The sequence below is a fragment of the Croceibacter atlanticus HTCC2559 genome, assembly GCF_000196315.1.
Classification (GTDB): Bacteria; Bacteroidota; Bacteroidia; order Flavobacteriales; family Flavobacteriaceae; genus Croceibacter; species Croceibacter atlanticus.
Genome location: NC_014230.1, coordinates 173,015 through 230,685, shown reverse-complemented (window position 1 = coordinate 230,685; position 57,671 = coordinate 173,015). Strand labels below are relative to the sequence as shown.

Sequence of the window (57,671 nt, the reverse complement as noted above, 5' to 3'; positions counted from 1 at the left end):
ACGTTATGGAGTGTAATTTCGTTATAACAAAAGAGTTGAAAACCGCTTGAGTTTATTATTTTTGCGGACATTGCTTAAATTAAACACGCATTTATGAAATTATATCGGTTCTTATTTGTGTTTTGCTTACTTATTGCGGGCAACACAATTGCGCAAGAATTAGATAAACAGATAATAATGACTTTAGATGGTGAGCCAGTTTACGCATCTGATTTTGTTAGGGTTTATCAAAAAAATTTAGATTTAGTTCAAGATGAGTCTCAAAAGGATGTCGATGAATATTTAAAGCTTTTTATAGATTATAGGTTAAAACTACGTGAAGCCTATGAGCAAGGATTAGATACTACACTTAAGTTTCAACGAGAGTTTAAAACATACAGAAACCAGTTTGCACGTAACTTCTTAACAGATAATAATGTTTCAGAAGCATTAGTTCAAGAAGCTTATGATCGTACTGTAAATGAAGTTAACGCCAGTCATATATTAATAAGAGTAAATCAAAATGCTACGCCAGAAGATACATTAAAAGCATATTCTAAGATTAAAGATATTAGAGAGAAAGCTGTAAATGGTAGGTCTTTTGAAACTTTAGCAAAAACTTATTCTGAAGATCCTTCTGCTAAGAAAAATGGAGGTGAACTAGGATGGTTTACTGCTCTTAAGATGGTTTACGCCTTTGAAGAGCAAGCGTATACAGTTCCAGTTGGAGATGTGTCTGAACCTTTTAGAACAAGATTTGGCTATCATATCTTAAAAGTTAATGATAGAAGAGCATCTGCTGGTGAAGTTGAAGTTGCCCATATAATGGTATCGCCAAAACCTAAAGACACCGTTTTTAATCCAAAAGACAGGATTGAAGAATTGTATTTAAAAGTAAAGCAAGGAGAAGACTTTGGTGTGCTTGCTAAACAATTTAGTGATGATAGGAATTCAGCTAGGCGAGAAGGAAAATTAGATAGATTTGGTAGTGGAAAGCTAAATTCTGAAGTTTTTGAGAAAAAAGCATTTTCATTAACAAAAGCAGGACAAGTTACAGAGCCGTTCGAAACTCAATACGGCTGGCATATTATAAAACTTATTGATAGGTTTCCTATTCCTAGTTTTAACGAGATGCGTGGAGAATTAGAGAAAAAAGTAACAAAAGACTCTAGAGCAAACTTAATTAGTGATGCTTTGGTTGCTGGCTTAAAGGATCATTATTCTATTGGTGATTTTTCTGAAGCTAAATCTTTCTTTAGCGCTTATGTCACTAAAGACGTAAAAGATGGAAATTGGGCTATTTCAGATAACAGCACATTAGATCAACCATTATTTAAATTAAGAGATTCTGTATTTAAGTATAGAGATTTCGCAAAATTCATTTATAATAAACAGGTAAATAAAGGCTTAAGTGGCGATAAAAATACTGCTATAAACAATTGGTTAAAAGAATATGTAGATGGTAAGGTGTTGGCCTATCACCGTGATCATTTGGAACAGGAAGATAAAGAGTTCTCTAATATTGTTTCAGAATATAGAGATGGTCTTTTGTTGTTCGATCTTATGGAAATGAACATTTGGAATAAAGCAAAAAAAGACACTTTAGGATTAAAAACTTATTACGAGACTAACAAACAAAATTACCTTTGGGATAAACGCGTAAACGTTACTATGGCTAAGGTTAATAATAAAACAGACGCCAAAAAAGTTAGAAATTTAATGAAGAAAGGTGTTTCTGAAGTTGATGTTAAATCACAAATTAATAGTGATGAATCTATGACCACCTTATTTTCTAATGGTACGTTTAATGTAGAAGATGAGGTATTGCCTAAAAAATTAAAAATTAAGCAAGGTATTTCTAAAGTGTATGAAGAAGACAATTATTACACTGTAGTAAACATTAAAGATGTGTTACCTGCTGGTCCTAAAACTTTTAAAGAAGCTAAAGGAACTATTGTAAGTGACTATCAAGATTATTTAGAGAAAAACTGGATTGCGGCATTAAGAACAAAATATTCTGTAAATATTAATGATGATACAGTAAACCTTATAAAAACAAAGCTTGAAGACTAAATTAAATTACATACTAGCTATTTTTTGCGGTGTATTTTTACTGCAAAGTTGTGATTATTTTAATTTTGACTTTGGCCCTGAAGATGAGCGTGAAGTCGTGGCGCGTGTAAACAAAAGCTTTTTGTATAGAGAAGACATTTCTAATCTAACAACCGCAACAACATCTAAAGAAGATAGCACTGTAATTGTAAATAATTATATAGACCGTTGGGCAACTCAGCAGCTTTTAATAGACAGAGCAAAACTTAATTTGAATTTAGAGCGCCAGAAAAAATTTGATAAGTTGGTAGATGATTATAAGAATCAACTTTACACCAAGGCTTATACAGATGCAATGGTGGTAAAGAAAATAGATTCTGTTATTACAGAAAATCAAGTTAAAGAATATTTTGAGGCTAATAGTACAGCTTTTAGTCTAAATGAAACATTATATAAACTAAGATATGTAAGGCTGCCAGATGGTTCATCATCTATAAATCAAGTAAAGCGAGAAATAGCAAGATTTAATAGTGAAGACAAACAATCTTTAATGAATAGTGTTGTGGAGTATCCTCAATACAACCTTAATGATTCAATTTGGAGAGAATCCAGACAACTTTTAGAGGATTTGCCAGTGTTAAAAGAAGCGCAACCATGGCAATTAAACACTGCAGATAGATATGTGCAACTTAAAGATTCTCTTGGCGTCTATTTAATATATATTAAGGATATTAAAGAACGTGGAGAACAAGCACCACTATCTTATATAAAACCAACGGTTGAGCAGATTATACTTAACAAGAGGAAACAAGAATTGATAAAAAACTTAAGAACAGATATAACGAAGGATGCAATTAAAAATAATGAATTTGAGATTTTCAACTAAATATTTAACTGTGGCAGCACTAATAGGCGCTACAGTATCACTAACTGCTCAGGAAACAACATCAGATAGTACAGCGGTACAGACTAAGCAAGTTATAGTTACAGAATCTAGCACAGCTGTTACAGAAACAGCCGCAGTTCAAGACACTGTAAAAAAGCCCTTCAAGAAATTTAAGGTAGATGGCGTAGCTGCAGTAGTTGGAGAGTACGTAGTTTTAGATAGTGATATAGATAAGGCATATATAGAGCTAAAAAGTCAAGGTATTTCTGTTCAGGATATAACACGCTGCAATTTAACAGGGAAACTTCTGGAAGATAAGCTTTATGCACACCACGCCGTAATAGATAGTATTATGGTAAATGATGCTGAGGTAAATGCTTACGTAGATCAGCAAATAGATTATATGAAACGTCAATTAGGAACAATGGAAAAGGTTCTTAATTTTTATCAAAAAGATAATGAAGGCGAATTTAGAGCAGAGCTTTTTGAGATTAATAAGCAAAATAAGTTAGCTGGAGAAATGCAACGCTCAATTGTAGATGGTATTGAGATTACACCTGAAGAAGTAAGAGAATACTTTAACGGTATCCCTAAAGAAGACAGGCCCTTGTTTGGAGACGAAATTGAAATCGCTCAAATTATAATTCAGCCAGAAATACCACAAGCAGAACGCCAACGCGTTATAGATCGTCTAAATGAAATGCGTAGAGATGTATTAGATAATGGAGCAAGTTTTGCTACCAAAGCGGTATTGTATTCACAAGATACAGGATCTAGAGCTAATGGTGGTCAATACTCTTTAACACGTAAAGACCCATTTGTAAAAGAATTTAAAGATGCTGCTTTTAGTTTACAAGAAGGTGAAATTAGTGAGCCTTTCGAAACAGAATTTGGATTTCATATCCTTATGGTCGATAAGATAAGAGGACAAACTGTAGATGTAAGACAAGTACTTTTAGTACCAGATACAACACCAGAAAGTGTAAACGCTGCCAGAAAACAAATAGACAGTTTAAAAACTGAAATTAATAAAGGAACTATTACTTTTGAAGATGCTGCAGTTCAATTCTCAACAGAAGAAGAGACAAAGCAAGATGGCGGACAGTTAATTAATCCTGCAACTGGAGATACAAGATTTGAACTTACAAAGATTGATCCTACAATTTACAACCAAGTGGTTAATCTTGATGAAAATGAAATTTCTCCTATTTTAACTGAAGAAGATAGAGTAGGCCGTAAGAAATTTAAGATAATGACAGTTACAGATAGGTATGAAGAGCACATTGCAGATTATGCGCAAGATTACTTGAAAATTAAAGAACTAGCACTTAAGGAAAAACAATTAAAGGCCATTGAAGCTTGGCAAGAAGAAAAAATTGACGATACTTACATTAAAATAAATGGCGATTACAGAAATTGTGATTTTGCTAGTGACTGGTTAAAACAAAATTAAAATATGTCAGACGTTTCAGCTGTTAAACACCTCGTTGAAAAACATACCCAACTAAAAAAAGAAATAGCAAAAGTTATTGTTGGTCAAGAACAAGTCATCGAGGAAATATTAATTTCTATATTTTCTGGAGGGCACGCGCTTCTTGTTGGTGTTCCAGGTTTAGCTAAAACGTTAATGGTAAATACCATTTCTCAAGCCCTTGGTTTAGATTTTAAGCGTATTCAGTTTACGCCAGACCTTATGCCAAGTGATATTTTAGGATCTGAAATTTTAGATAAAAACAGAGAATTTAAGTTTTTAAAAGGACCAGTATTCTCTAATATCATACTTGCAGATGAAATTAACAGAACGCCTCCTAAAACACAAGCAGCACTTTTGGAAGCAATGCAAGAGCGTTCTGTAACAGTTGCAGGAACCAATTACCCTTTAAGCTTGCCTTATTTTGTATTGGCAACTCAAAACCCGATTGAGCAAGAAGGTACTTACCCTTTACCAGAAGCACAGTTAGACCGTTTCATGTTCTCTATAAATTTAGATTACCCAAGTTTTCAGGAAGAGGTAGATGTTGTAAAGGCAACTACTGGAGACCATAAAGCAACAGTTAACCCTTTATTTACGGCACAAGAAATTATAGATTTTCAACAACTTATAAGGCGCATACCTGTAGCTGATAATGTTATAGAGTATGCAGTTAAAATTGTTGGAAAAACACGTCCTAAATCTTCAGAAGCCTCTAATCTTGTACAAGAGTTTGTAGATTGGGGTGCAGGACCAAGAGCTTCCCAAAACTTAATTTTAGCTGCAAAGACACACGCAGCCACTAGAGGGAAATATTCTCCAGATATTGAAGACGTACAAGCAGTTGCAACAGGTATTCTTAGGCATAGAATGATAAGAAACTACAAAGCAGAAGCAGAAGGCATATCTATAGAGCAGATTATAAAAGACTTATTTTAGGAAACTAACTGTTTGTTATTCTTTATCTATACTTTAATGATATATAAAGAATTAGGGTAAAATTCTGAAGACCTTAATAATATGTCAAATATTCAATACATCCTTAAGTTAGGTTATAATAAATCTGTAATTTCATAATAAGTCTTTATGAAAATTAGATAAATTGCAATACTGGCATTAAACTTTTAAATGTCTTTGTATTTCCGTATTTTCGCAAGACTTCAAAAAATAAACACACTCACACTATGGCATTCGATATTGACATGATAAAAAAGGTCTATGACCAAATGACGGAACGTGTAGATAAAGCACGTGAGGTTGTTGGTAAGCCCTTAACACTTTCAGAAAAAATACTTTACAGTCACCTTTGGGACGGTAATGCAACTCAAGCATTTACTAGATCTAAAGATTATGTAGACTTTGCACCAGACCGTATAGCTTGTCAAGATGCTACAGCGCAAATGGCGCTTTTGCAATTCATGCAAGCTGGAAAACCTAATGTGGCAGTGCCTACTACAGTACATTGTGATCACCTTATACAGGCAAAGCAAGGAGCTAAAGCAGATTTAAAACGAGCTAACGAAACAAGTAATGAGGTTTTTGATTTTCTTGAATCTGTATCTAAAAAATATGGTATTGGCTTCTGGAAACCAGGTGCAGGTATTATTCACCAAGTAGTATTAGAAAATTATGCATTTCCTGGAGGAATGATGATTGGTACAGACTCTCACACAGTTAACGCTGGTGGTTTAGGAATGGTAGCTATTGGTGTTGGTGGTGCAGATGCTGTCGATGTTATGGCTGGTATGCCTTGGGAACTTAAGTTTCCAAAACTTATAGGTGTAAAGCTAACCGGGAAACTTAATGGTTGGACAGCTGCTAAAGATGTTATCTTAAAGGTTGCTGGTATTCTTACCGTAAAAGGAGGAACAGGCGCAATTATTGAATACTTTGGGCCAGGCGCAAAATCTATGAGCTGTACTGGTAAAGGAACTATTTGTAATATGGGTGCAGAAGTTGGTGCAACAACATCAACATTTGGTTATGACGAATCTATGGAGCGTTTCCTTAGAGCGACAGACAGAAGTGATGTGGCAGATGCTGCTAACGCTGTTAAAGATTACCTTACTGCAGATCCTGAAGTTTATGAAACTCCAGAAGATTATTTTGATGAGGTAATCGAAATAAATCTTGACGAGTTACGTCCTCACCTAAACGGACCTTTTACTCCAGATTTAGCGACACCTGTTTCAGAAATGAAAGACAAGGCTAAAAAGAACGACTGGCCAATTAAAGTAGATTGGGGTCTTATAGGATCTTGTACAAACTCATCTTATGAAGATTTAACTAGAGCTGCATCTATAGCTAAACAAGCTGTAGATAAGAAGATAGTAGCAAAGTCTGACTTTGGTATTAATCCAGGTTCAGAGCAAATACGTTACACAGCAGAGCGTGATGGTATTCTTAAGATATTTGAAGACCTTAATGCAACAATCTTTACAAATGCCTGTGGACCTTGTATTGGGCAATGGGATCGTAGTGATTTAAAAGGCGATGAAAAGAATACTATAGTGCACTCTTTTAATAGAAACTTCTCTAAAAGAGCAGATGGTAACCCTAATACACATGCCTTTGTAGGATCTCCAGAAATGGTGGCTGCAATTGCAATCTCAGGACGTTTAGATTTTGATCCACTTAACGATACGCTTCTAAATGAAGATGGTGAAGAGGTAAAATTAGATGTACCTAGCGGTATAGAACTGCCTCCAAAAGGTTTTGATGTAGAAGATGCAGGTTATGTAGAGCCAGTTTCAGATGGTAGCGATGTAGATGTAAAAGTTGCTGAAGATAGTGAGCGTTTACAACTATTAACACCTTTTGAGCCTTGGGATGGTAAAAACTTAACAGACGCTAAATTGCTAATTAAAGCATTTGGAAAATGTACTACAGACCATATTAGTATGGCTGGTCCTTGGTTACGTTATAGAGGTCACTTAGATAATATTTCTAATAACTGCCTTATCGGAGCTGTAAATGCTTACAACAAGCAAACAAACTTTGTGAAAGACCAATTAACCGGAGAGTATGATGCCGTGCCTAAAGTACAGCGTCATTACAAGGAAAAGGGTATACCAACAGTTGTTGTAGGAGATCATAACTATGGTGAAGGTTCTTCTAGAGAGCACGCTGCAATGGAGCCAAGACACCTTGGTGTGAAAGTAGTATTGGTAAAATCTTTTGCAAGAATTCATGAAACAAACCTTAAGAAACAAGGTATGTTAGGAATCACTTTTGCAAATGAAGCTGACTATGATTTAATACAAGAAGATGATACGTTCAACTTTATAGATTTAGAAGATTTTGCACCAGATAAGCAATTAACTATCGAGATAGTTCACGAAGATGGTAGCAAGGATACAATTAAAGCAAATCACACTTACAACCTTCCACAAATTGAATGGTATAAAGAAGGATCTGCATTAAATCTTATAAAAAAACAGAACAGGTCTTAAGCCCTTTGGTTTAATATATTTTATAAAAGGCTGAACGTTAATCGTTCAGCCTTTTATGTTTTTGCCTCGAAATGTTAAAATTTAACAAAAAATATATCTTAAATTATTCTTAAACTATCATACGCTATAACTCCTTTTGTCATCAATGTGCTAAATATTAACGATTAAATGTTTATTAATAATTTATTGCACTAAAAATTGGTTTAAATAGTTTATATAGGTCATCTCATTATGTTAATGTGCAATCATAAACTACTGCTTATCCCTAAATTTGTTATTCACTAACTTAATGCTCTCATGATGATGACATCAATAGGTCAAAGAATAAAATCATTACGTAAGGAAAAAAAATACTCACAACAATTTATTGCAGAAAAACTTAACATTTCACAAAGTGCTTACTCTTTAATTGAAAGTGCACACAATAATGTTATGATAGGTCATGTGCTTACACTTTCAAAGTTATATGATGTTAGTACAGATTTTATACTCAAAGGAGAAACTAACCTTATTCATATGAATATTGAAAATGGTTTTATTCCTTTTATAAATGTTGAGGCTGTTGCAGGTAATTTAAATGAACTGCAAGGAGCACATTCACAAAGTGAATATGACAGATATAGAATCCCAGGATTTAAATCTTCATCTAATCACCTATTATTTGAAGTAGAAGGTGATAGTATGACACCAACATTTTACCCAAATGATATCTTAATTTGTGAAGCTCAACATTCTATTTCAGATGTTGCAGATAATTCATTAGTTGTAATAGGGACAGAAAAAGGTCTCCTTACTAAGCGCGTAAAGAAAGAATACGGCTATTGCTACTTAGAAAGTGATAATAAACACTATAGCCCGATAAAAATAGAGAACGAAGAAATTAAAGCAATTCTTTCAATAAAAGGTAAGGTTACAAGCAAAGTTAATACTAACACAAAAGTAGAAACAGATAAGTTTGAACATATGGAATCTAACCTTAAGCAGTTAGAATATCAAATTGAAAGACTTTCCCAGCAAATAAAGTAGATTGAAAACAATATTTAAATTCTTAAAAAAGCAATGGCAAAATGTGTTGTTGCTTTTTTTTATTGTGTTACTCTTAATACCGCAAACCAGATTTAAGATTCAGGTGTTTGCACAACAGTTATTAGCTTTTTCACCAAGTATTGAAGAGACTTCGAAAGAAGTTAATTTATCTAATTGGGAGATAGTTGATGCCAATGGTATGGTGTTAAGGGTAGAGCATATAAACAAACCTTTAGTGGTTAATTTCTGGGCTACTTGGTGTCCGCCTTGTGTGGCAGAAATGCCAAGTTTTCAAAATGTTTATAATGACTACAAGGACGATGTGGTATTTGTGTTTTTATCTAATGAGGATGTCAAAACTACCAAAGCCTTTGCAGAAAAACACAACTATACATTGCCATTTTATACAAGTACAAATAGCTTGCCTGAAGCTTTTAACAGTGATCAACTACCAACCACTTATGTGTTAGATGCTAAAGACAACCTAATTATAAACCATACAGGTAGTGCTAATTGGAATAGTAAAAAGTTTAGAAGTACTTTAGATGAGCTTCTATCTAAACCTGAATAGTGTTTTAAAAAATGCTTTAACAAACTTAAATGATCTTAAGCTCCACACTATTTTTAAATCTTCATTAAAGGAAGTTTCTTCATCTAAAAACTTTAATGCTATTGCCATTTCATTCTTGCTGTAAAAATCTTGAAAGAGTTTAGGGCCGTAACTGTTATCATCTTTTAAGACTTTAAGGAAAATAACATCAAACAACTCAAATTTGTTGTTGTATAACCCATTAGTGGGATGACTGCCAGTTTTAATGTTCTCAATAATTCTCTTCGATTTCTTTTCAGACATTTTAAATGAATAACCACTTGAGCCTTTAACCCAACCACCAGCAGTTCCAATTTTGGTAATGGCATCTGTATGGTGTTTTTTAAACTTGTAATCTGTCATAGGAATAATACCTTTTTCAGATTCAATTATAGTATATTCTGTAATAGATAAGGTATTAGAAATATAGGTTTTTAAGTGCGAATCATAAATATGGTCTTCAACTAAACTTGGTGAGAAGAACGTGTATTCAATAAGAGCTTTAGTAGGCGTAATAGGCAAAACATACATAAAACTAGTGGTGTTCTTGTAGGTTAACCTATAATCCATCATTGTTAAGACTTCAGGATTAAATGTCGGTTTTTTTGTACTTATAGTACATCCCTTAAAGTGTTGTAAAAGAGTAGTAGCAGTTTTGTCTTTTTCGAAATCTTCAGTAACCCTACTATCAAAGACGTGCTTGGCTTGAAACGAATTAGTATTGCAGGTTACAGTGACTATGTTGTCTTCATTAACATATTGTACGTCATCTTTAAAAAACTGAATAGTATTGGAAGCTTCAATCTCACTTAAAACAAAATTGTAAAAATCCAACGATTTTACCATCTTGTACGTATAAGGCAGTAAGGGCACATTTATTTTTTTAGATGTACCATAAACTAATGCGCTAGTCCAAGATTTTGTTAGAATAGAATCCCAATTTCCCTTACCTTTTTCCCAAAAGCAATACGTTTTGTCGTTTTTAGATTTAGAAGATTTATCAATTATAGCTATTGAAAAATCTTTAAAAAAAGGATCATTAAGAAACGAATGAGCTAAATGAAGACCAGATAAACCTGCACCAATAATGATGAAATCAAAAGACTTGGTGCTCATACAATTTACTTATGATCTATTAAAATACTTAAGTGGTGGAAATAACATACCAAAACATTCACCCTTTTCTTTCCCTAAGTGTTTGTGATGTATTTTGTGGGCGCGTCTTATACCTTTTGCATACCAGTTATTGGCATTTCTAAAAAGTTTAAATCTCTGATGTATAAAGATGTCATGAACCATAAAATAAGCCACACCATATGCAAATATACCAAGACCTATGGGAAGACCTATCCAAACGTTATAAAAGCTCCAAGATACAAAACAACCAATACTTACTAGTGCGTAAAAAATAAAGAAGAAATCGTTTCGCTCCCACCAACTGTTATGATCTTTATGATGGTGATCTTTATGTAGTTTCCATAAAAATCCGTGCATTACATATTTATGGGTAAACCAGGCCATAAATTCCATTATGCAGAAAGTGAGTAGAAATACTAAAATCCAAATAAGGATATCCATATCTATAATAAATTTAATCTGCAGGTTACGTAAGATTTTGCCATTAATCCTGCTTTTTCATAATTAGGTACTCGTATGCGTTTATTGCGGATCTCTAGAGATGGTGTTTTCTTTAATTTGTGCAGTAACCTCAAATAATACACATAAGCTGTATAAACGCCTAATTTTGCTTCTACAGGTAACCTTTGTATGCCATTCAGACCAGCTTTAAAATCTAATTCAATTTCTTCAATAATCCTTTTCTTACTATTCTCGTCTAATTTTTGAAGGTTTGTATTGGGAAAATAACTTCTATTTAAATCTTCTAGATCTGCTTTAAGATCTCTCAGGAAATTTACTTTTTGAAAAGCAGAGCCTAATTTCATGGCGTCTTCCTTAAGGTCATCAAATTTTTGTTGATCTCCTTTTACAAATACTTTTAAGCACATTAAGCCTACAACATCTGCACTGCCGTAAATATAATCTTCATATTCTTCTTTTGTAAGGTACTTAGATTTATAAAGGTCTAACCTCATGCTTCTTAAAAAAGACATGTAGAATTCTTCTTCTATATTAAATTTATGAACTGTTTCCTGAAACGAATTTAATATAGGGTTTAAGCTAATTTTATCTCTTACAGCTTTTTTTAAATCTTCCTCAAAATCGTTTAATAAAGTTTCTTTATCATAATTGTGAAAAGAGTCTACAATCTCATCAGCAAATCTTACAAAGCCGTATACATTATAAACATCTTGTCTTATAGACGGTGCTAATAATTTTGAAGCTAATGAAAATGAAGTGCTATAAGAGTTTGTAACTGCTTTGCTACAATCTCTAGAAACGGTGTCAAAAATAGATTTCATTTAATTCTTGTTGTGTTTTTGTATAAGGCCAGCAACTAATTTTCCAGAAATTAGGGATGGTGGCACACCTGGTCCAGGAACAGATAACTGTCCTGTAAAATACAGATTTTTTACAGTCTTACTTTTTAATTTAGGTCTTAAAAATGCGGTTTGAAATAATGTATTTGCCAAACCATATGCGTTGCCTTTATAAGAGTTATAATCTTCAATAAAATTATTGAGACAATAGGTCTCTTTAAATATAACGTTTTTTTGAACTGTTTGGTTGGTTAAATTTTCAAAACGAGTCATTATTTTTTTAAAATAAGTTTCTCTAATAGCTTCAGTGTCTTCAATTCCAGGCGCTAATGGAATTAAAAAAATTCCGGCTTCCTTACCTTTAGGAGCTACACTTGAGTCTGTTTTGGAAGGAAAACTTGCATAAAATAAAGGATTTTCCGGCCATTGAGGATCATCATAAATAGCTTTTGAGTGCTCCTCGAAATCTACATCAAAAAATAAAGTGTGATGCTCTACATTTATTATAGGGGTATCAAAACCGATATAAAATAGTAATGCTGAAGGCGCAAAGGTTTTTTTGCTCCAATATGTTTCAGAATATTGTCTTAGTTTTAAAGGTAGTAAAGTTTCTGTATGATGATAATCTGCACCACTTAAAACAATATCTGCAGTAATTGTGTCGCCATTTACAACAAGTCCTGTTGCCGAGTTATTTTGAACTAAGATTTCCTCTACGTTTGCATTAGTGTTAATATTAACTCCTAGAGACTCTGCTAAAGTTTTCATGCCTAAGACAACTTGATACATACCACCTTTGGGATGCCAAGTACCTAAACCAAAGTCTGCATAATTCATAAAGCTATAAAATGCAGGAGTATTGCTTGGTTTAGCTCCTAAAAAAAGCACAGGAAACTCAAGTATTTGGATTAATTTTTCATTATTGAATTGTTTTCTAACATCTTTAGAAATAGTGCTAAAAAAAGCGCCTATTTTTTTAATGGTTTCAGGTGTTATTAATTCTAGAGGAGAAACACCTGGCCTGTAAACTAAATCTTTTATGGCAATATCATAATTTGATTTAGCTTTGGTTATAAATTTTTCTAATTGTTTTGAGCTGCCTTTTTCTTCAGCCTCAAATGCAGCGTATATTTTAGTTAATGTGTCTTCTATTAAAATAGACTCAGTTTCAGAGAAAACGACTTTATATGCAGGTGAAAGCTTTTCTAAGGTATAATAGTCTGATGGTTTTTTATCGAAATCGTTAAAAAATCGCTCAAACACATCTGGCATCCAATACCAAGTTGGGCCTATATCAAAAGTAAAACCGTCTTTTTTATACTGTCGTGCTCGGCCTCCAACGGTGTCATTTTTTTCGTAAATGGTAACTTGGTGACCTTCTTTTGCTAAGTATGAAGCACTTGCTAATGCAGAAAAACCACTGCCTATAATTGCTATTCTTTTCTTCAAATTAATATTGTAATTGTAAAATGGCTTGTGAAACAGTATCGAAAAACTTTATGTTATTTTTAAATCCAGACTTATCTATACCTTGGTGCTTTCTGCCCATAACCCAAAGCTCTTTGATGCTCTCTTTACAAATAACTTCCTCAAATTCTTTAATGTATGAAGGAATGTCTTCAGGTTGTACTGTAAAATATGTTGCGAAAATTATAGTTTCATGTAGGTTTAGTATGTTTTCAAGATCACATACAGGCAAGCTGCTTCCTAGATTAATAACTCTATAGTTTTCTAACAAAACTTCGTAATGAAAATAATTTAAGCCTAAATCATGAATTTCATTAGGCGGTAAGTATAAAACAAATAATTTGCTGTCATCATAATTATTTGGATTCTGGGCTTTCTCTATCTCAATACTTAATTTTTGTTTTATAAGATTGGTTATAAAATGCTCATGACAAGGATTAATGGTTTTTGTTTGCCATAAAAGACCTATCTCTTCAAGCAAAGGAATAAAGACGTCTTTAAATATGTCACGAAATCCTTTTTCTGAAAGCAATTTTTGATAAGTGCTTTCAAATAGGATTTCGTCAAAATTTATCATTGAAATTTTAAACTTTGCTATTGCTCTATTTTCATCACTTTTACTTGCTGAAATTCTATTCACGAGTTTGATGACATCTTCGTCACTCATTTTAGAAATCCTAGAGATTTTATAACCGTTATCATTCAGGAAAGATATATTTAATAATTTCTGAAGATTGGTGATATCGTACAGTCTAATATTAGTATCTGTACGGTCTGGTTCTAATGCGCCGTATCTTTTTTCCCATATTCGAATAGTATGAGCTTTAATACCGCTTAGATTTTCAAGATCCTTTATGCTGAATTTTTGTTTAACCATTGTATTTAATCGATTAAACAAAACTAAATAAAAAGAATGCAATATCACTAAATAGGACGTTAAAATCTCATTTATTTGATAATAAAAATAATTTTGAAAATTGTGGAGTTGAAAAAAACCTTGTAGAAAACAAGGTTTAAGTGCCCAGAATGAGAGTCGAACTCACACGCCCTAACGGACACATGGCCCTCAACCATGCCTGTCTACCAATTCCAGCATCTGGGCAAAAGAAGTGATCTGGCTGGGGCTCGAACCCAGGACCCTCTCCTTAAAAGGGAGATGCTCTACCAACTGAGCTACCAGATCTAATAAAAAAAAGGCTTTCGCCTTTTTAAATAAAGAAGTGATCTGGCTGGGGCTCGAACCCAGGACCCTCTCCTTAAAAGGGAGATGCTCTACCAACTGAGCTACCAGATCATGCATATTTAGATTTCTCTAATGCGGGTGCAAATATACTATCATTAATTTATATGACAAAGGTAAAATGTTATATTTTTACTAACTTATAAATTTAAATTAGTTTTAATGGTTTTTTTAATGGGGTATATGGGAAGTGGAAAATCTACCTTAGCTAAGGCTATATCTAATGTTACGGATATTCCTTTTTATGATTTAGATGACCTTATAGTAAAAGATACAGATATTAGCATTTCAGATTTTTTTAAAAAACATGGTGAAATAGCCTTTCGAAAAAAAGAAACAGAAGTGTTAAAAGCTTTGATAGAAAGTAATGAAAGGTGTGTTGTTGCTTTAGGTGGTGGTACTCCTTGTTATGCAAATAATTTAAGTTTAATTAAAGACTCCAATTCGGTAACGTCAGTATATCTAAAACTTTCATTAGATGCTTTGGTTAATAGGTTATGGGGTAATAAAATTAATAGGCCTTTAATAAGCCACATAGAAAGTAAGCAAGAATTGAATGATTTTGTGAGAAAGCATCTCTTTGAGCGTAGTTTTTATTATAATCAAGCAGATGTGATCCTTGGCTGTGATGCTAAAACTGAGAGTGAGTTAACTAAAGAAATTTCTACAGAATTATTCTAAGGTTACTTTCATTTTAGGTGAAAATGTTACGACAACATTTTCATTTATTGATGTTGATAGTGAAATACCTTTATAGTCTGCCTTTACAGGATATTTTTTATGATTTCTATCTACAAGAACAGCGGTTTTAAATTGTTGTAATGGAACCTTTAAAAAATGACTTACTGCATAAATTAAAGTAGAGCCAGAGTTTAAAACATCGTCAACGAGAATCACAGATTTATTTTTATACACATCTTCACTTACGTCAACCTTTACTGTGCCAATTGGGTTTTTCTTGTCAATGTCTAGTTTGCAAAGTGTAACAGTAAGGTTAGATACTTTTTCAACAGCCTCTTTAAGCTTTATAGCAAGCTTGTGTCCATTTGGATAAATCCCAGAAATAATAACAGAAGACTCATTAATGTTGGCTTCGTAAATCTGAAATGCCATCCTTCTAATTTTATGTTCAATGTCTTCTGCAGATAAAATTTCAGCTGTTGTCATGAGTTACTTTTTTTCAAAGATAAAAAAGAGTTCACTTCCTTGTCTTGGTTTTATTGAATTATAGCAATTTTCTAGCTTCTTAATTTTAAATAAGTTTTTAAATAGATTTTTGTATTCTTTTTTATTACCGCCAAATGGAGGTCCCGTTTTATCAAATTCTTTATTGAAAAACAAGCCTACTAAACATCCATTGCTATTTAAAAGCTTAGATGTATGATGAGCATAATGTAGTCTTTGTTCTGGGTGTAAAGCGCAGAAGAATGTTTGCTCTAATATTAAATCAAATTTTTGAGTTAAGTTAAAGAAGTCTAGATGTAAAATATGAGATTTAGGAAAATCTGGTACGCGCTTAGAGAATTCTAATAAAGGATGTTCCGCTAAATCAACTATAAAGACATTTTCAAAACCTTGATTGTGTAGGTACTCAGCCTCGTAAGCATTTCCGCAACCAGGAATTAAAATAAAAAGTGTTTTATTAGAAAGTGTGTCTATGTAGTGTTTTAAAGGAGGTGACACTGTGTTAAGATCCCATCCAGTGTTGTTATTGGCATATCGTTGTTCCCAAAAGTTAGATGTCATCTGTATCGTCTATAAAACCCTCAATATCTCTACGGTCTTTTTTAGTAGGTCTTCCTGTACCTTTTTCGCGCTGTTGAGATTTTGTATAACTCAATAGGTCTAATTTCTCTAAGTTTTCTGCAGGTGTAATATCTACAAGATATAATCCAACTAATTTAGCACCAACTCTAGATTTAGGGGTGTCAAGTACTCTAATTTTATAATTAATCTGATTTTTTCTCACTTCAATTTCATCTAAGGGATGAACTTCTCTTGAGGGCTTGAGATTTTGGCCGTCTATCTTTACGCGACCAAGATTACACGCTTTAGTGGCAAGACTTCTAGTCTTAAAATATCTTACACACCATAAATATTTTTCTACTCGCATATTAATTAAGGGGATTAGCCGTTACAGTATAGCAAAAATACAAGAATATTGTATCTTGCGCATAAAATTAAGCAATGATGAAAATGAATAAAATTTTACTTCCAGCTATATTGGTTTTAGCTGTACTTGTATCTTGTAATGATGATGATACAGAGGATTTTGTACCTGTGCCGGATAGAGATAGGGCTGAGGTTGATGCAGAAGATCAATTAGAATTACAAACCTATCTTGAAACCCATTTTTACAATTATGAAGAGTTTGAAAACCCTTCGGAAGATTTTGATTATGTGGTAAGGTTTGATACAATTGCAGGAGAGAATATAGATAAAATCGCACTTATTGACAGGCCAGAACTTTATACTAAAACTGTTGAGGAGGCAGATATAGATTATAACTTATATGTTCTTAAAGTAAGAGAAGGTGTTGGTCGTGCGCCAACAGCAGCAGACTCAACATATGTTACTTATAGAGGTGAGTTGCTTACAAATGATCTTTTTGATAGTTCTGTGCAACCTATTTGGTTTGATCTTCCTGGAGGATTAACAGCGAGTGGTTTAATACCTGGATTTACTGCTGGTATAACAGAGTTTAAAGATGCAAGTGGATTTGTAGAAAACACAGATGGAACCATAACTTTTAATGATGATTATGGTATTGGAGCGGTATTCTTTCCTTCTGGGATAGGTTACTTTAGTGGTAGTGTGGGGATTATTCCTACATATTCTCCATTAATTTTCAGTTTTAAATTATTTGTATCTAATCAAGCAGATCATGATAATGATGGTATTCCGTCATTCTTAGAAGATGCAACTGGAGAAAATAGTGAATTTGAAAGTGGAGAAGATACAGATTCAGATGGCGGCCCTAATTATTTAGATGCAGATGATGATAATGATGGAGTTCTTACAAGAGATGAAATTATTTCTGAAGATTTAAATAATGATGGTGTTATTACTATAGATGAAATTATTTTTACAGATAGCAATAATGATGGTATTGCAGATTATTTACAGGCAGATGTAGATGGTAGTCCGGAAGAAGAGGAAGAATAAAAAGAAAACATTCTAATAAAGAAAAAGCGTAAACAAATGTTTACGCTTTTTTTATTCTTAAAAAAGTTAAGTCTATTTTCTAGAGATAACTTGCTTTGCTTTAGCTATAATAGCATCTGCATTAAGACCGTATTTGTCCATTAATTGTGCAGGTGTTCCACTTTCTCCAAATGTATCTTCTGTAGCTACAAATTCTTGTGGAGTTGGTAAATTAAGGGAAAGAGTTCTTGCAACACTTTCTCCTAAGCCGCCAAGATAGTTATGCTCTTCAGCAGTAACAATACATCCCGTTTTTTTAACAGAGTTAATTATGGCTTCTTCGTCTAAAGGCTTTATTGTATGAATGTTAATTACTTCAGCAGAAATACCATCTTTCTCTAATGCTTCGCAAGCTAATAGAGCTTCCCAAACCAAATGTCCAGTAGCAACAATAGTAACATCTGTACCTTCATTTAATAGAACAGCTTTTCCTATTTCGAAAGTTCCGTTTTCAGGCGTGAAATTAGAAACCTTAGGACGCCCAAATCTTAAATAAACAGGACCTTCGTGTTTTGCTATTGCAAGTGTTGCTGCTTTAGTCTGGTTGTAGTCACAAGTGTTTATGACAGTCATGCCTGGCAACATCTTCATTAATCCGATATCTTCTAAAATTTGATGGGTAGCACCATCTTCACCAAGAGTGACACCTGCGTGAGATGCGCAGATTTTTACATTTTTATCTGAGTAAGCTACACTTTGTCTTATCTGATCGTAAACACGACCAGTTGAAAAGTTAGCAAATGTTCCTGTAAATGGTATTTTTCCTCCAATAGTCATTCCTGCAGCAATACCTATCATATTAGCTTCTGCAATACCTATTTGAAAAAATCGATCTGGGTGGTTTTCTTTAAACTCATCCATTTTTAATGATCCTGTTAAGTCTGCACAAAGTGCCACTACATTTTCATTGGTTTTTCCTAATTCTGTTAAACCAGCTCCAAATCCTGAGCGTGTGTCTTTATTTCCTGTATTAGTGTATGTTTTCATTGTAATGTAGTAATAGCGTTAGTAGTCTCCTAAAGTTTCTGGATTTTGCTTTAAAGCAGTTTCTAGTTGCTCGTCATTAGGTGCTTTTCCGTGCCAAGCGTGAGTGTGCATCATAAAATCTACACCGTTACCCATAACAGTATGCATAAGAATAAGTACAGGCTTACCGTTTCCGGTTTTGCTTTTAGCTAACTTTAGGCCATCTATAACTTCCTTTATATTATTTCCATCTTTAATTTCTAAGACATCCCATCCAAAAGCTACAAACTTCTCTTTAAGATTTCCTAATGGTAATACTTTATCTGTCGAGCCATCAATTTGTTGCCCATTTAAATCTATAGTAGCAATTAAGTTGTCTATACCATTACCTGCAGCATACATAAATGCTTCCCAGTTTTGTCCTTCTTGCAATTCGCCATCGCCTAAAAGTGCATATACTAACTTATCGTCTCCATTTAATTTTTTAGAACTTGCAGCACCAATTGCAACAGACAGGCCTTGCCCTAAAGAGCCAGATGCCATACGTATGCCTGGTAAACCTTCGTGGGTAGTTGGGTGTCCTTGTAATCTAGAATTAATAAGTCTAAATGTATTAAGTTCTTCAACAGGGAAGTAGCCACTTCTAGCCAAAACACTATAAAAAACAGGTGATATATGCCCGTTAGATAAAAAGAATACATCTTCATCTTTACCGTTCATGTTAAAATCACTGTTATGTGTCATTACCTCTTGGTAAAGAGCTGTAAAAAATTCTGCACAACCTAATGAGCCTCCAGGATGTCCTGAATTTACGCGGTGTACTTGTCTCAAAATGTCTCGTCTCACTTGAGTTACGAAATCCTCTAATGCTTTAATGTCTGCCATATTTGGAATAGGTTGATTTTCTGCAAAAATACGCATTGTTATAAGGGTTAAAAAATTAAAAGAATGCAGTTATTAACGATTTTAAGGAAGTAGTAAACAACTCGTATTAATTTTTGAAGCAAATTCGATAATCTATTTCAGTTGGTTATCTTTGCCCTTCTATTTTAGCCTATGACATTCGATCTTCTTTCAACAGATAAAAACTCTCAAGCACGAGCAGGAACAATTACTACAGACCACGGTAAAATTGAAACTCCAATTTTTATGCCTGTTGGTACAGTTGGTACTGTAAAAGGTGTGCATCAAAGAGAATTAAAACAAGATATTAATCCCGATATAATTTTAGGGAATACGTACCATTTGTATTTAAGACCTCAAACAGAGATTTTAGAGAAAGCTGGTGGGTTGCATAAATTTATGAACTGGGATCGTAATATCTTAACAGATAGTGGTGGTTATCAAGTTTACTCATTATCGTCTAATAGAAAAATAAAAGAGGAAGGCGTTAAGTTTAAATCCCATATAGATGGTAGTATGCATACGTTTACTCCAGAAAATGTGATGGAAATTCAGCGTACAATAGGTGCAGATATAATTATGGCTTTTGATGAGTGTACGCCTTATCCGTGCGACTATCAATATGCAAGACGATCTATGCATATGACGCATAGGTGGTTAGAGCGTTGTGTGGCGCATTTAAAAAAGCTACCTTTTAAATACGGTTATGAGCAAACCTTCTTTCCTATTGTACAAGGTAGTACCTACAAAGATTTAAGACAGCAATCTGCAGATTATATAGCAAGTGTTGGAGCAGACGGAAATGCAATTGGAGGTCTTTCAGTTGGAGAGCCTGCCGAAGAGATGTATGCTATGACAGATGTTGTTACAGCAATATTGCCTAAAGAAAAGCCACGTTACTTAATGGGTGTTGGTACTCCTATTAATATACTTGAAAATATTGCGCTTGGTATAGATATGTTCGACTGTGTAATGCCTACAAGAAATGCACGAAATGGAATGTTGTTTACCGCACACGGTACAATTAACATCAAGAATGCCAAGTGGAAAGATGATTTTTCTCCTATTGATGAAATGGACATTACTTGGGTAGATACAGAGTATTCTAAAGCATATTTAAGACATCTTTTTTCTGTAAATGAATTTTTAGGCAAGCAAATTGCTACAATTCATAACTTAGGCTTTTATTTGTGGTTAACTAGAGAAGCGCGTAAGCAAATATTAGCAGGTACTTTTAGAGTATGGAAAGATAAGATGGTTAAACAAATGGACAAACGCCTTTAATGAAAATATTAGATTGGTACATATTAAAACGATACTTGGGAACTTTTGTAACCTTGTTGTTGTTGTTTATACCAATTGGTATTACAGTTAATTTAGCTGAAAAAATTGATAAGATTTTAGCTAATGATGTACCTTTTATTGAAGTTGCGGAGTATTACTTAAACTTCACCATTTACTTTGCTAATTTATTATTTCCGCTGTTTTTATTTCTCTCGGTAATTTGGTTTACTTCAAAACTAGCAAACAATACAGAGATTATAGCATTTTTAAGTTCTGGAGTTTCTTTTTATAGGTTTTTAAGACCATACCTAATAGGTGCTACCATAGTGTGTTTATTAGCGTTAATAATGGGTATGTATTTAGCGCCATCTGCTAGTAAGGGTTTTAATGAGTTTAAATACACTTACCTTAAAAGTGGAGGAGACAACCAACAAGAAACCAAAAATGTGTACAGGCAAATAAATGAAGACGAGGTTATTTATGCTACAAACTTTAATCCTTCAAGGCAATCTGCTCTAAATTTCACACTTGAGCATTTTAAGGATAATGTGTTAGAATATAAGATTAGTGCCTCTAGGTTACAGTATAATAAGGAAGACACAACGTATACCTTAACTAACTTTAATAAACGTTTGGTTGGAGCTAGAGGAGATTCTTTAATTCATTACAGAAAGTTAGATACAATCTTGCCATTTGAGTTTGATGAACTTACGCCTAATTCCTACGTGGCAGAAACACTTAATTTTAATGAACTTAATAAGTTTATTGAAGATGAAAAACGACGTGGATCAGGGAATTTAAATAGATATTTAGTGGTTGCTTATAAAAGATGGAGCACACCAGTTTCGGCTTATATACTTACTATTATAGCTGTTGCGGTTTCTGCAATGAAACGCCGTGGCGGTATGGGTATTAACCTAGCAATAGGTATTGCGGTGGCATTTAGTTTTGTCTTTCTAGATAAGGTTTTAGGTACTATCGCAGAACAAAGTGATTTCTCACCTCTTGTTGCGGTCTGGTTTCCAAATGTGTCCTTTGGGATATTAGCAATCTATCTACTTTACAATGCCAAACGCTAAGCTACAAAGCTACTTACATTTTCATGTTATTGTTTTTATATGGGGTTTTACCGCAGTTTTGGGAGCACTCATATCTATCGACGCTTTACCGTTAGTGTTTTATAGAATGTGGTTAGCAAGTGGTTTTATTTTTTTGTGGATTCTTTATAAAAAGAAACCTTTAAAAATGACAGCAAAACAACTATTAATTTTGGCATCTGCAGGAATTGTAATTGCCTTGCATTGGCTAACTTTTTTTGAAGCTATAAAAGTTTCAAATGTCTCTATCACGCTAGCGCTTATTGCTACTGGCGCATTCTTTACTTCAATTATGGAACCTATTTTCTATAAGCGAAAAGTAATTTGGTACGAAGTTTTTTTTGGTGTCTTGGTTATTGCAGGTCTTTACATAATATTTAATGTAGAAACAGATTATGTTTTAGGTATTATTTTAGCATTAATATCTGCATTCTTATCTGCAGTTTTTTCCTTGATAAACGGCAAATTAGCGCAAAAAGGAGATGCTTCAGTTATTTCATTTTATGAGTTGCTAATTGGCGTAATCGCTATTACAATCTATTTAGGTTTTGATACTTTTATAGGAGAAGCATCAGCAGGATTTACTTCAGAATTTTTTCAACTTAGCAATCAAGATTGGTTATTGTTATTGGTGTTGGCATCGGTTTGTACAGCGTATGCATTTATAGCATCTGTTGCTGTTATGAAGTACCTGAGTCCATATACAATTATGCTAACTATAAACTTAGAGCCTGTTTACGGTATAATATTAGCATTTTTCATCTTTGGAAGTAAAGAAGAAATGAATCCAGAATTTTATTACGGTGCTTTAATAATTTTATCTACTGTAGTGTTAAATGGAATTCTGAAAAATAAAGACGGTATTGGCAGATTTGCTAAGCGAAGAAAAATGAGATAAGTTTTAAGTGTAATCTTAAAACTAGATTATTCACTTCCCAAAAAATGTTTGCTATATTTGTAAGCTAAAATAACAACACCTTTTATGGAATATTTAGAGTTTGAGTTGCCTATCAAAGAACTTGAAGAGCAATATGAAAAAGCAAAAAATATTGGATCAGAGAGCGAAGTAGATGTTACGGCAACCTGCAAGCAAATTGAGAAAAAACTAAATGAAACCAAAAAAGACATATATAAGAACCTTACCGCTTGGCAACGTGTTCAAATGTCTCGTCACCCTTCACGCCCCTATACATTAGACTATATTAAAGCTATTTGTGGTGATACATTTTTAGAGCTTCATGGCGATAGAAATGTAAAAGATGATAAAGCTATGATTGGTGGTCTTGGAAAAATAGGAGACCAGAGTTACATGTTTGTAGGTCAACAAAAAGGCTTTAACACCAAAACCAGACAATATAGAAATTTTGGTATGGCTAATCCAGAAGGCTACCGTAAAGCACTTCGCCTTATGAAATCTGCCGAGAAATTTGGTGTGCCAGTAGTATGTTTTGTTGATACGCCAGGTGCTTATCCAGGTTTAGAAGCAGAAGAACGTGGTCAAGGTGAAGCTATTGCAAGAAATATTTTGGAAATGACACGCCTTAAAGTGCCAATTATTGTAGTAATAATAGGTGAAGGTGCTAGTGGTGGTGCTTTAGGTATAGGTGTAGGAGATAAAGTATTAATGTTAGAGAATACTTGGTATTCTGTAATATCTCCAGAGTCTTGCTCTTCTATATTATGGAGAAGTTGGGAGCATAAAGAAGAAGCTGCAGAGGCTTTAAAGCTTACAGCTAAAGACATGAAAAAGATGAAGTTAGTCGATGAAATTGTGAAAGAACCATTAGGTGGCGCACATAGAGATAGAGACAAAACGTTCTCAACGGTAAAAGAGAAAATAGCAAGCTCTTATGCAGAGTTTAAAGACTTATCACCAAAAGATTTAGTGGAACAAAGAATGAATAAATATTCAGAAATGGGAGTCTTTAAAGGCTAATCCCCATTAAACCACTTGCTCACAAAAACCTGAAGTTGATGCTTTGGGTTTTTTTGTGCTTATTAACAGGAGAATATAGTTATCCACAACTTGTACACATGGTAATTGTTAATATATCAAGACGGTATTTAACACGCATCATGAGTCTAAATTTTTTACATTCGCTTTATGGAGAACGTCAATCAGCAAACATCTAAAAATTACAACAGAGGACAGGTTATATCCTTGGAAAAAGGAAAATTGCCACCTCAGGCAACTGATTTAGAGGAGGTTGTGTTAGGTGCGATGATGATAGATAAAAAAGGGGTCGACGAAATTATAGATATTCTTAACCCAGATGTATTCTATAAGCAGTCTCACCAATATATTTTTGAAGCAATTTTTAAATTGTTTGAAAATAGTGAGCCTGTCGACTTATTAACCGTTTCTCAGCAACTTAAGAAAGATCAGAAACTTGAGGCTGCTGGTGGCGATTTTTACCTAGTTCAACTTACTCAAAAGGTATCTTCTTCTGCACATATCGAGTTTCATGCGCGTATTATCTTGCAGAAATATATTCAGCGTAGCTTAATTAAAATTTCAAACGAAATAATTGAGCAATCCTATGATGAAACTACAGACGTTTTTGATTTGTTAGATACGGCAGAATCTAAACTCTATGAAGTTACACAAGGAAATATTAAGAGATCTTCAGAAACAGCAAGAGAGCTTGTAATACAAGCAAAGAAAAAGATTGAAGATATTTCGAACAAAGAAGGTCTTAGTGGTGTGTCTTCAGGTTTTGAGCGTGTAGATAAGTTAACTTCTGGATGGCAACCAAGTGATTTAATAATTATGGCTGGTCGTCCTGGTATGGGTAAAACAGCGCTCACATTGTCTATGGCAAGAAATGTAGCTGTAGATCAAAATATACCAGTAGCATTCTTTTCTTTGGAGATGTCTTCTGTACAGTTAATTACACGTCTTATTTCTTCTGAAACAGGATTGTCTTCGGAAAAACTAAGAACTGGTAATTTAGAAAAGCACGAATGGGAGCAACTTAACGTTAAGGTAAAAGGTTTAGAGAAAGCACCATTGTTTATTGATGATACACCTTCTCTCTCAATTTTCGATTTAAGAGCAAAGGCTAGGCGTTTGGCATCGCAACACGGTATTAAACTTATAATGATAGATTATTTGCAGTTAATGACAGCTGGTGGTAGCCAAAAGGGAGGAAACAGGGAACAAGAAATTTCTACTATTTCTAGAAACCTAAAAGCTTTAGCTAAAGAATTAAGTGTGCCAGTAATAGCATTATCTCAATTATCTCGTGCTGTAGAAACGCGTGGTGGTAGCAAGCGTCCATTATTAAGTGACCTTCGTGAATCTGGAGCAATCGAGCAGGATGCAGATATTGTATCCTTTATATACAGGCCAGAATACTATAAGATTGAAGAATGGGATGATGAAGAACGCACGCCAACCGAAGGTCAAGCCGAATTTATTATTGCTAAACACCGTAACGGTGGTTTAGATAATATACGTCTTAAATTCGAAGGACATTTGGGTCGTTTTGCAAACCTTGAAACATTTGATTCTCCATTTGAGTTCCAATCTGCATTGAACAAGGATGATGATAATCCTTTTAGTACAGATATGCCATCTACATCACCAGAGCAAGCCTTTGGAAGTAATATGAATGACGATGAGAATGATGTTCCATTTTAAACTCCTTTTTCTTAAAACCTAACCATTTATTTGGAATAAAATTTGAGTATCTTTTCATACTATGAAAAAGATTATCTTACTACTGCTACTTTTAATCTCTGCTGAAGGATTTTCTTCCTATATCATCATTCCTATGGATGAAGATACGCAGCAAGATCATTTAAAAGCCTACGGTCTTACGTATTGGATGCTTCAGAAGCAACAAAAAGTAAAATGGTTACTAAACTATCGTGGCGGTTCTTTCCTTATGGCAGATTCTCAAGAGTTACGTAATGAATGTAAGATAAGAGGTATTTCTTTTGAAACATTAAGCGATTCAAAAACAGAGGAAATACTAACAATGATTAGCTCTCCTTCTCAAAATATGGAAGCTGTAGTTTTAGAAAAAGCACCAAAAATTGCCGTGTATTCTCCAAAAGGAAATTTGCCTTGGGATGATGCTGTTACAATGGTGCTAACATATGCTGAAATTCCTTACGAGGTAGTTTATGACAAAGAGGTTTTAAGCGATCAGCTTATATTATATGATTGGTTGCACTTGCACCACGAAGACTTTACGGGACAATACGGTAAATTTTATAGAGCATATAGAGCTGCGCCTTGGTATATCGAAGAAAAACAAAAAGCCGAAGCTTTGGCGCAAGAACTTGGTTATAGTAAGGTGTCTGAGGAGAAAAGAGCTGTTGCTTTAAAAATTCGTGATTATGTAGTAGGTGGCGGCTTTATGTTTGCAATGTGCAGTGCTACAGATAGTTTTGATATTGCCTTAGCTGCTGAAGATGTAGATATTTGCGAGCCTATGTTTGATGGTGATGCAAGCGAAGCTGGTTACCAAAATAAAATAGATTATTCTAAAACATTTGCTTTTACAGATTTTACTCTTGAGCGAAGCCCAATGGTTTATGAGTTCTCTTCTATTGATACTACACCTAAAAGAAAAATTCCGCGTACTACAGATTATTTTACTTTAATGAATTATTCTGCAAAGTGGGATCCTATACCAACTATGCTTACCCAAAACCACACCAGTTTGGTAAAAGGCTTTATGGGACAAACTACGGCTTATGACTCTAAAGAAATTAAGAGTAATGTCTTGGTAATGGGAGAAAACAAAACAAATAATGAAGCGCGCTATATTCACGGTATTAAGGGCAAGGGATTTTTTACGTTTTATGGAGGTCACGACCCCGAAGATTATCAGCATAGAGTAGGAGACCCAAAGACAGAGTTAGAGTTGCATCCAACTTCACCTGGTTACCGCTTAATTTTAAACAATGTATTATTTCCTGCTGCTCGAAAGAAAAAGCAGAAAACTTAATTTAAAATACGGTAAGCTAAGCCTATTCTTCCAGTAAGTACATCCTTAACTTCTCTGGTGTTAGGGTTTAAAAGTAAGTCCTGCTCATTATACAGTTCGTATTTCTGATAATTTAAAAAGCCAGCGCGACCGTAAACCACCAAACCTTTAGTTAGATAATACTCTATAAATACTTCAGATGTAAACTCTGTAAGCTCAATATAGTGTAATGAAGTATTGTTAAGCTCTGTTCTATATTGTTCTGTGACATAGTTTAAACGTAATCCAGCATACCAAGAAGATTCTTTTACAGTGTATTTTAGATAAGCATATTGTGGTAATAAAACATTTAGTTGCCAACGGTTAGTTCCAAACCTATAATTTAACCCTATAAATGGAAATGCTAAGACGCCTTTTGGTTGTTTTCTTGCATATGCTCCAAACCTGTATGACAAACGTTCAGAAGACTTATAAGTTGCCAATGCGCCTCCACCAAATTGGTAATGCTCATTATCTATAGAGTTAAAGTTAGAAGCAAGTCTAGCTAGAGCAAATCCTTGTATTTTCCAAGAGTCATTAAAATTGTGACTAATTCCAGTGATGAGTTCTGGTTTGTATAGGCTTAGTGGGTTTGGTCCTGTAATGATTCTTTGCTGATAACTGGGTCTAAAAAACACAGTTGTAGTTTTATTAGAATTTGTATTAAAACCCAATAATAAGCCAGCATTAAATACGGTAGTGTTGTAATTGGTGTTCTCTTTTGTATTGCCGTTAAATTGTTGAAATTCAAAGGTTGCTATTTCTGTATATTGTGCGGAAATTGAAACTGAAAATACTAGGAGGCAGGCAAGACAAATAAACTTCATAAGGTAATATTATAATGTTATGAAGTTAAGCTTTTATTTTAATAACAACACCTTATGTATAAAACAACAAAAAACCCTTCAGTAAAACTGAAGGGTTTTTCTAAGAGAGAATGTTGTTATAATTTATTTTACTTTGTTGACAACTGCTGTGAAAGCCTCTGGATGGTTCATTGCTAAGTCTGCTAATACCTTACGATTAAGTTCGATATTGTTTTTCTTAACTGCACCCATAAACTGAGAATAAGACATACCATTTAAACGTGCACCTGCGTTAATACGCATAATCCATAATGAACGGAAGTTTCTTTTCTTAGTCTTGCGGTCTCTGTACGAATATTGCATCGCTTTGTCTACCGCATTTTTTGCTACTGTCCAAACGTTTTTACGACGTCCAAAGTAACCTTTTGCTTGCTTCATCACCTTTTTTCTTCTGGCTCTTGAAGCTACTGAATTTACTGATCTTGGCATAATTTTAATTGTTTTTGTAGTAGGCGCCCTAACTTAATTTAGGATCTTTTGTTGGCCCAACTCCATGGTTTATAATTTATTTAACCTTAGTTATAATGTCTCTAAATATTACTTTAGGTTCATCATAATCTTTACATTAGGCTCATCTGCTTTGTGTACCAAAGTAGAGTGCGTTAATGCAAGCTTTTGTTTTTTAGTCTTCTTTGTTAAGATGTGACTTTTAAACGCGTGCTTTCTTTTAATCTTACCAGACGCTGTTAGTTTAAAACGTTTCTTAGCACTGGATTTTGTTTTCTGTTTAGGCATAATTCCTAAGTTTTACTCTCTCTTTATTGTATCTGTTTTAGTGCTTTACTAAAATCAGTAATATTATTTTGTCTTCTTAGGAGCAATGAACATTGTCATTCGCTTTCCTTCTAGTTTTGGCATTTGCTCAACCTTTCCTACATCTTCTAGGTCTTGTGCTAAACGCAATAAAAGAATTTCTCCTTGATCTTTAAATACTATAGATCGGCCTTTAAAGAAAACATAAGCTTTCAATTTAGCGCCTTCTTTTAAGAACTTCTCACCGTGGTTTTTCTTAAACTCGTAGTCATGATCATCTGTATTGGGACCAAAACGAATTTCTTTTACAACCACTTTACTCGCTTTTGCCTTAATGGCTTTTTCGCGTTTCTTTTGTTCGTATAAAAATTTCTTATAATCCATAACCTTTGCAACTGGTGGCTCAGCGTTAGGGGAAATTTCTACAAGATCTAATCCTTGCTCTTCAGCAATTTTTATAGCATCTCTTGTTGGGTATATACCCATTTCTACATTGTCACCTACAAGGCGCAATTCTTTAGCTCTAATTTTGTTGTTAATCTTATGAGGGTCCTCTTTTATTTCTCTTAGAGGTCTTCTCGATCTTTTTCTACGTATTGCTATGGCTTACTTATTTTAAAACTGAAATAAATCAGTTGTTGTTAAACTTCAAATGTTTTGAGGGTTTTAGAAATCTCTTCGTTTACAAGTTTTGAAAACTCTTCAACTGTCATTGTTCCTAAATCCTCTCCACCGTGTTTACGTACAGAAACCGTACCATCATTTTCTTCTTGCTCTCCAACTATCAACATATATGGTATTTTGTTGACTTCTGCTTCACGAATCTTCTTACCCATTGTTTCACTTCTATGATCCGTAAGGGCGCGAATTTCGTGATTTTCAAGCAAATTTAAAACTTTTTTGCTGTAATTCTCATATTTCTCGCTGAGTGATAGGATAATAGCTTGTTCTGGCATTAACCATAATGGGAAGTTTCCGGCAGTATGTTCTAGTAATATTGCCACAAAACGCTCCATGCTTCCAAATGGAGCTCTGTGAATCATAACTGGTCTATGCAACTCATTGTCACTGCCTTTATATGTCAGGTCAAAACGTTCTGGCAGATTGTAGTCTACCTGAATTGTGCCAAGTTGCCAGCTTCTGCCAAGTGCATCTTTAACCATAAAGTCTAATTTAGGGCCATAAAATGCGGCTTCGCCAGTTTCTACTATGTAATTTAGACCTTTATCTTTAACAGCACTTAAAATTGCATTTTCTGCTTTTTCCCAATTTTCTTCTTTACCAATATACTTGTCAGGATTTTCAGGATCTCTTAATGATACTTGTGTTGTGAAGTTTTCAAAGCCTAAACTAGAGAAAACATACATTGTAAGGTCTATTACCTTTTTAAACTCTTCATCTAATTGATCTGGCGTACAAAAGATATGGGCATCATCTTGGGTAAAGCCTCTTACACGAGACAAGCCGTGAAGCTCACCACTTTGCTCGTAACGGTAAACTGTCCCAAATTCTGCATAACGCTTAGGTAAATCTCTGTAAGACCAAGGACTGTTATTGTATATTTCGCAGTGGTGCGGGCAGTTCATAGGTTTTAATAAAAACTCTTCGCCTTCTGCTGGTGTTGAGATTGGCTGAAAACTGTCTTCGCCATATTTGGCATAGTGCCCAGATGTTACATATAATTCTTTTTGCCCAATATGTGGTGTTACAACCATTTCATATCCAGCCTTTTTCTGTGCTTTTTTTAAGAAATTTTCAAGACGTTCTCTTAATGCTGCACCTTTAGGTAGCCATAGCGGCAAACCTTGACCAACTTTTTGTGAAAAAGTAAACAAGCTAAGTTCTTTTCCTAACTTTCTGTGGTCGCGTCTTTTAGCTTCTTCTAAAAGCTCTAAGTATTCCTTTAATTCTTTCTGCTTTGGAAAAGAAACTCCATAAACTCGTGTAAGTTGAGGGTTTTTCTCATCGCCACGCCAATATGCACCTGCAATATTTAATAGCTTAACAGCTTTAATAATGCCAGTGTTAGGTATGTGGCCACCACGGCATAAATCTGTAAAGTTACTATGGTCACAAAAAGTAATGTCACCATCTGTTAAGTTCTCAATTAATTCAACCTTAAAAGGGTTGTTTTCGTTCTTGTAAAACTCTAGAGCTTCGGCTTTAGTTACAGAGCGTAATTGAAACTCGTGTTTGCCACGTGCTATCTCTAGCATTTTATCTTCAATCTTCTTAAAGTCGTTTTCAGAAATCTTCTGATCACCAAAATCTATATCGTAATAAAAACCATTGTCAATAGCAGGTCCTATGGTTAATTTTATACCAGGATAAAGCTGTTGTAAAGCATCTGCCATAACGTGAGATGTAGAGTGCCAAAATGCTTTTTTACCTTCTTCGTCACGAAATGTAAATAAGATTAGGCTACCATCTTCATGAAGAGGTGTTGTGGTTTCTACCTTTGTACCGTTAAAGCTTGCAGAAATAACGTTTCTGGCAAGGCCTTCGCTTATACTTTTGGCGACATCCATTGCTGTAGCGCCAGCTTCAAATTCTTTTACACTGCCATCTGGCAAAGTGATATTGATCATAGTGATAAAATTAAGGTTGCAAAGATAATGGGATTGCAATAGTTACGCAATAATCCTATATGGAATATCATAGGAGTATTAGGTTAATTGTAGATTAAGAAAATTAAGTTGTTTTTTTCTCTCTTTTGTCTGGCATTGGTCCTCTTAAATGTATAACTAGTCCATTAAGGAAATTTCTTAAAAATTGATCACCACACTCTACATATTTAGGATGGTCTTCTTTTCTAAAAATTGCCCCTAACTCGCTTTTTGTAACCTTAAAATCTACCAACGCACATATCTGTACAATATCGTCATCCCTTAGTTTTAATGCAACTCGTAATTTTTTAAAAATGTCATTATTAGTTAAAGCCATAAAATAATCTTTGTTTATAATTGGCAAGATATTGCTTTTCTAAAGAACCTAAATGTTAAGTATCTATTTTTAAAAGGCAGTGTAATATATTTATGTTTTTCCTATTGTAATCTCGTATCTTTGCACACTTAAAATTTTAAGCTATGGTTTATAGATTTAGAGTTGTACTCGATACTGTTGAAGATGTTTTTAGAGATATAGAAATTTTAAAAACAAATTCATTAGAAGATTTACACAATGTTATTACCCAATCTTTTGGGTTTGATGGTACAGAGATGGCTTCTTTTTACGTTAGTGATGATGAGTGGAGCCAAGGAGAAGAGATTGTGCTTTTTGATATGAGTGAAGGTGTTAGTAAAGTGAGGATGATGAATGAAACAGCTATTGAAGATGTTTTTTCTCAGAGCAACACTAAGATGATTTATGTGTATGACTTTTTAAGTATGTGGACATTCTATGTAGAGCTAGCAGATATTTCTGAACAGGCAGAAGGTGTAGATTACCCTAACCTTATGTATGTTCATGGGCAATTGCCAGATAGTCCTCCAGATAGAGAGTTTGAGGCAGAAGATTTAGGCGGTGATGAATACGAGAACGAATTTCAGGACGACTTAGATATAGACGATTATGACAATCTGGATTTTGATGAAAACTGGAACTAATACTTGTCTTGTAAAATTTATTAATTTAAAATAATACTAGTTAATGATTAACTTATATAACGCTCAAATAGAAAACTTAAGTATTCATAGAATAGGTAACAAAAGCCGTAATGAATCTTATTTTATGTCACAAAGTCCTTATGTGTTGAGTGATGAGTTAACGCCACTTATAAAAGAATTTTTTTTAAAGTCTTTTAGAGAAAAAGAAGAGACGTATTACAATTTTACGCACGAGGCAGATTTAGAGTTTCACGAACTATTTAATGTAGCCTCTAAAATTTTTGAGCAACCAGAAGTGGCTCATGAGCAGTCTAAAAAAATTGCTTCATTATTATATGAAACATCTAGTCATCCGCATATTAAAAGTGGAGAGCTGTATGTAGTGTACTTTGAAAATGTACAGCTAGATAATGAGAAAATGAGCGCAATAGGGATCTTTAAAAGTGAATTAAAAAGTGATTTTCTTCAGTTTAAAGAAAAACAAGATAACCTTGACCTTATCCTTGAGCAAGGTGTTAACTTGAATAAATTAGATAAAGGTGCTCTAATTTTTAATAAAAATAAAGAAGAAGGTTATAAGATCTTGTCTGTTGACTCAAATCGCTACGATACCAAATATTGGTTAGAGCAGTTTTTAGGCGTAGATGTTTTTGCCGATGATAATTTCTTCACTAAAAACTACTTAAAATTTTGCCAGAATTTTGCTAAAGATGTTGTAAATCCTGCTGAAGATAAAAAGGAGGAAGTGATGTTTATGAATCGTGCAGTTAATCATTTTGCTAAGAATGATAAGTTTGAAGAAACATCGTTCTTAAACGAAGTTATTGATAACCCAGATCTTATTCCAGAATTCAAGCATTACAAGGTAGAGAAAGCCCCTAAGTATAAAATTGAAGACTTAACAGAGTTTCCAATTTCAAATACAGCAGTAAGTGCTTCAAGAAAATCTATAAAGAATACAATTAACCTAGATACTAACATTCAAATTAAAATGGATTTTATTAATCCAGAAAGTGCTGAAAAGTTTGTTGAAAAAGGTTGGGATGAAGAAAAACAGATGTACTATTACTTAGTTTACTTTAATAAAGAAGAAAAGAATTAATTAAGGTACAGGATCATATCCAGAGCCACCAAATGGGTTACAGCTAAAAATACGCTTTATACCAAGCCAACTGCCTTTAATAGCGCCGTGTTTTTGTAGCGCTTCAACAGTATATTGTGAACACGTTGGTTCGTATCTACAAGTTTTAGGGGTTAGCGGCGAAATATATCGCTGGTAACCCCTAATTAATATGATGAAAAAGCGTCTTAACATATAATATTATAAATTAAAGACAGTACCATCTTTACCATCTTTAAGTTCAATATCTAGTTTTGCCAACTCGTCTCTAATTTTATCGCTTGTAGCAAAGTCTTTGTTAGCTCTTGCTTCTGCTCTAAGTTGTATAAGAAGTTCTAGAGTGCCACTTAATTTATCTGAGCTAGAATCTGTAGCAGTATTACTATTTGCATTTTCTAATCCTAAAACATCAAATACAAACGCATTAAGTGTTTCCTTTAAAATACTTAGGTTTTCTTTTGTAATGGTGTCTTTGTTATCGTTAACTGTGTTTATAAGTTTAACGGCATCAAATAACTTAGCTATTAATACTGGACTATTGAAGTCATCATTCATAGCGGTATAGCAGCTGTTCTTCCAGGTTTCAACATCTATAGAAGATGTGTTGCTGGTAGGAAGGCTGTCTAACATATTTATAGCGGTCATTAGTTTAAAGTAACCTTTTTCAGATGCTAATAATGCTTCATCACTAAAATCAAGAATACTTCTGTAATTAGCTTGTAGCATAGAAAACCTAACAACACTTGGTAAATATGCTTTGCTTAAAATATCATTATCACCAGTAAACATTTCATTAGGTAAAATGTAGTTTCCGGTACTTTTAGCCATTTTCTTACCGTTTAGGGTTAGCATATTGGCGTGCATCCAATAGTTTACAGGATCTTTACCCGAAGCTGCTTTGCCTTGTGCTATTTCACATTCATGATGAGGAAACTTTAAATCCATACCACCACCATGAATATCAAACTGTTCTCCTAAGTATTTTGTGCTCATTACAGTACACTCAAGATGCCAGCCAGGAAAGCCATCACTCCAAGGCGAAGGCCATCTCATTATGTGTTGTGGTTCAGCTTTTTTCCAAAGCGCAAAATCTTGAGGGTTTTTCTTGTCGCTTTGTGCGGCAAGTTCTCTTGTGTTTGCGATCATGTCTTCTAACTTACGGCCACTTAAAATGCCATAGTTATTAGATGAATTATATTTTAAAACATCAAAATATACAGAGCCGTTAGCTTCATAAGCAAAGCCTTTGTCTATAATGTCTTTAATAATTTCAATTTGTTCAACAATATGTCCTGTAGCGGTAGGCTCTATACTTGGCGGAAGATTATTGAATTTTCCTAAGGTGTTATGAAAATCTACAGTGTAGCGTTGTACTACTTCCATAGGTTCAATTTGTTCTAGGCGAGCTTTTTTAGCAATACGATCTTCACCTACTTCTGCATCATTCTCTAAATGGCCTGCATCTGTAATATTACGAACATAGCGCACTTTGTATCCAAGATGTTTTAGGTAACGAAACACCAAGTCGAAAGAAATAAATGTCCTACAATTTCCTAAATGAACATTGCTATAAACCGTAGGGCCGCATACATACATTCCTACATGATGTTCATCTATTGGCTTAAAAATTTCTTTTTGTCCAGAAAGTGAGTTGTAAATCTGAAGATTCTTGGCCTGCTCTAAGATCATAATTGCAGCGCTTTTTTTTTATTTAAAATTCGGTATCAAGTTTTATGTAATCTAAAAACTCGCGTTTTGTCTCTTTGTCTTTAAATTGTCCGCCAAACTCGCTAGTAACAGTACTGCTATCTATATCACGAATTCCTCTACTGTTTACGCAAAGGTGTTTGGCATCTATAACACAGGCAACGTCTTCTGTGCCTAATACTTTTTGAAGTTCTTCAACAATTTGTAAAGTTAATCGCTCTTGCACTTGTGGTCGCTTTGCGTAGTAATCTACAATTCTGTTCATTTTAGAGAGGCCTACTACATTTCCTTTTGAGATGTAAGCTACGTGTGCTTTTCCTACAATAGGAAGTAAATGGTGTTCGCAGGTAGAGTAAACAGTAATGTTTTTTTCAACTAGCATTTCACCGTATTGGTACTTGTTTTCAAAAGTAGATGCTTTTGGCTTTCTGTCTGGATGTAGACCGCCAAAAATTTCTTTAACAAACATTTTAGCAACGCGTAAAGGTGTGCCCTTAAGACTGTCGTCTGTAAGATCCATACCAAGAGTTTCTAAAATACGCTTTACATCATCTTGTATTAAAGTGATTTTTTCTTGGTCATCAAGATCAAAAGCGTTGTCTCTTAATGGGGTCTCTCTACTTGCTCCTGCGTGATTGTCACCACGTTCTTCTACATTTTCTAATAAATCGTCTAGCTTCATAAATTTACAACCAACTTTATATAAATATTAAGGGTGCAAAGATACTGATTAATTACATGAAATCACTAGAGATAATTAATTGACCATTTTCTATCTTATTTAACACAATTTTTACAGAATTTTAGTACTTTTCCGCACTTAACGGATAAATAAGACTTATGAAGAATATTACTCCTAAGTATTGGGTGTTAATTTGTTTTGTGTTAATAAACTTAGGTGTTAGTGCGCAAATTAACAATATATATAAGATACCATCAGACTCTCAGGTGGTTACTTTAGTAGAGGAAGTTTATAGTGAAAATTCTGAAAAAGAAATATTTAACAGAAAAGCACGTTATAATTTTATTAAGAATCTGCTTCAAAAAAGAATTGTTGTCACTTCAGACAAAGACATTTTAAATAAAATAGAAGATGAGGTTTATCTTTCTGAAGTGCCGGTGTTTAATACATTCAATGCATCGTTAAAGAAACCGTTAAGCTTTAATCTAACTAATTTTAATCCATTAATATATAATATTAATTGGTATGATGTAAAGCCACATTATTATAAAATAGATAATCAAAATTTATTACTTATTGTATTTCCCCAAGAAGTAAACAACACTACTGAAAGATAGACTATGAAGAAATTACTACCCTTACTATTTTTATGTTTCACATTTATATGTAATGCACAGGATGTAAATATGCAAAACGGTTCATCTTCACAATGTACTGGTATGTTTTATGATTCTGGTGGGCCAAGTGGAGCACCTCAATCTAATGAAAATTTAATATATACATTTTGTCCAGATTTTGCAGAAGGTGCTATTCAATTTGATTTTACATTTTTTCAAACTCAACAGAATGTTGATATAATGACAATATATGATGGAGATGATACAACAGCTCCTGTAATTGGAATGTATTCAGGGAATATAATGGATCCTTTCACTGTTGTAGCATCTTCTTTAAACCCTACAGGTTGTTTAACGGTTGAGTATATATCAAACCCAACTGGAAATGCACCTGGATGGGAAGCAGAAGTGTCTTGTTATGTACCTTGTCAAATTATAACACCACAGATAGACTCTGTTACACCATCAGTATTTGTCAATGATATATATCGAACTTGTTTAGGAGATGAATTAACACTTACTGGAAGCGGAACTTTTTCAGAAGGGTATGATGAAAATCCTGTGTTTAACTGGGCATTTGGTGATGGTACTACCGCTGTGGGAGAAACAGTAACTCATACCTATGCAGCAAGTGGAGGTTATGAAGTAATACTGTCTATTACAGACCAATATAACTGTACGAGTGTAATGCCTGCTACACAAGTTATTCAAGTAGCTACAGAACCAGATTTTACAGGTACTTCTGCTGCGGATTCTGAAATTTGTATAGGTGAAACTACTGATATTACAGGAAATGTAAGCCCTGTTGATTTTACAGTGGAATGCACACCACCGGTTGCGGGTACTACATTTTTACCAGATGGAGATGGAGTTTCCTATGAAACTTGTATAACAGTAGATTGTTTTAACGATGGGCAAACACTAGATGATATTAGTAATTTTCTTCAGGTTTGTATAAACATGGAGCATTCCTATATAGGAGATTTAGATATAGAGCTAACCAGTCCAAGTGGTGAGTCAATTTTTATAAGACAACAAGCTGGAGGCGGCACTTTTTTAGGGTGTCCTATAGATGATACTACTTCTGGTCCAGGTACTGGTAGACAATATTGTTTTGACCCTAATGCAACAGTAGATTTAACAGGAGCACCTACAGACGGTGGTTGTCCAAGTGGAACTAGTATTACGCCAGGAACTTATATGACAGATGAACCATTCACTGATTTGTTAGGCTCTACTCTTAATGGTGACTGGTGTTTAACTATCACAGATAATATAACTCTTGATGACGGTTACATTTTTGAATGGTTTTTAGATTTTGATTCAAGTATTGTTCCACCAGACCAATCTTTTACACCAGTAATAACCAATGAAGAATGGCAAGCAGATCCAACAATTGTAGCAACAAATGGTAATGTTATTACAGTTGAGCCAGATACAGTAGGGCAAAATTGTTATACTTACATAGCTGAAGATGATTATGGTTGTACGTATACAGAGACAGTATGTATAGATGTATTACCTACTCCTGTAGCTAATATGCCACAAGACATTGTTTTATGTAATGAAATATCACCTATAGTAGTTGATTTAACAGAGAATGATGATGATGTGCTAGGAACCCAAACTGCTGCAGATTATACAATTACATATCATGAATCTCAAGCAGATGCAGATATGGGTATGCCGTTAATTGCAGATCCGACAATGTTCACGCCATCATCAAACCCACAAACTATTTTTGTAAGGATAGAAGATGCAACATCGGGAAATTGTTATGATACTGCTTCGTTTACAATTTCATCATTTACTGCAGAAGTTGGCCTTTTAGATGATCTAACGCAATGTGATAATGGAACTCCAGATACATCTTTATTTGATTTAACAGAGAACGAATTAAATGCATTAAATGGGCAAGATCCTAATGATTTTACAGTAACATATCATACTACTCAAGCTAATGCAGATGCAGGAACGCCTAGTATTCTTACGCCTAATGCATATTTGAATACTGCAAACCCAGAATTAATTTATGTACGTGTCGAAAATAATTTAAATGTTGATTGTTACGATACAGGTAGGTTTTCTTTAATTGTAAATGTTCAACCTATTGCAAATGAGCCACAAGATATTGAGCTATGCTCTACAGGTGGAGGAATAACTTTTGACCTTACAGAGAATGATGATGATGTTCTTGGAGCTCAAACAGCTTCAGATGTTACTATAACATATCACGAATCTCAAGCAGATGCAGATTTAGGAACGCCGATAATTCCTAATGCAACTAGTTACACAGCAGGATCTAACCCTCAAACAATTTTTGTAAGAATAGAAGATGCAAATTCTGGAGAATGTTTCGATACTAATAGTTTTGTAATTTCAAGCTTTGAAGTATCTATAGGAGAGTTGGAAGATTTTGCTCAATGTGAGTCAGATGGGCCAGGCACTTCAACTTTCGATTTAACTCAAAATGATGATGAAGCTTTAAATGGTCAAGATCCTAATAATTACACAGTAACATACCATTCTAGTCAGGCAGACGCAGATAATGATGTTGCTATTGCGGGAGACCCTACAGCCTATCAAAATACTTCTAACCCTCAAACAATTTTTGTGAGAGTAGAAGAAAACTCATCTGTAGATTGTTTTGTTACTGATACTTTTACCTTAACAGTAAATGATACTCCAATTGCTAATATGCCTCCAAACCTTGAACAATGTTCAACAGGAGGTCCATCTCAATTATTTGATTTAACTCAGGTTGAAGGTGATGTATTAGGAGGTCAAGATGCAACTCAGTTTTCAATCACATATCATAATTCTCAAGCAGATGCAGATGCTAATATTCCAATAGTAGAAGATCCTACGGCATACCCTAATATGTCTAATCCTGAGACCATTTTTGTGCGTATTGAAAACAATATAGACTCTAGTTGTTATGACACCACTAGCTTTCAGCTTATTGTAAATGATAGACCTTCAGTTGCTGCAGCTCCTCAAGATTTAGAAGAGTGTGAAGATGCAATGGGTAACGCATTTTTTAATTTAGAGACAAATACACCTATAGTTTTGGGAGCGCAAGACCCTAATAGTTATGATGTAACATATTATGAAAGTCAATTAGATGCAGACACGCCTAATGCACCAATTGGAAATACTACTAATTATACTGCATTATCCAATCCGCAGATAATTTATATAAGAATTCAAAATACAGCCTCTCCAGAATGTTATGAAACAGTAAGTTTTCAAATCGAATCTTTCTCTGTTGCTATTGGGGAGCCAGATGATCTTTTTGCATGTGATGAGGGGACAGGTGGTTTTGCAGAATTTAATTTAACTAATAATGACAACAGTGTTTTAGCTGGGCAAGATCCGTTTTTATACACAGTTACCTATCACGATACACAAGCAGGCGCGGATACAAATGATACCAGTATACCAGACCCGACAGCATACACTAATACTACAAACCCTCAAACTGTGTTTGTAAGAGTAGAAAATGATGAAAATACAACATGTTATTTAACGGCATCTTTTCAACTAGAGACTACCCCAAGCGCACCTATCCAGGATCCAGAGCCTTTGGAGGTGTGTGACACGGACAACGACGGTTTCTCCGAGTTCGACCTTGACAGCACGAGCAATGGCATAGCCCTCGGCAACCCTGACCTTGTTGTGACGTTCCACCCAACCCAGAGCGACGCCATCAATGGTGTCAATGACCTTTCGAGTCCCTACGGCAATGTGATGGAGGACACCCAGACGGTTTATGTTCGCGTGGAGGACGACATCAATGGCTGCGTTCTTTTCACCGAGCTTGAGCTGATCGTTTATGACAGTCCTCTTCTCGAGACACCAGACCCGCTGGTGCTTTGTGATCTAGGCAGTGACGGCGAGGAAGTCTTCGACCTGACGCAGGCAGAGATGCAGATCCTTGACGGTCTTGACCCTGCACTCTACGACATCACCTACCACGAGACACTTATGCAGGCGATGGACAATATGGGAGCCATCGGCAACCCGACGGCATATACGAATCAGGGCAACCCTCAGACGATCTACGTCCGGGTGACGGACCCATCGAACATGGCCGACTGCAACAACATCGTAGAGCTTGAGCTCAGGGTACGTGACCTTCCGGCTGCGAACCAGCCTGAAGAGCTTGAGGTGTGTGATGACGAGACCGGCGTGGACACCGAGGATGAGGTCGCGACGTTCGACCTGACGACGATGGACACGGTGATCAACGGCGACGCCAATGTTGATATCTTCTACTACGAGACCACGGCGGACATCCCTGGTAACCCTATTGCAGACCCTGAGAGCTATGTTAACATAGCAAACCCTCAGACCCTGGAGGTGAGGGTCGAGGACGAGTTCGGATGTGAGAACTTCACGACATTGACCCTTGTGGTGAACCCGAATCCGAGCATTGCCGATATGATCTTCGAGTATGAGCTCTGCGACATCGACAATGACGGCGTGGAGGAGTTCGACCTTGAGAGCCAGACGATGATGATACTGAACAACGAGCCTGATGTGAGCATCACCTACCACGAGACGATGGCCGAGGCGGAGATGGGCACCGATGCGATCGATACGACGCAGCCCTACCAGAACACGGAGGCCAACGTCGATGATATCTACATACGAGCGGAGAATGACATCACTGGCTGTACGACCATCCGCCAGCTTGACCTGATCGTGACGGCCTCACCTGAGATCGAGAGCCTGGATGACCTATTCCAGTGTGACGACGACGGGGACGGCGAGGCGATCTTCGACCTTACCCAGAACACCCCTAATGCGTTGGGCACGACCCAGCCGGATGTGACGGTGAGCTACCATGAGAGCGAGACAGAGGCTGAGGACGGCACGATGCCGATCTCGATGCCACAGATGTACGAGAACCAGACCAACCCTCAGACCATCTGGATACGCCTTGAGGGCGATGATACCCAGTGTGTGACGGTAGGCAGCTTCGAGATCACGGTTGAGGCCCTTCCCGTGGTGAATGCCCCTACGGCACTCAGGATCTGTAATGACGACTATGACGACCCTGCGATCACGACCTTCGACCTTACGGTGAAGGACGAGGAGATCACCGGTCAAAGCCCGGTACTGTCGAACATAGAGGTATACTACTACGAGAGTCAGGCAGACCTGGACAATGACAATCCTATAGCGGATCCTGCGATGTATGAGAATACGCAGAACAACCAGACGATCTTCGTTGAGGTTGTGGACACGGCCACGATGGGGCAATGCTCCGATACCACGACGATGACCCTTACGGTATTGCCGTTACCATCACCTAGCAGTACCAACGAGAACGGAGAGCTTGACCAGGAATCCTGTGATGACAGCGACGGAATTATCGACACCATGGCTGACTTCGACCTTACGGCAAGTGGGGATGTGATAGCGATGGGAGAGAACGTCGATTTGACATACCACTTGAGTGAGCAGGATGCCCTTGACAACATCAACGCCATCCCTGCAGCAGAGGAGACGGCATACAATACAGTGACTCGCACGATATGGGTACGCGTGGAGAACGGTAACCAGAACAATACCTGCTCTGTTCTTGTAAGCTTCGAGGTGGTGGTCAACGCCAATCCAGTACTCACGGACACGTCCTACACGGCAGCACTCTGCGAGCCTGAGGATACCACGCCGGGCATTACGGCCTTCGATGCACAGGAGGTGACCAACAACCTTGTTCCAGACCTGTTGGCAACACCTATAGCAGACTTCACGGTGACCTATCACTTCACGCAGGCAGAGGCAGACATGGGTGTCAATGCGATCCCTGACGGCTTCCTGTTCAGCGAGGCGGTGAACAATCCTGTATATATCAGGGTGGTTGACAACACGACGATGACACAGTGCTACAACAGCGACAACCTCGCGGAGCTGACCATAACGGTGGACACGCAGCCGGAGTTCGTGATGGGAGATGTGGATGATATCTTCCTGTGTGCAGACAGCGCCATGGACCAGGACACCTCCACGATGTTCGACCTCACGGTTAGGGACGGGCAGATAGACGGATCGATGAATCCTGACACCGAGGTTGTGTACTATGCGAGCCAGGCGGACTATGATGCAGGTATCGAGATAGATGCTGCGGATGCCGTGATGTATACCAATACGGTAAATCCCCAGACGATCATCGCCGAGCTCTTCAATCCGGTGACGGGCTGCCGCAGTGACGGTACGGTGGAGTTCGACCTTGTGGTACAGTCACTTCCGGTACTTCCGGCTGCGCTTCAGATGCCTCAGGGCGATATCGTGTGTACGGACGCTCAGGGGAATGTGCTCTCTCCGTTTGATATCGGTTATGACCTTGGTGCGACAGACGGACTTGAGTATACCTATGACTGGACGCCTGACAATATTGATGCAGATGGCGACGGCAACGAGGATGCGATCTATACGGTGACCAGCCTTACACAGGCCACCACCTACAGTGTGGTGATCACCAGGGTTAATGACCCGGTCTCGGGAATGCCTAGCTGTGAGAACGGTCTTGATGAGAACGGCAATCCTTATACGGTGACCTTCACGCCAAGCTCTGCGCCGTTCGCGGCCAATGCCAGTGTGACGGAGACCTCGTTCAACGAGGAGGCGGAGTATACGGTGACGGTGACACCATTGGGTCAGGACGGGCAACCATTACCATTGGAGGATTACCTCTACAGGATAGATGACGGTCCGCTGCAGACCTCCAACGTGTTCACTGGTGTGGGTCCTGGTAGCCATATAGGCTATGCTGTGGATGTGGAAGGCTGCGGCGAGGTCGGTGACCCATTCGGGATCATAGACTACCCGAGGTTCTTCACCCCTAATGGAGATGGCTACAACGACACTTGGAATATCATAGGGATAGATGGGCAACCTGCGGCTAAAATTTATATCTTTGACCGCTATGGGAAGCTGCTCAAGCAGTTGAGTCCAACGGGCAACGGATGGGACGGGACCTTCAACGGTCGTGTGCTTCCTAGCGACGATTACTGGTTCAGCGTCGAGTTCGTGGAGCCGGCTGACGGATCCATACAGGAGTTCAGAGCTAACTTTACATTGAAACGATAATTTTTTATATGACAACTCAAATTAAAAGTGCATTAGCTTTACTAATGCTAATATCAGGTTCATTTTTTGTGAACGCACAAGAAGGAATTCCTGTTTATTCAGATTATTTAACTGATAATTTATATTTGTTGCATCCGTCTATGGCTGGTGCTTCAAATGCAAGTAAAGTTAGATTGACAGCTAGACAACAATGGTTTGATGTTGAAGATGCTCCGAGTTTACAAACACTATCTTTAAATGGTCGAATCACAGATAAAATTGGTGTCGGTGGTATTTTATTTAACGACAGTAATGGTAACTTTTCTCAAACTGGTGCTTACGCAACATTTGCATATCATTTATTATTATCTAGGAATGAAATTGATTTAAATCAATTATCTTTTGGATTAAGTATAGGTGCTATTCAAGGTCGTTTGGATGAAAGTACTTTTACAATGTTTGACCCTATTGTTACCGGAATAGAACAAACTGATACTTATTTTAATTTAGACTTTGGTGTTTCATATTACTTTTTAGACTTTTTCTCTCATTTAACAGTTAAGAATGCCTTACCTGCAAATAGAGATATATTTACAGAAGATTTAGAATCTAACAACCAAAGACGTTATTTACTTTCTGCAGGGTATACAATTAGTCCTTATGGAAGTGATTGGAGTTATGAGCCATCAATTATGTTTCAATCAACAGATGAAACACAAGAGCGTAGTATAGATTTAAATATGAAAGTTTATAAAGCTATGGACTTTGGTAGACTTTGGGGAGGCTTATCTTACAGAAGGAGTTTTGAGGGCGCTGAGTTTACACAGGATGGTGTAGAGGTAAGTAACCAAAAGCTTCAGTTAATTACCCCATTTGTTGGTGTAGACTATAACAATTTTATGTTTGCTTACACGTATAGTTATCAAGCAAATTCTGTAGTGTTAAGTAACTCAGGATTTCATCAGTTAACAATAGGATTTAAATTTAATGAAAGAAGAGATCGTTACGATTGTAACTGTCCTGCAATTAATTACTAAATCATTCCTAAATTAATTATTTCTTGCTTCGTGAGGTGTCTAAACATACCACGAGGCAAGTCTTTTTTAGTTAGAGTTCCAAATACTACTCTATCAAGGTATTTGATCTCGTAATTAAGACTTTTAAATAGTCTTTGTACAATATGAGACTTAGTACTTTTAATTTCTATTCCAACTTCTCTTTTAGATTTATTTTCTACGTAACTAATGTCAACCACTTTAATTTCTCCATCTTCTAAAGTGATACCTTGACGTATTTTTTCTAAATCTACTTGACTTAATTCTTTATTCAACTGTACATGGTAAATTTGCCTAATACCATGTCTTGGATTTGCTAAACTTTTAGAAAGTGTACCGTCATTTGTTAACACAACTAATCCCATTGCGCTTCTTTCAAGTTTACCAATAGGACTTAATCTCGCTTTTGTTGCGCGACCTACTATATCTAAAACAGTCATTCCGCTTTCATTTAAACTGCCAGATACAAAAACATCTTTAGGTTTATTAAGTAAGTAGTATTCTTTTTTATCTGGAGTTATGCTTCTACCGTCAAATTTAACTTCATCACTAAGCTTTACTTTATAACCCATTTCGGTTATAGTTTTTCCATTTACTGTAACATTACCTGCAGTTATGTAGATGTCTGCATCTCTTCTTGAGCAAATTCCTGCATTAGCAATATATTTATTTAGCCTAATGCCACCATCAACGGTTTCAACTTTTGGCTTATTTTTCTTGTTAGAAGCGTTATCGTTTCGACGTCCATCTCTACTCATAATTCTAATATTTTTTTGCAAAGATACAGCTATTCATTTTGTAATATCTTCAAGCACGTTAAATTTACATAGAAGCTATATATATTCATAAATCTAATCTGCCATAGCGCTTTATTTTTAAATGTCTAACCCGTACATTTGCACTTTAGAATAATTCTAATTAAGAGATTACAAATTATGAAGATTGATAAAGCATCTGTATTGAAAACCTTGGAAACAATTTCTGTTTCTGGAGAAGGTAAAAATATGGTAGAGAGTGGTGCGGTTACTAACGTTGTGACTTTTGCTGATGAAGTGATAGTAGATTTAACATTAACTACACCTGCATTGCATATTAAAAAGCGCGCAGAATCTGATATTATTTCTGCAATACATAGCGGTTTAGATGAAAATGCCAAGGTAAAGGTTAATATAAAAATAGAGGCACCTCAAAAAACAAATGAAATAAAAGGAAAGGCAATTCCTGGCATTAAAAATATAATAGCTGTTGCATCTGGTAAAGGAGGTGTAGGAAAATCTACAGTGACCTCTAATCTTGCTGTTTCATTATCTAAAATGGGCTTTAAGGTTGGTTTGTTAGATGCAGATATTTATGGCCCTTCTGCACCAATTATGTTTGATGTTGAGGCAGAAAGACCTTTGTCTGTTACTGTTGATGGTAAATCTAAAATGAAGCCAGTAGAGAATTACGGTGTAAAAATACTTTCGATAGGCTTTTTTACTAAACCAAATCAAGCAGTAGTTTGGCGTGGACCTATGGCAGCTAAAGCTTTAAATCAAATGATATTTGATGCTGCTTGGGGTGAATTAGATTTTCTTTTAATAGATCTTCCTCCTGGAACTGGTGATATACATTTGAGTATCATGCAATCTTTACCAATAACTGGAGCGGTTGTAGTTAGTACTCCACAAAATGTTGCATTAGCAGATGCTAAGAAAGGTGTTGCTATGTTTCAACAAGAAAGCATTAATGTACCTGTATTAGGGATATTGGAAAATATGGCCTACTTCACACCAGAAGAATTACCGGACAATAAATATTATATTTTTGGTAAAGATGGTGCTAAAAATTTAGCAGATGATTTAGGTGTTCCGTTTTTAGGCCAATTACCTTTAGTACAAAGTATTAGAGAATCTGGCGATATAGGAAGGCCAGCTGCATTACAAACAGGAACTATTTTAGAATCAGCATTTATAGATATCACCAAAAATACAGTTCAAGAAACTGTGAACAGAAATAAAGATTTGCCTCCAACTGAAGCTATTAAAATTACAACAATGGCCGGCTGTAGTGCTGTAAAGAATTAACTTATGGAAGGACAAGAATTATATAATAGTGTGCAAGCTGCATTAGAAGAAATACGCCCATTTTTACAAAATGATGGCGGTGATATTTCTTTAGTTAGTATTGAAGATGATAAAACAGTCTTTGTAAAGCTTATGGGTAATTGTGTTGGTTGTAGTGTTAACCAAATGACACTTAAGAGTGGTGTTGAGATGACAATTAAAAAGCATGCACCACAAATTGAAAAGGTGATTAACACCGCTCAATAACCTTACATCTATTTCTTTAATTGCTAGCTTTTATTAAAGTTGGCATAATTTTTCATTTTTAAATTTTATGATTTCAACAGATATATTAATAATTGGAGCTGGACCTACAGGTTTATTTACAGTTTTTGAAGCGGGACTTCTTAAATTAAAATGTCACTTAATTGATGCATTACCACAACCTGGAGGGCAATGTTCTGAAATTTATCCTAAAAAACCCATTTATGATATTCCTGCTTTCCCTGAAGTATTAGCTGGTGACTTGGTAAATAATCTTATGAAGCAAATAGAGCCTTTTCAACCTGGTTTTACTCTAGGAGAACGCGCTCAAACAATAGATAAACAGGAAGATGGGACATTTATAGTTACTACCAATAAAGGAACTAAACATCACGCACCTGTAGTTGCTATAGCAGGTGGATTAGGAAGTTTTGAACCTAGAAAACCACCTATTTCAAACATTAAAGATTTTGAAGATCGTGGTGTGTCTTATATAATAAGAGATCCAGAAGTATATAGAGATAAAAAAGTAATAATTGCTGGCGGTGGAGACTCTGCTTTAGATTGGAGTATCTTTTTAGCAGATGTAGCTTCTGAGGTTACATTGGTGCACAGACGAAGTGAATTTAGAGGTGCGTTAGATTCTGTTGAGAAAGTTTCTGAGCTATCTAAGCTAGGAAAAATTAAATTAGTAACCAATGCAGAGGTTGTTGGAATTAACGGCTCAGAAAAGCTAGAATCCGTAGTTATACAGCATAAAGATAAAGCTGCGCAGGATACCTTGCTAGAAGTAGATGATTTTATCCCTTTATTTGGGTTGTCTCCAAAATTAGGACCAATTGCTGATTGGGGATTAGAGATAGAAAAAAATGCCATTAAAGTTGATAACACTTTAGATTATCAAACAAATATTCCTGGTATCTACGCTATTGGAGATGTTAATACTTATCCAGGTAAGCTCAAATTGATATTATGTGGATTTCATGAGGCTACTTTAATGTGTCAAAGTGCTTTTCAAAGAATAAATCCAGATAAACGCTATGTAATGAAGTATACTACTGTTGGTGGTGTTCACGGATTTGATGGTTCTGTTAAAACAGCCAAAAAAGAAGTAGTACAAAAAATAGGGTAATTAATAATGTCTCTCTAAACTTATATCTGAAGGTATTGGTAGGTCTTTTAAGATATGATCTACCAAATGCTTCGAGATAGTTGGAGATGTTATAACACCTCTGCTTCCTAAACCATTACAAAGGTATACATTCTCATGTTCTTTTAAACTGCCTATATAAGGTCTTCTGTCCTTTGTTGTTGGTCTTATACCTGCTACTTGATCTATAATTTGATATTCTGTTGTTAAGATAGCATCAAGTTGCTTCTTTAATTCAATCTTTTTAGTTTCTGTAGGATTTGTAGTTGTGTCTAATCTATCATAACTAGCACCAACTTTGTAGGTGTTGTCTCCTAACGGTATTATAAATATGCCAGATTTTACAGCTGCTTCTAAGTTTAATTGAGGTGCTTTTATTATTAAATATTCTCCCTTATTTCCTCGTATATCTAATGTATTGAAATATGGGTTGTTTTTAACACCAATACCTTCGCAAAAAATTATTCCTCTTGCTATTAGATTATTGTAAATTATACTGTCTTTATTAACTTGTAATAAATCGTAATTAAAATTCTCTTCAATAAAATTAGTATTGCTACTAAGTTTTGATTTGAAGGCATTAATTAATTTTTCGGTGTTTATAGTACCGGTTTGTTTTACTTCACCAAAACCATAATTGCCATTTACGTTTTTATTTAATGTGGTCTTTAGGTCTGAATTTAAATACTCATTTAATAATGGTTTATCTGAAGCTTCAAACCAATTATTTTGTTCTTCAATAGAAGAGAAACGTCTGTATACTGGTAACGGATTAATTATTTTAATTTTTAATTCGTCTTCTATTGACTTGTAAAACTGAAGCGCGTAGGGTAGTTGTTCATTTGCATTCCAGGCTAACGTAAAACGTTTAAGAATAACAGGGTTATACATACCTCCAGCAACTTTAGAAGCGTTTTGAGAAGGCTTGTCTATAACAACAACCTTTTTGTTATGAGACTGTAATTGTCTCGTTACAGCTAAGCCACTTAATCCAAAACCTACAATAATATAATCTGTTTCCTGCATATTTTAAAAATATAAAAACGCCTTTCAAAAAGAAAGGCGTTTTTTAGAATGTTTATACGAGATTAGGAATTAGTAATTCCACATATCTTGTTCAAAGTTTCTTATCTGTTCTTTAATTCTATCAGATTCTAACAGTTGCATTAATGCATTGTTATTTATGTAGTCTTCAACAGTACGATCACCATACTCATTGTCCTCCTTGTAAATAACACCGTTAAAACGTCTTGAATTTAATAAATGATCAAACGTGATTGGTTGTGATGAGTTTTGCCTGTTAAACGCTTTAGCGTTATGTAAAACTTCTCTTACACCAGGAAACCATACCCAAAATAATTCAACTACTTGAGTGTCTTCCTCATCTATAAAGTTTACATCTGGAGCACAAGGTGCTATACCTAGTAAACGATACTTTAATTCACCTTGACGCTTGTCAAAATACCAAAGACCTTTAACATGATATTCAGATATATCTCCAGCGTTAATATCGCGTCTTGTTATATACTGAGCATCTATTTCTTCACCTGCATTATATTGCTCGATACCATAATCTGTAGTATCAACTTTAGATAAAGCAGCAGAAATATCTTTTAAAGTTCTTTTTTCTGTAAAATAAGAATCTGTATAGATGGTTTCAATATTTCCATTTTTAATATTAGAAAGAAGTACATCGTATAAAGATCTTCTGTCTTTTCCAATATTATTAGTATCTATAGGATAGTATAATGGAAAGTTTACACGTTCATCCAAATCTACTATTTCCCAAGTCGTTTTAGACCAAAGTACATCTCTATCATCAACGTACCCATACTCTAATGGATCATCGTTATCATATTTAATTTGTTCTTCGGTTTTAACGCCAATTTCATCTGGAGTTTTTGCGTTAAGCAAGTTTGCTTGAGAGAACCCTAAAGAGGTTATCAAAAGTCCAGATAGTGTAAGTAATAATCGATTTGAAGTCATAGCCATCATCAATCTTAGTTTGTTAATTCAATAATTACAGGAGATACTTTTTTCAACTTGTAACCAGAGTTTCCAGAGATACCTGCTTCGATATCAAAAATCTGAACTGTTTCTCCACGTTTTGCTCTTCTTAGAGTAGATTTAGCTCTAGAGTCTAAACGGCTACCATTAACTCTTACAGTTGGTTGACCTGGTACTCTAAATTTAAATCCAGTTACATTTAATTTTAATTGGAAGTCAAAATCTGGTAAATCTGCTCCGATAGTAGAAATCTCTAATCCGTTACGTTGCATTTTAATAGATCCTTCTTCACCACGAACAGTTCCTACTGGTCTTGGAATATCTTTAATTCTAAACGTTTTGCTGTCTGATACGGTCTCACCACCTGGTAACTTTCCGCTTACGTTAATTTTAACTTCACGTTGCTTTAATGTGGTAACATTCATATTGTATTTACCAGCGCCTCCTGCAGGAGAAAGTCCTGGAGCGTTAGCACTAACAGAGCCAACACCTGGAATAGAAATTGTCATAGGGTTTTGTACACCTCTATAAACTACATTCATTTTATCTGCAGAAATTACAGCAGCATTTGGTTTTGGGATAACAGCATAAGAACTTGTAATAGGAATAGATACTAAAGAGTCTCCTTCTTTAAACTGAAGCTCACCTTTAATCTCTTGCTCTCCTACATTTCCTGCTGGAAAATCTAATACAACTTGACCGCCAACTGTCTTTTCTAAATCTTTTCCGTTAACAGTTACTTTGTCAAAGTTTAAAGAGTTATCAAAACGTCCTAATACAACTTTACCTTTAAAGTTTTCACCATTAAAGAATGCAGTTTTTTCTGGTACAACTATAGCTTGATAGTTTGTCATAGAAACATCAGACTTTAATTGTCCTGCTAATAAGTCTGAAAGAATTTCACTTTCAACTGTCTTAGCGTCTGCTTGTATTTGCGTAAGTTTAGTAATAGATGCAACTAGAGGAAATCCTACGTAGTTATAGCTTAACCAATCTTTCTCTACACCATCACGATCTTTTTCTGGTGCTGTTGAGAAGTCTTTTTCAACTTCTGCTCTAACCTTTGGTAAGTCTGCTCCAATAACTGAAACAACACCATTTCGGTAAGTATCCATCTTGTCAATAAATTCTTGACCTTCTGGTGTAACTTTTCCTCCTTTGTACCATAGTTCATCTAAATCATTAGATTTATCCATAGTCTCGTAGTCTGTAGGATCATCCATTTCTGCTGTTAATTTGTTTTTAACACCATCAATATATCCTACCAACTCTTCTGTTAAAGCGTTTATTTGATCTGCCTGCTCCTTTAAAGGTGCATATTTAGCTGGTTGTTCACTTGCTTTTTCTGCAAGTCCAGCCATAGCAAGTTGGTTACGTTGTGTAGTATCTGCGTTAGCTTCAACCAATTTTTCATTCATTAATCCAAAAGCGGTAAGTACCTCTTTAGACATGTTAAGTGCAAGCATTGCAATGAAAACCAAGTACATTAGGTTAATCATCTTCTGCCTTGGAGTTTGTTTTCCTGATGCCATATTTTAATTTTTTAAATAGTAGTTATCTGTTATAGTTAAAAATTAAAATTAGGCTCTGTTGTTACCCATAGCATTTAACATATTGCCGTAAACGCCGTTTAATGAAGATAAGTTTTGAGTTAACGATTCCATTTGTGCTTTAAGCGCAACAGCATTTTCTGCAGCAGCAGTATTTGCTTCACTTTGTTTAGCAGCAGACTCTACTTGTACTTTGTAAAGGTTGTTTAATGTTTCCATTTGTGCAGCAGCAAGAGTTAACTCTTCACTATATTTCTTTTGAGAAGAAATAGCATCAACAGTAGGAGACATATTTTTAGCAGCTCCTTCAAAATTCTTGATACTATCACCAAGGCTGCTCATTAAGTTTGCATCTATCTTAGCTTCTTTAAGCATTGCATCTAATTTCTTAGATAAAACACCTTCTGCATCTGTTGGAGCTACAGCTTTCTTACCGCTAGCTGCTCCACCAGCTAATTCAGGATATACTAAAGACCAGTCAAGTTCTGAGTCTACAGGCTCAAAAGCAGAAACAGTAAATACAAGTGCTTCTGTTATCAAACCTATAATTAGCATTTCGTTACCAAAAGGCCAGTGCATAATTTTAAATAGTGCTCCTAAGATTACAACGGCCGCACCTAGACCGTATACCATGTTCATTAATTTTTTTCCTGACTTTGACTGTGCCATAATTTAAGTAGTTTTAAGTTCTCTAAGTTAATAGAGGTTAGTTTTAGTTAAGGGTTTATTTAAGTAGTTGTTTTTGATCTTTTATTGAGGAGGACGATTTAAGTCTAAATCATTTCCTAAGTAATCTTGTACTGTTCTGAAGCCAATATAACTTCTAGCAGAATCTGCGTACTCATAATCTCTTGAACTTACCTGTAGGAAGTAAGAAACATCTTTCCAAGAACCACCACGTACAACTTTACGCTTGTTGCTAACATCGTTAACATTTGGGTTCATAGATGAAGAGTACTCGTAAGAAGAAGGGTCATAAGAAGAATCTACCCATTCTGATACGTTACCTGCCATGTTGTATAGGTTAAAATCATTTGGTTCAAAAGATTTTGCCTCTACAGTGTATAAAGCTTGATCTGCAGCATAATCACCACGTAGTGGTTTGAAATTAGCCATAAAACAACCTCTATCATTTTTTGTGTAAGGGCCACCCCAAGGATATGAAGCAGACTCTATACCACCACGAGCAGCATATTCCCATTCTGCTTCTGTAGGAAGCCTATATGTATTTACAAAATGTTGTCCTTTTTCTTTTCTGTATGAATTGTGTTCTAATGTTCTCCAAGCACAAAATGCTTTAGCTTGTTGCCAAGAAACACCAACTACAGGATAATCATCATAAGCAGCATGCCAGAAATAATCATTGTGCATTGGCTCATTATAAGAGTAACTAAAATCTTTGATCCAAACCGTAGTATCTGGATAAATCTTTACATTTTCTCTTTTAATAAAGTCACTTCTTTTTCCTTTTTTAGCTCTTGCTGCAGCTTGAATGTCCATCCAAGTGTATTGAAACTCAAATTTGCTAACGTCCATAGTTCGTTGGCCGTTGTAAGATTCTTCTTGAGGCAAATACATTGTATCCATCACCTCAACATAGTATTCATCTGGATACTCTTCAGTTTCCCAAATAAGGTCTATTTCTCTATTAATTTTACGACCTTCATAACCTGTTTCTCCTAACCCTGCATAGTTATCTAACATGTATTGTTCATAAGGGGTAAGGTTATCAGGATCTTGGTCAAGAAATGCATATTCTCCAATGCCACCAGTTCCTGGTGTTTCACCTAGCTCATCTGCTAATATTGCAAGTCTCATTCTTACAACAGAATCTCTAACCCACTCTACAAATTGTCTGTATTCTGAGTTAGTGATTTCAGTTTCATCCATATAAAATGAACGTACTGTAACAGTTTTAGTAGGTGCGTTTTTAAGGGCTGCAATATCATCATCAGATTTACCCATGATAAATGATCCTCCAGATACAGTTGTCATTCCATAAGGCTTTTCAGGATGCCATCGTTTTCCTTTGGCGCCTACAAGCTGTCCACGATCTCCGTTTCCGCAACTTGCAAGGAATGCGACACAAGCAAAAAGCATTAAAACTTTCTTCATAACTACGTTTAGGTTAAGTTGTTGTTAAATCAAGGCCGTAAACCTATCTAATTAATTTCAAAAAACCAATTAAATAAGTTAAAAAAACCTTAATCTGATATTTAGTTTATTATACGTTTAATCTACAATTCATTCTTTTGACGAGCTTTCCACCATCTTTGTGGAATATTTTGGTTGCACGCCTCTAAATAATCTTGCTGATTGCAAGGTAATAACGTGCTTCTATTCAATTTAGTATCAATGTCTGAAAAAAATGGAATTTCAATCCACCATCTTTCAGACAACGGACTTTTATAAAAAACCAAGATCTCCTCGTCAATAGGAACTTGATATTTTATAAACTCTTTTTTCGCTGAAATAGTATGTTCATTTCTTCTAAATGTTACACCTTCAATAAAATACCATAGCATTTGTGCTACCAGCATTGCTGAAGTTTCATTTTGTGTCTTGCCCTGTAACTCACAAATACTAAACGAGCTAACTTTATCGCTTAAGCCAGCATATCTTGTAATACTGCAAATTTCCCTTCCATCAAATCCATTTGGGTATTTGTGTGAATGGCTTCCTAAACTCGAAGCATTTAATGAAGAAATATCAACCGAAACAATATTGGCATCTCTCATAACAGGTTCAACTGTTTTTATGTCGTGAGTTGCTTCGCCAAGACGTATTGCGTCAAAATAAAGGCGTTCTATTAAATCTATTTCTTCTTGAGCGTTATAATAGGTTTGGTAACCTATGTTTGAGTAATTAAAGAGATTGTAAGGCTTGTCTATAACTATCTTACTCATGAAAGAGCGATTGTCCATAGACTCGTCTGCGTTTCCTAAATCAAAGTGAGCGTCTACATTAACTAGGTTAACCATATACTCCTCATTGTCATATGCACGGTATTGAGCATATACCAAATCTTGGCCGCCACCCAAAATTATTGGGATAATGTTTTGCTTTAAAAGTGTTTTTGTGATAGCAGTTACTGCTGCATAAGTATCTTCTACAGAGTGTCCTTTTTCTAAATCTCCTAAATCTGCAATATTTAGATGCCAATTTCCAGGAAATAGCTCATAGAAGGATGTTCTAATTTCATCAAAATCAAATTCTTGTCCTAAATAGTCTTGAGTTTTTCTGCTATCTAAAACTCCAAAAATTGCAATGTTTACGTTTGCAAGAGAAGGTAGTCCTTCTTGTTGACTATGGATTTTTATAGCGTTACCAATTGTATGTTCATGCAACAACGTTTTGTGAGCAAGTACATTTTTACTTACAGGTTTTAGAACCTCAAGACTCATAAAATATTCGATTTTTAGAAAACTCTAAATGTACAAAGTTTTAACAGAAATCTAGAGATTTCATAAAATTGAACTTTGTCATTTATTAACTACTTTTTCTTAGTTGTTGTCTTCTTTTTTGTAGCTGTTTTCTTCTTAGCTGTAGTTTTCTTTTTAGTAGCTTTTTTCTTAGGCTTCTTTTTTTCAATATATTCTTGGGCCTTCTCTAAGGTAAGCTTTTGAGCATCGACAGTTTTAGGAATTTCAACCTTTATTTTTCCTTGTATAATATTATGTCTTCCCCAACGCGCTTTTTCAACGCGTATGCCTTCATCTTCCCAGTTGTGAACAACCTTATCTATTTCTTTCTGTTTTTTAATTTCAATAAGCTCTACTATGTCATCATTAGTTAGATTGTCAAAGTCATATTTCTTATTTACATTAATAAACATACCATTCCACTTAATGTACGGGCCAAAACGACCAACACCTTTTTGAACTGGCAAATCTTCATAATGATAAATTGGCGCGTCTGCTTTTTCTTTTGCTTTAATGAGTTCTAAAGCACGATCCATAGAGACATCTAGTGGGTCTTCTCCTTTGTCTAAAGAAACAAATGTTTTTCCGTATCTAACATAAGGACCAAAGCGCCCATTGTTTACTTCAACTTTTTCGCCGTTATATTCGCCAATTTCTTTTGGAAGCTGAAATAAATCCATAGCTTCTTCATACGTGATACTTTGTAAGGATTGATTTGGTCCTAAACTTGCAAATAATGGTTTTTCTTCATCTTCTACAGAGCCAATTTGAACCATTGGTCCAAACTTACCTAAGCGTACACTTACAGGCTTTCCTGTTTTAGGGTCTTTCCCAAGTATGCGTTCTCCTACCTCTCGTTCTGCATTTTCTGCAACATCTTTTACTTTAGGATGAAAGTCTTTGTAAAAGTCTTTCATCATATCTTTCCATTTTTCATTACCATCTGCAATATCATCAAAGTCTTCTTCAACTTTTGCAGTGAAGTTGTAATCAAGAATAGAGGAGAAGTGTTGTACAAGGAAATCATTTACAACCATACCTACATCTGTAGGTACAAGTTTTCCTTTGTCGCTTCCTACAGTTTCAGTCATAGTTTTTTCTGAAACCTTATTATTTTTAAGTTGTAGTTTGGCATAATCTCTTTCTACGCCATCTACAGTTCCTTTTTCTATATACTTCCTGTTTTGTATTGTGGTAATTGTTGGTGCGTATGTAGATGGTCTACCTATACCAAGCTCTTCTAACTTTTTAACCAATGCAGCTTCTGTGTATCTTGCTGGAGGTCTTGTAAAGCGCTCTGTTGCTGTAATGTATGAATTTACTAGAGTATCGTTAACTTTCATATTTGGCAATAAACCACTTTGCTCTTGGTCTTCATCATCTGAGCCTTCTAGATATACTTTTAAGAAACCTTCAAATTTTATCATTTCACCGTTAGCAGTAAACTGCTTGTCGTGAGTGTTTGCTTCTACCTTTACGTTTGTACGTTCTAACTGCGCATCGCTCATTTGGGATGCAATTGCGCGTTTCCAGATAAGTTCGTAAAGCCTTACTTGATCACTGTCTCCAGAAATAGTGTGCTTAGAAAAATCTGTTGGTCTAATAGCTTCGTGTGCTTCTTGTGCACCTTTGCTTTTGCCTTTATAATTTCTAGATTTATGAAAGTTGTCTCCGTAAGCTTTCTTTATTTCTTTCTCTGCACCTTTCTTTGCTTGGTCACTAAGGTTTACACTATCTGTTCTCATATATGTAATCATACCAGCTTCATATAAGCGTTGTGCCATTGTCATGGTTTTACTTACAGAATAGTATAATTTACGTGATGCTTCTTGTTGTAAGGTAGATGTTGTAAATGGTGGTGCAGGTGATTTCTTAGCAGGTTTTTTAGTAAGATCTCCTACTTTAAAATCTGCATTTAAATTGTCTTTTAAAAATGCTTCTGCATCTTCTTTAGTGTCAAAATTCTTTGGAAGTTTTGCTTTAAAAGAAGCGCCGTCTTCTGTTTTAAATTCAGCATCTACTCTGTAAGAGCCAACAGGAGAAAAATCTAATATTTCACGTTCTCTCTCAACAATTAATCGAACAGATACAGACTGTACTCTACCTGCAGAAAGGCCTCCTTTTACTTTTCTCCATAAAATTGGAGAAATCTCATAACCTACAAGTCTATCTAAAATACGTCTTGCCTGCTGTGCATTAACTAAATTATAGTTAATACCTCTTGGGTTTTTTATTGCACGCTCGATTGCAGTTTTAGTAATTTCAGAAAATACAATACGCTTAGTGCTTTCACTTTTAAGGTCTAATTCTTCAAAAAGGTGCCACGCAATAGCTTCTCCTTCGCGATCCTCATCACTTGCTAGCCATACAGTTTCAGCATCTTTAGCAAGTTTTTTTAGTTTTCTAACTACATCTTTCTTGTCTTTAGATACTACATATTTTGGAGAAAAATCACCTTCTACATCTACACCTAATTCTTTTGAGGGAAGATCTGCAATGTGTCCGTAACTAGACTCTACTTTATAATCTTTACCTAAATATTTTTCAATTGTCTTGGCTTTTGCCGGAGACTCCACAATCACTAAATTCTTTGCCATATTTCCTATATAAGAGAGTGCAAAAGTAGGGTAAAAAAAAATTAACCGTGAAAAATATCTTTCCAACGGTTAATTTATAGTCTTATTTATAATGTTTTAGATGCTGTTTGTTTCGAAAATT

51 protein-coding genes and 3 tRNA genes (1 of these 54 cut by a window edge) are annotated in these 57,671 nt (G+C 35.3%); 23 read left to right on the top strand and 31 right to left on the bottom strand.

Translation table 11 applies throughout. The features are described from left to right. Window positions 1-93: 93 nt before the first annotated feature. The 7 genes from CA2559_RS00975 (at window position 94) to CA2559_RS00945 (ending at window position 9,437) form a co-directional block, all read left to right on the top strand. On the top strand, window positions 94-2,052 hold the full coding sequence (locus tag CA2559_RS00975; protein WP_013185962.1) for a peptidylprolyl isomerase: 1,959 nt from the start codon (window positions 94-96) through the stop codon (window positions 2,050-2,052). After that, window positions 2,042-2,917, top strand: coding sequence for a hypothetical protein (locus CA2559_RS00970; RefSeq protein WP_013185961.1), 876 nt, complete (start codon window positions 2,042-2,044; stop codon window positions 2,915-2,917). The genes CA2559_RS00975 and CA2559_RS00970 overlap by 11 nt, the downstream gene beginning before the upstream one ends. After that, window positions 2,880-4,370 carry a peptidylprolyl isomerase gene (locus CA2559_RS00965; protein WP_013185960.1) on the top strand — a complete coding sequence of 497 codons (1,491 nt, stop codon included), beginning with the start codon at window positions 2,880-2,882 and terminating at the stop codon, window positions 4,368-4,370. The genes CA2559_RS00970 and CA2559_RS00965 overlap by 38 nt, the downstream gene beginning before the upstream one ends. 3 nt (window positions 4,371-4,373) lie before the next feature. After that, complete coding sequence (locus tag CA2559_RS00960; protein ID WP_013185959.1) at window positions 4,374-5,327, top strand: AAA family ATPase; 954 nt, start codon at window positions 4,374-4,376, stop codon at window positions 5,325-5,327. 245 nt (window positions 5,328-5,572) lie between these two features. After that, complete coding sequence (locus tag CA2559_RS00955) at window positions 5,573-7,840, top strand: aconitate hydratase (protein WP_013185958.1); 2,268 nt, start codon at window positions 5,573-5,575, stop codon at window positions 7,838-7,840. A gap of 297 nt (window positions 7,841-8,137) precedes the next feature. Beyond that, entirely contained in the window at window positions 8,138-8,866 is a 729-nt protein-coding gene (locus CA2559_RS00950) for an XRE family transcriptional regulator (protein ID WP_041240841.1), read from the top strand. Window position 8,867: 1 nt separating this feature from the next. Beyond that, a complete protein-coding gene (locus CA2559_RS00945; protein WP_013185956.1) occupies window positions 8,868-9,437 on the top strand; it encodes a TlpA family protein disulfide reductase in 570 nt (189 codons plus the stop codon). Here CA2559_RS00945 and CA2559_RS00940 read toward each other — a convergent pair. From CA2559_RS00940 to CA2559_RS00905, 8 genes are all read right to left on the bottom strand, one after another. Beyond that, complete coding sequence (locus tag CA2559_RS00940) at window positions 9,420-10,571, bottom strand: lycopene cyclase family protein (protein WP_013185955.1); 1,152 nt, start codon at window positions 10,569-10,571, stop codon at window positions 9,420-9,422. The two genes, CA2559_RS00945 and CA2559_RS00940, sit on opposite strands and share 18 nt — an antisense overlap. A 9-nt stretch (window positions 10,572-10,580) precedes the next feature. After that, complete coding sequence (locus CA2559_RS00935; RefSeq protein WP_013185954.1) at window positions 10,581-11,033, bottom strand: sterol desaturase family protein; 453 nt, start codon at window positions 11,031-11,033, stop codon at window positions 10,581-10,583. Between the two features lie 2 nt (window positions 11,034-11,035). Beyond that, entirely contained in the window at window positions 11,036-11,875 is an 840-nt protein-coding gene (locus CA2559_RS00930; protein ID WP_013185953.1) for a phytoene/squalene synthase family protein, read from the bottom strand. Continuing rightward, entirely contained in the window at window positions 11,876-13,342 is a 1,467-nt protein-coding gene (locus tag CA2559_RS00925) for a phytoene desaturase family protein (RefSeq protein ID WP_013185952.1), read from the bottom strand. A 1-nt stretch (window position 13,343) separates the two neighbouring features. Then, the gene (locus tag CA2559_RS00920; RefSeq protein ID WP_013185951.1) at window positions 13,344-14,237 is read right to left on the bottom strand and encodes a MerR family transcriptional regulator; all 894 of its coding nucleotides are present in this window, start codon (window positions 14,235-14,237) and stop codon (window positions 13,344-13,346) included. A gap of 141 nt (window positions 14,238-14,378) precedes the next feature. Continuing rightward, window positions 14,379-14,462 (bottom strand) — tRNA-Leu (locus tag CA2559_RS00915). Window positions 14,463-14,470: 8 nt separating this feature from the next. Then, window positions 14,471-14,543, bottom strand: a tRNA-Lys gene (locus tag CA2559_RS00910). A gap of 38 nt (window positions 14,544-14,581) precedes the next feature. Continuing rightward, a tRNA-Lys gene (locus CA2559_RS00905) sits at window positions 14,582-14,654 on the bottom strand. A gap of 108 nt (window positions 14,655-14,762) precedes the next feature. Here CA2559_RS00905 and CA2559_RS00900 point away from each other — a divergent pair. Further along, the gene (locus CA2559_RS00900; protein ID WP_148232759.1) at window positions 14,763-15,281 is read left to right on the top strand and encodes a shikimate kinase; all 519 of its coding nucleotides are present in this window, start codon (window positions 14,763-14,765) and stop codon (window positions 15,279-15,281) included. Here CA2559_RS00900 and CA2559_RS00895 read toward each other — a convergent pair. Genes CA2559_RS00895 through CA2559_RS00885 form a run of 3 tightly spaced genes read right to left on the bottom strand, consistent with a single transcriptional unit; the run spans window position 15,273 to window position 16,713 of the window. Then, complete coding sequence (locus CA2559_RS00895) at window positions 15,273-15,767, bottom strand: phosphoribosyltransferase family protein (RefSeq protein WP_013185949.1); 495 nt, start codon at window positions 15,765-15,767, stop codon at window positions 15,273-15,275. The two genes, CA2559_RS00900 and CA2559_RS00895, sit on opposite strands and share 9 nt — an antisense overlap. 3 nt (window positions 15,768-15,770) lie before the next feature. Further along, window positions 15,771-16,346 (bottom strand): class I SAM-dependent methyltransferase, encoded by a 576-nt coding sequence (locus tag CA2559_RS00890; protein WP_013185948.1) that lies wholly within the window; start codon window positions 16,344-16,346, stop codon window positions 15,771-15,773. Beyond that, window positions 16,336-16,713 (bottom strand): RNA-binding S4 domain-containing protein, encoded by a 378-nt coding sequence (locus tag CA2559_RS00885; RefSeq protein WP_013185947.1) that lies wholly within the window; start codon window positions 16,711-16,713, stop codon window positions 16,336-16,338. Before CA2559_RS00885 ends, CA2559_RS00890 begins: the two co-directional genes overlap by 11 nt. 83 nt (window positions 16,714-16,796) lie before the next feature. Here CA2559_RS00885 and CA2559_RS00880 point away from each other — a divergent pair, with 83 nt between their 5' ends. Beyond that, window positions 16,797-17,765, top strand: a complete 969-nt coding sequence (locus CA2559_RS00880) for an FKBP-type peptidyl-prolyl cis-trans isomerase (RefSeq protein ID WP_238524716.1) — start codon at window positions 16,797-16,799, stop codon at window positions 17,763-17,765. A 72-nt stretch (window positions 17,766-17,837) separates the two neighbouring features. Here the strand turns inward: CA2559_RS00880 and CA2559_RS00875 are convergent, their stop codons facing one another. Both CA2559_RS00875 and CA2559_RS00870 read right to left on the bottom strand, forming a co-directional pair. Then, a complete protein-coding gene (locus tag CA2559_RS00875; RefSeq protein ID WP_013185945.1) occupies window positions 17,838-18,791 on the bottom strand; it encodes a transketolase family protein in 954 nt (317 codons plus the stop codon). Between the two features lie 18 nt (window positions 18,792-18,809). Then, on the bottom strand, window positions 18,810-19,655 hold the full coding sequence (locus CA2559_RS00870; protein WP_041241060.1) for a transketolase: 846 nt from the start codon (window positions 19,653-19,655) through the stop codon (window positions 18,810-18,812). 171 nt (window positions 19,656-19,826) lie between these two features. Between CA2559_RS00870 and tgt the strand changes: the two genes are divergently transcribed. The 6 genes from tgt (at window position 19,827) to CA2559_RS00840 (ending at window position 27,015) form a co-directional block, all read left to right on the top strand. Then, entirely contained in the window at window positions 19,827-20,957 is a 1,131-nt protein-coding gene (gene tgt / locus CA2559_RS00865) for a tRNA guanosine(34) transglycosylase Tgt (RefSeq protein WP_013185943.1), read from the top strand. Beyond that, entirely contained in the window at window positions 20,957-22,036 is a 1,080-nt protein-coding gene (locus tag CA2559_RS00860) for an LptF/LptG family permease (RefSeq protein WP_013185942.1), read from the top strand. The genes tgt and CA2559_RS00860 overlap by 1 nt, the downstream gene beginning before the upstream one ends. After that, window positions 22,023-22,952 (top strand): DMT family transporter, encoded by a 930-nt coding sequence (locus CA2559_RS00855; protein ID WP_013185941.1) that lies wholly within the window; start codon window positions 22,023-22,025, stop codon window positions 22,950-22,952. The genes CA2559_RS00860 and CA2559_RS00855 overlap by 14 nt, the downstream gene beginning before the upstream one ends. Before the next feature lie 84 nt (window positions 22,953-23,036). Continuing rightward, window positions 23,037-23,990, top strand: coding sequence for an acetyl-CoA carboxylase carboxyltransferase subunit alpha (locus tag CA2559_RS00850; protein ID WP_013185940.1), 954 nt, complete (start codon window positions 23,037-23,039; stop codon window positions 23,988-23,990). A 168-nt stretch (window positions 23,991-24,158) separates the two neighbouring features. Next, window positions 24,159-25,697 (top strand): replicative DNA helicase, encoded by a 1,539-nt coding sequence (gene dnaB / locus CA2559_RS00845; RefSeq protein WP_013185939.1) that lies wholly within the window; start codon window positions 24,159-24,161, stop codon window positions 25,695-25,697. A 61-nt stretch (window positions 25,698-25,758) separates the two neighbouring features. Further along, window positions 25,759-27,015, top strand: a complete 1,257-nt coding sequence (locus CA2559_RS00840) for an asparagine synthetase B (protein WP_174258539.1) — start codon at window positions 25,759-25,761, stop codon at window positions 27,013-27,015. Here the strand turns inward: CA2559_RS00840 and CA2559_RS00835 are convergent. The 6 genes from CA2559_RS00835 to CA2559_RS00810 all read right to left on the bottom strand — a co-directional run bounded on the left by CA2559_RS00835 (window position 27,012) and on the right by CA2559_RS00810 (window position 31,595). Continuing rightward, the gene (locus tag CA2559_RS00835; protein WP_013185937.1) at window positions 27,012-27,860 is read right to left on the bottom strand and encodes a DUF6268 family outer membrane beta-barrel protein; all 849 of its coding nucleotides are present in this window, start codon (window positions 27,858-27,860) and stop codon (window positions 27,012-27,014) included. The genes CA2559_RS00840 and CA2559_RS00835 overlap by 4 nt on opposite strands. Before the next feature lie 123 nt (window positions 27,861-27,983). Further along, window positions 27,984-28,328, bottom strand: coding sequence for a 50S ribosomal protein L20 (gene rplT, locus CA2559_RS00830; RefSeq protein ID WP_013185936.1), 345 nt, complete (start codon window positions 28,326-28,328; stop codon window positions 27,984-27,986). Between the two features lie 108 nt (window positions 28,329-28,436). Then, window positions 28,437-28,634 (bottom strand): 50S ribosomal protein L35, encoded by a 198-nt coding sequence (gene rpmI / locus CA2559_RS00825; protein WP_013185935.1) that lies wholly within the window; start codon window positions 28,632-28,634, stop codon window positions 28,437-28,439. A 63-nt stretch (window positions 28,635-28,697) separates the two neighbouring features. Next, window positions 28,698-29,213 (bottom strand): translation initiation factor IF-3, encoded by a 516-nt coding sequence (infC, locus tag CA2559_RS00820; protein WP_262485276.1) that lies wholly within the window; start codon window positions 29,211-29,213, stop codon window positions 28,698-28,700. Between the two features lie 80 nt (window positions 29,214-29,293). Next, window positions 29,294-31,240: a threonine--tRNA ligase gene (thrS, locus tag CA2559_RS00815; protein WP_013185933.1), complete on the bottom strand. Its 1,947-nt coding sequence runs from the start codon at window positions 31,238-31,240 to the stop codon at window positions 29,294-29,296. A gap of 103 nt (window positions 31,241-31,343) precedes the next feature. After that, window positions 31,344-31,595, bottom strand: a complete 252-nt coding sequence (locus CA2559_RS00810; protein ID WP_041241059.1) for a DUF1456 family protein — start codon at window positions 31,593-31,595, stop codon at window positions 31,344-31,346. A 143-nt stretch (window positions 31,596-31,738) separates the two neighbouring features. Here CA2559_RS00810 and CA2559_RS00805 point away from each other — a divergent pair, with 143 nt between their 5' ends. Both CA2559_RS00805 and CA2559_RS00800 read left to right on the top strand, forming a co-directional pair. Beyond that, the gene (locus CA2559_RS00805; protein WP_013185931.1) at window positions 31,739-32,257 is read left to right on the top strand and encodes an IS1096 element passenger TnpR family protein; all 519 of its coding nucleotides are present in this window, start codon (window positions 31,739-31,741) and stop codon (window positions 32,255-32,257) included. 43 nt (window positions 32,258-32,300) lie between these two features. After that, window positions 32,301-33,359, top strand: a complete 1,059-nt coding sequence (locus CA2559_RS00800; RefSeq protein WP_013185930.1) for a nucleoid-associated protein — start codon at window positions 32,301-32,303, stop codon at window positions 33,357-33,359. Here the strand turns inward: CA2559_RS00800 and yidD are convergent, their stop codons facing one another. The 3 genes from yidD to folE are packed head-to-tail and all read right to left on the bottom strand — an operon-like array spanning window position 33,360 to window position 35,766. Further along, window positions 33,360-33,572 carry a membrane protein insertion efficiency factor YidD gene (yidD, locus tag CA2559_RS00795; protein WP_013185929.1) on the bottom strand — a complete coding sequence of 71 codons (213 nt, stop codon included), beginning with the start codon at window positions 33,570-33,572 and terminating at the stop codon, window positions 33,360-33,362. Between the two features lie 6 nt (window positions 33,573-33,578). After that, window positions 33,579-35,066: a cysteine--tRNA ligase gene (cysS, locus tag CA2559_RS00790; RefSeq protein WP_013185928.1), complete on the bottom strand. Its 1,488-nt coding sequence runs from the start codon at window positions 35,064-35,066 to the stop codon at window positions 33,579-33,581. Between the two features lie 22 nt (window positions 35,067-35,088). Further along, a complete protein-coding gene (folE, locus tag CA2559_RS00785; RefSeq protein WP_013185927.1) occupies window positions 35,089-35,766 on the bottom strand; it encodes a GTP cyclohydrolase I FolE in 678 nt (225 codons plus the stop codon). 158 nt (window positions 35,767-35,924) lie between these two features. Between folE and CA2559_RS00780 the strand changes: the two genes are divergently transcribed. From CA2559_RS00780 to CA2559_RS00770, 3 genes are read left to right on the top strand one after another with little or no spacing between them, the layout of a single operon-like run. Then, window positions 35,925-36,383 carry a hypothetical protein gene (locus CA2559_RS00780; protein ID WP_013185926.1) on the top strand — a complete coding sequence of 153 codons (459 nt, stop codon included), beginning with the start codon at window positions 35,925-35,927 and terminating at the stop codon, window positions 36,381-36,383. A 3-nt stretch (window positions 36,384-36,386) separates the two neighbouring features. Next, complete coding sequence (locus tag CA2559_RS13485) at window positions 36,387-43,481, top strand: T9SS type B sorting domain-containing protein (RefSeq protein WP_013185925.1); 7,095 nt, start codon at window positions 36,387-36,389, stop codon at window positions 43,479-43,481. Window positions 43,482-43,489: 8 nt separating this feature from the next. Further along, entirely contained in the window at window positions 43,490-44,497 is a 1,008-nt protein-coding gene (locus CA2559_RS00770) for a PorP/SprF family type IX secretion system membrane protein (protein WP_013185924.1), read from the top strand. Here the strand turns inward: CA2559_RS00770 and CA2559_RS00765 are convergent. Continuing rightward, window positions 44,494-45,273, bottom strand: a complete 780-nt coding sequence (locus CA2559_RS00765) for a pseudouridine synthase (RefSeq protein WP_013185923.1) — start codon at window positions 45,271-45,273, stop codon at window positions 44,494-44,496. The genes CA2559_RS00770 and CA2559_RS00765 overlap by 4 nt on opposite strands. A 177-nt stretch (window positions 45,274-45,450) precedes the next feature. Between CA2559_RS00765 and CA2559_RS00760 the strand changes: the two genes are divergently transcribed. The 3 genes from CA2559_RS00760 to CA2559_RS00750 all read left to right on the top strand — a co-directional run bounded on the left by CA2559_RS00760 (window position 45,451) and on the right by CA2559_RS00750 (window position 47,956). Continuing rightward, window positions 45,451-46,581 carry an Mrp/NBP35 family ATP-binding protein gene (locus CA2559_RS00760; protein ID WP_013185922.1) on the top strand — a complete coding sequence of 377 codons (1,131 nt, stop codon included), beginning with the start codon at window positions 45,451-45,453 and terminating at the stop codon, window positions 46,579-46,581. A gap of 3 nt (window positions 46,582-46,584) precedes the next feature. Further along, complete coding sequence (locus tag CA2559_RS00755; protein ID WP_013185921.1) at window positions 46,585-46,827, top strand: NifU family protein; 243 nt, start codon at window positions 46,585-46,587, stop codon at window positions 46,825-46,827. A 67-nt stretch (window positions 46,828-46,894) separates the two neighbouring features. Next, the gene (locus CA2559_RS00750; protein WP_013185920.1) at window positions 46,895-47,956 is read left to right on the top strand and encodes an NAD(P)/FAD-dependent oxidoreductase; all 1,062 of its coding nucleotides are present in this window, start codon (window positions 46,895-46,897) and stop codon (window positions 47,954-47,956) included. Here the strand turns inward: CA2559_RS00750 and CA2559_RS00745 are convergent, their stop codons facing one another. The 8 genes from CA2559_RS00745 to CA2559_RS00710 form a co-directional block, all read right to left on the bottom strand. Beyond that, the gene (locus tag CA2559_RS00745; RefSeq protein ID WP_013185919.1) at window positions 47,957-49,000 is read right to left on the bottom strand and encodes an NAD(P)/FAD-dependent oxidoreductase; all 1,044 of its coding nucleotides are present in this window, start codon (window positions 48,998-49,000) and stop codon (window positions 47,957-47,959) included. A gap of 69 nt (window positions 49,001-49,069) precedes the next feature. Further along, window positions 49,070-49,960 carry a type IX secretion system ring subunit PorN/GldN gene (porN, locus tag CA2559_RS00740; protein WP_041241056.1) on the bottom strand — a complete coding sequence of 297 codons (891 nt, stop codon included), beginning with the start codon at window positions 49,958-49,960 and terminating at the stop codon, window positions 49,070-49,072. Between the two features lie 14 nt (window positions 49,961-49,974). Next, a complete protein-coding gene (gene porM / locus CA2559_RS00735; RefSeq protein WP_013185917.1) occupies window positions 49,975-51,513 on the bottom strand; it encodes a type IX secretion system motor protein PorM/GldM in 1,539 nt (512 codons plus the stop codon). Window positions 51,514-51,561: 48 nt separating this feature from the next. Beyond that, entirely contained in the window at window positions 51,562-52,200 is a 639-nt protein-coding gene (gene porL, locus CA2559_RS00730) for a type IX secretion system motor protein PorL/GldL (RefSeq protein ID WP_013185916.1), read from the bottom strand. Window positions 52,201-52,281: 81 nt separating this feature from the next. Continuing rightward, window positions 52,282-53,646, bottom strand: coding sequence for a T9SS ring complex lipoprotein PorK/GldK (porK, locus tag CA2559_RS00725; RefSeq protein WP_013185915.1), 1,365 nt, complete (start codon window positions 53,644-53,646; stop codon window positions 52,282-52,284). A gap of 122 nt (window positions 53,647-53,768) precedes the next feature. After that, window positions 53,769-54,935 (bottom strand): formimidoylglutamase, encoded by a 1,167-nt coding sequence (locus CA2559_RS00720; protein ID WP_013185914.1) that lies wholly within the window; start codon window positions 54,933-54,935, stop codon window positions 53,769-53,771. An 89-nt stretch (window positions 54,936-55,024) separates the two neighbouring features. Next, entirely contained in the window at window positions 55,025-57,550 is a 2,526-nt protein-coding gene (gene topA, locus CA2559_RS00715) for a type I DNA topoisomerase (RefSeq protein WP_013185913.1), read from the bottom strand. Window positions 57,551-57,646: 96 nt separating this feature from the next. After that, on the bottom strand, window positions 57,647-57,671 hold the 3' end of the coding sequence (locus CA2559_RS00710) for a hypothetical protein (RefSeq protein ID WP_013185912.1). The gene runs 731 nt beyond the window's last position; only the last 25 of its 756 coding nucleotides appear in the window; its start codon lies off the right edge, out of view; it ends in the stop codon at window positions 57,647-57,649.

Coding starts and splice junctions, on each gene's coding strand:
- CA2559_RS00975 (WP_013185962.1), top strand. CDS start 94: ATGAAATTATATCGGTTCTTATTTGTGTTTTGCTTACTTATTGCGGGC.
- CA2559_RS00965 (WP_013185960.1), top strand. CDS start 2,880: ATGCAATTAAAAATAATGAATTTGAGATTTTCAACTAAATATTTAACT.
- CA2559_RS00960 (WP_013185959.1), top strand. CDS start 4,374: ATGTCAGACGTTTCAGCTGTTAAACACCTCGTTGAAAAACATACCCAA.
- CA2559_RS00955 (WP_013185958.1), top strand. CDS start 5,573: ATGGCATTCGATATTGACATGATAAAAAAGGTCTATGACCAAATGACG.
- CA2559_RS00950 (WP_041240841.1), top strand. CDS start 8,138: ATGATGATGACATCAATAGGTCAAAGAATAAAATCATTACGTAAGGAA.
- CA2559_RS00940 (WP_013185955.1), bottom strand. CDS start 10,571: ATGAGCACCAAGTCTTTTGATTTCATCATTATTGGTGCAGGTTTATCT.
- CA2559_RS00935 (WP_013185954.1), bottom strand. CDS start 11,033: ATGGATATCCTTATTTGGATTTTAGTATTTCTACTCACTTTCTGCATA.
- CA2559_RS00930 (WP_013185953.1), bottom strand. CDS start 11,875: ATGAAATCTATTTTTGACACCGTTTCTAGAGATTGTAGCAAAGCAGTT.
- CA2559_RS00920 (WP_013185951.1), bottom strand. CDS start 14,237: ATGGTTAAACAAAAATTCAGCATAAAGGATCTTGAAAATCTAAGCGGT.
- CA2559_RS00900 (WP_148232759.1), top strand. CDS start 14,763: ATGGTTTTTTTAATGGGGTATATGGGAAGTGGAAAATCTACCTTAGCT.
- CA2559_RS00895 (WP_013185949.1), bottom strand. CDS start 15,767: ATGACAACAGCTGAAATTTTATCTGCAGAAGACATTGAACATAAAATT.
- CA2559_RS00890 (WP_013185948.1), bottom strand. CDS start 16,346: ATGACATCTAACTTTTGGGAACAACGATATGCCAATAACAACACTGGA.
- CA2559_RS00885 (WP_013185947.1), bottom strand. CDS start 16,713: ATGCGAGTAGAAAAATATTTATGGTGTGTAAGATATTTTAAGACTAGA.
- CA2559_RS00880 (WP_238524716.1), top strand. CDS start 16,797: ATGAATAAAATTTTACTTCCAGCTATATTGGTTTTAGCTGTACTTGTA.
- CA2559_RS00875 (WP_013185945.1), bottom strand. CDS start 18,791: ATGAAAACATACACTAATACAGGAAATAAAGACACACGCTCAGGATTT.
- CA2559_RS00870 (WP_041241060.1), bottom strand. CDS start 19,655: ATGGCAGACATTAAAGCATTAGAGGATTTCGTAACTCAAGTGAGACGA.
- tgt (WP_013185943.1), top strand. CDS start 19,827: ATGACATTCGATCTTCTTTCAACAGATAAAAACTCTCAAGCACGAGCA.
- CA2559_RS00860 (WP_013185942.1), top strand. CDS start 20,957: ATGAAAATATTAGATTGGTACATATTAAAACGATACTTGGGAACTTTT.
- CA2559_RS00855 (WP_013185941.1), top strand. CDS start 22,023: ATGCCAAACGCTAAGCTACAAAGCTACTTACATTTTCATGTTATTGTT.
- CA2559_RS00850 (WP_013185940.1), top strand. CDS start 23,037: ATGGAATATTTAGAGTTTGAGTTGCCTATCAAAGAACTTGAAGAGCAA.
- dnaB (WP_013185939.1), top strand. CDS start 24,159: ATGGAGAACGTCAATCAGCAAACATCTAAAAATTACAACAGAGGACAG.
- CA2559_RS00840 (WP_174258539.1), top strand. CDS start 25,759: ATGAAAAAGATTATCTTACTACTGCTACTTTTAATCTCTGCTGAAGGA.
- CA2559_RS00835 (WP_013185937.1), bottom strand. CDS start 27,860: ATGAAGTTTATTTGTCTTGCCTGCCTCCTAGTATTTTCAGTTTCAATT.
- rplT (WP_013185936.1), bottom strand. CDS start 28,328: ATGCCAAGATCAGTAAATTCAGTAGCTTCAAGAGCCAGAAGAAAAAAG.
- rpmI (WP_013185935.1), bottom strand. CDS start 28,634: ATGCCTAAACAGAAAACAAAATCCAGTGCTAAGAAACGTTTTAAACTA.
- thrS (WP_013185933.1), bottom strand. CDS start 31,240: ATGATCAATATCACTTTGCCAGATGGCAGTGTAAAAGAATTTGAAGCT.
- CA2559_RS00810 (WP_041241059.1), bottom strand. CDS start 31,595: ATGGCTTTAACTAATAATGACATTTTTAAAAAATTACGAGTTGCATTA.
- CA2559_RS00805 (WP_013185931.1), top strand. CDS start 31,739: ATGGTTTATAGATTTAGAGTTGTACTCGATACTGTTGAAGATGTTTTT.
- CA2559_RS00800 (WP_013185930.1), top strand. CDS start 32,301: ATGATTAACTTATATAACGCTCAAATAGAAAACTTAAGTATTCATAGA.
- yidD (WP_013185929.1), bottom strand. CDS start 33,572: ATGTTAAGACGCTTTTTCATCATATTAATTAGGGGTTACCAGCGATAT.
- cysS (WP_013185928.1), bottom strand. CDS start 35,066: ATGATCTTAGAGCAGGCCAAGAATCTTCAGATTTACAACTCACTTTCT.
- folE (WP_013185927.1), bottom strand. CDS start 35,766: ATGAAGCTAGACGATTTATTAGAAAATGTAGAAGAACGTGGTGACAAT.
- CA2559_RS00780 (WP_013185926.1), top strand. CDS start 35,925: ATGAAGAATATTACTCCTAAGTATTGGGTGTTAATTTGTTTTGTGTTA.
- CA2559_RS13485 (WP_013185925.1), top strand. CDS start 36,387: ATGAAGAAATTACTACCCTTACTATTTTTATGTTTCACATTTATATGT.
- CA2559_RS00770 (WP_013185924.1), top strand. CDS start 43,490: ATGACAACTCAAATTAAAAGTGCATTAGCTTTACTAATGCTAATATCA.
- CA2559_RS00765 (WP_013185923.1), bottom strand. CDS start 45,273: ATGAGTAGAGATGGACGTCGAAACGATAACGCTTCTAACAAGAAAAAT.
- CA2559_RS00760 (WP_013185922.1), top strand. CDS start 45,451: ATGAAGATTGATAAAGCATCTGTATTGAAAACCTTGGAAACAATTTCT.
- CA2559_RS00755 (WP_013185921.1), top strand. CDS start 46,585: ATGGAAGGACAAGAATTATATAATAGTGTGCAAGCTGCATTAGAAGAA.
- CA2559_RS00750 (WP_013185920.1), top strand. CDS start 46,895: ATGATTTCAACAGATATATTAATAATTGGAGCTGGACCTACAGGTTTA.
- CA2559_RS00745 (WP_013185919.1), bottom strand. CDS start 49,000: ATGCAGGAAACAGATTATATTATTGTAGGTTTTGGATTAAGTGGCTTA.
- porN (WP_041241056.1), bottom strand. CDS start 49,960: ATGACTTCAAATCGATTATTACTTACACTATCTGGACTTTTGATAACC.
- porM (WP_013185917.1), bottom strand. CDS start 51,513: ATGGCATCAGGAAAACAAACTCCAAGGCAGAAGATGATTAACCTAATG.
- porL (WP_013185916.1), bottom strand. CDS start 52,200: ATGGCACAGTCAAAGTCAGGAAAAAAATTAATGAACATGGTATACGGT.
- porK (WP_013185915.1), bottom strand. CDS start 53,646: ATGAAGAAAGTTTTAATGCTTTTTGCTTGTGTCGCATTCCTTGCAAGT.
- CA2559_RS00720 (WP_013185914.1), bottom strand. CDS start 54,935: ATGAGTCTTGAGGTTCTAAAACCTGTAAGTAAAAATGTACTTGCTCAC.
- topA (WP_013185913.1), bottom strand. CDS start 57,550: ATGGCAAAGAATTTAGTGATTGTGGAGTCTCCGGCAAAAGCCAAGACA.